We start from the raw sequence: 56,330 nt of genomic DNA on the forward strand, positions 1-56,330 counted from the left end.
GGGGGGGGGCGGGGCCCCGGGCCCCCCCCCCCCCCGGTGATGCGGTCGGAGCAGCCTCAGCCGCCCCTGGGGAGGGTCAGCCCTCCTCGGACTCCTGGACCGCGCTCTCGCTCGGGTCCCACTCCCAGAAGTTCCAGAACACGCTCGGCGACAGGACGCCGTTCTTCACGCCCGAGACCGTGTCACGGTTCGCGACGACACCCGGGAACTGGAAGATCGTGACGCCGTAGCCGTCCGCCCACAGCTCCTTCTCGACGTCGCCGAGGATGCGCAGCTGCTCCTCCTCGTCGAAGGTCGCCTCGAGCTCGTCGTACAGGGCGTCGACCTTCTCGCTGGAGTAGCCGGTCAGGTTGTTGCCGCCGTCCGAGCGGAAGTTGGCCGCCGACTCGCTGATGCCCAGCGAGGTGGACTGCCAGCCGAAGAGCGCCACGTCGTAGGTGCCGCTGCCGAGCAGCGAGCCCCAGTTGTCGTCGCCACCGTCGATGAGGTTGAAGCCGGCGTCGCCGACGGACTCCGCGAACAGCTGGTACTCGGCCGCGCGGCGGGCGTTGGACTTGCCGTAGAGCATCGTGACGTCGATCGGCGTCGTGACGCCGGCCTCGGCCAGGAGCGCCTTGGCGCCCTCGATGTCGACCTCGGCGTACATGTCCGAGCCGTTCGAGGCGACGATGTCGTCGTAGCCGGGCGAGCCGGGCACGCGCGTCTGCGAGTTGCGGATCTCCGCGTCGGGGTTCAGCGGCTTGATGATCTTGTCGATGACCTCCTGGCGCGGGATCGCGAGCAGGAACGCCTGGCGCACGAGGCGGGCCTTCTCCTCGTCACCGCCGTAGGTGGCCGGGTCGAACGGGCCGCCGTTGTTGTACGTGAGGTCGAGGTGCTCGTACGTCGCCTCGACACCCGTCGACACCGTGACGCCGTCGACGCCCTCGAGCGCCGTGATGACGTCCGCGGTCGCCTGCGGGTTGATGATGTCGAGCTCGCCGTTCTGGAGCGCCTGGACCTGGGCCATCGGGTCCTCGTTGTAGCGGACCGTGATGGTCTCGACCTTGGGCTCGAGGTCACCCGTGTAGTTCTCGTTGGCCGTCAGCGTGATGTACGCGTCGTCGGCCGAGAGCTCGGAGATGACGTACGGGCCGGACGCGAGGTACAGGCTCGGGTCGTCCGGGAGGTCCGTGAAGTCGAATGCCGAGTTCCAGATGTCGGCGATCGGCTTGAGGGTCTCGGTGTCGCCGTCCTGGATCGCGGTGATGAGCGCCTCCTTGGCCTCCTCCGCGTCCTCGATGTCGAGCGCCTTCTGGGCGACGACGTGCGCCGGGACGGTCGGGGCGGCGAGGGCGATCTCCCAGTCGACGAACGGGGCGTCGTAGACGAGCGTGATCGACTTGCCGTCGTCACCGACCTCGGGGACCTCGGTCACGTTCGACAGGCCGCCACCGATGGCCGCGGCGTCGAAGTAGAGGTTCTCGTGCTCGATGATCGCGCCGGTCTCCTCGTCGTACTCGACCTCGCCCTCGTTGTAGACGGCGGAGTCGGCGACCCACTGGAGCAGGAGGTCAGCGGCGTCGACGGGGACCTCGTCGGACCACTGGGTGTCCTCGGCGATCGTGTACTTCACCGTCAGCGGGTCGTCGGAGAGCTTCTCGATGGTGCCGTAGCTCTCGTCCTTCACCAGCTCGGGCACGTCGTTGTAGTACTGGAACGACCCGACCGTGAGGTACTTGATGACCGCGTTGGCGGTCGCGTTCCCGTTCGACGTCGACTCGTTGTACGAGTAGAAGGGCTGGTTCCAGCCGACCGTGAGGCGGGTGTCCTCCTCGATCGCGGACTGGGTGGGCGTCGCGCACGCAGACAGCACCAGGGCGCCGGATGCGACGAGAGCGCCGGCGGCGCCGATTCGCCTGATTCTCACTGTTCCTCCTGACAAGGATGCGGTGCGAGGCCGCGGGCGCCGCGGCGTCCGGAGAACCGGCAGCACGAGCGTTCCAGGGCATCCACCATGGATGCGGGCGACTGTACAACTCGATTTTCCGGCATATGGGACACGTGACGAACCCGGGCAGTGATCGTTACACATTCGATACTGGCTAGTACGTCTCGGATCCTGGAACGCACGCGCGCCGGACTGCCGACCGCCTCCGCGCTGCGGATGCGCTCCCGCGACGGATCCCGTCGTCCCGACTGCGTCCCGGTGCGGAGATCGCCCGTGGTTCACCCGTCCGCCGGGCGGTAGCACGTCGGGGTCAAGAACTTCGATGGATGAGACCGGGCCCTCGCCCGGCGCGCTCCGGGGCGCTGCTGCGGTCGCCGTCGGTCCCGCCGGTCGCGACCCCGCGAGACCTCACGCGCCCGCGCCTCGCCATTCCTCGCGCAGCGCCGCGTAGACCAGCTCGGTGCTGAACGCACCGCCGAGGAGGTCGTTCTCCACGAGCCGAGCCTCGCGCCGCAGCCCCAGGCGTGCGCACAGGGCTGCCGACGCGACGTTGCGCTCGTCCAGCCGGGCGAAGACCCGGTGTGCGCCCAGGTGCCCGAACGCGAGGCCGACGACGGCGGCGACGGCCTCCGTCGCGTACCCGCGCCCCCACGCGTGCGGCGCCAGCGCGTACCCGACCTCGACCTGGCCGGCCGCCCAGCCGCGCGAGATGAGCACGACCTCGCCGAGCACGCCCGGCTCGTCCCGACGCTCGACCAGCAGGACCACGGCGTCGTCGGTCGTCGAGAACCGCGGGCGTGACCACGCCGCGAGCCTCGACTCGGCGACCGGCCGGGTCCAGGCGTCCTGGTAGAGGTAGCGCACGACGTCGTCGAGGGACCGGTAGGCGAGGACGGCGTCGACGTCGGCCGTGGTCGGCAGGCGGAGGACGAGGCGCTGCGTCGTCAGGGGCAGCGCGAGGTCCTCGACGAGGTCCCGCGGGCCGGGCGCGCGCTCGAGCGCGGGCACCGGGGTGGCCGTGCCGCTCTCCCAGTCGGAACGCAGGAGCGCGTAGCCGGCCGCGCCGAGCGGACCGCCGTCGTGCCGCGGCCACGCCTCGCGGTGGAACGCCTCCTGGACGAAGCCGGCCCGGACGAACGCGCGGCGCATCGCGAGGTTGTCCTCACGGGTCGTGCCCTCGAGGCGACGGACGTCGGGCAGCGTCCGGAAGGTGACGTCGGCCAGCGCGCGCAGAGCGGGTGCGGCGAGGCGGGCACCACGGTGCTCCTCGGCGAGACGCAGGTCGACCATCGGCCCGCCGTCGGTCAGGTCGGAGAGGACGGCGAGCCCGACACGGCCGCGGTCCGGCGTCGTCACCCACCACGCGGCGTGGTCCGGGCCGTCGAAGCGGCCGGCGTCGACCCGCTCACGCGCGACGTCGGGCGTGACGCGGGGCGTCGTGTGGAACGGGAAGGCGTGGCCCGCGAGGAAGGCGACCAGGGCGTCCCGGTCCCCGCCGCGCGCGTCGAGCGGGACGAGCGTGACCCCGGTGCCTCCGCGCACGCCGCCGGTCACGACGCCGCCCGGTCCGGGCGCCGGCGCGCGACGACGACGTGCTCGCGACCCGGTCGGTCCGGCGCCTCGCGCACGTCCACGACGTCGAGGCCCGCGGCCCCGAGCGAGGCCGTCACCTGCGCGAGGGAGCGGAAGCGGAGGGTGGAGTCCGAGGTCAGGACCTCGTGCGCCGGTCCGAGCACGTACGTCGAGCGGAAGGAGACGACGTCGTCCCGGACCTCCGTGACCTCGGTCCACGTCTCGACCCGGCCCACGCCGTCGAGCTCGGTGACGTCGTGGGTGTGCGCACGGTCCCACTCGAGCCAGGCGCGCCGCTCGGGCACGCGGGTCTCGAGCACGAGGTGACCGCCGGGCCGGACCGCGCGCGCGACGCCCGCGAGCGTGGCCGCCCACGCCTCGTCCGTGACGAACACCTGCGCGACGTTGCCCGTCATCGTGGCGAGGTCGACCGCGAGGGGCGGCAGCGTCGTGGCGTCACCCTCGATCCACGTCACCGCGTCGGCGCAGGGCTTGCCGCGTGCGACGTCGAGCGACGCCCGGGCCGGGTCGACGCCGACGACGTCGAGCCCGCGCGACGCGAGCAGGCACGCGAACGTCCCGGTGCCGCAGCCGACGTCGAGCACCGTGCGGGCGCCGAGCTCGTCGACGAGGGTCGCGTAGTGGTCGAGGTCGCTGCGGTCCGGGTCGAGCGGGTCGTAGAGCGGCGCGAGGCGCGGGTCGGCGAAGGCGGCGTCGGGCACGGGGCGAGGGTACGGACGACGTCGCCCCGGGCGCACGGGCATTGCCCGCTCCGGGCGGGACCGGTCCCGGCCGAGACACAGGACGTGCGGCCCTGGAGACGCCGGACGGTGCAGGAGATCGTCGAGGGGCCCATCGAGCCGGCGCACCGAGGAGGACGAGTGACGGCCCGCGCAGCCCTCCTGCCCGCCCCACGGCGGTCCGCGACGGGCGCCCATCCGCCGCCGGCCGGAGGGGGCGCCCCGTCGTGACGCGCGCGCAGGAGTACCGCGACGCGCTGCTGAGCCTTCCGGTCGATCGTCGTCCGGCGTACCTGACGGAGCACTCGGGCCTCCCGGGCCCTCGGGCGAACCTCGAGCTCGCGCAGGTCATGGCGGAGCTGGCCGACCCGCCCAGCATCGACGCCCTCATCGCCACCGGGGACGAGTACCTCGTGCTCTGCGGCGTCGTCGGGCTGGGCCGGCTGCTCGCCGACGGCGCGGGCGAGGACGTCGAGCGGCGGCTCCACGGGCACGCGGGCGACGCCCGCTGGCGGGTGCATGAGGCAGTGGCGATGGCCCTGCAGCGACTCGGCGACGGCGACCCGGTGAGGCTCCTCAGGCTGTGCGCGACCTGGGCCGGTGACCCCGACCCGCTGGTCCAGCGGGCCGCCGTGGCGGGCGTCTGCGAGCCGCGACTGCTCCACGTGCCGGACGTGGCGCGGGCGGCCGTGGACCTCTGCGACCGTCTGACGACGTCGTTGGCCGCCCGACCGCCCGCGGAGCGCCGTCGGTCCGACGTGCGGGTGCTGCGCCAAGGGCTCGGGTACTGCTGGAGCGTCGCCGTGGCGGGCGACCCGGAGCGAGGGCTGCCGCGATTCCTCGCGCTGGCGAGCTCCTCGGACCGGGACGTCGCCTGGATCGTGCGCGAGAACCGACGGAAGGCGCGGCTGGCGCGCCTGCTGTGACCGTGGCCGGTGCCGGGTCGGCGGTGGACCGACCCGGTCGGACGTCCAGGACCGGGCGGATCAGACGTTGAAGCGGAACTCCACCACGTCGCCGTCGGCCATGACGTAGTCCTTGCCCTCGATGCGCGCCTTGCCCGCGGCGCGGGCCGCGGCGATCGAGCCGGCGTCGACGAGGTCGCCGAACGAGATGACCTCGGCCTTGATGAATCCGCGCTCGAAGTCGGTGTGGATGACGCCCGCGGCCTGGGGGGCCGTCCACCCGGTGCGGATCGTCCAGGCGCGCGCCTCCTTCGGCCCCGCCGTGAGGTAGGTCTGCAGGCCCAGCGTGTGGAAGCCGACGCGTGCGAGCTGGTCGAGGCCCGCCTCCTCCTGGCCCGACTCGGCGAGCATCTCGGCCGCGTCCTCGGGGTCGAGCTCGACGAGCTCGGACTCGAGCTTCGCGTCGAGGAAGACGCAGTCGGCGGGCGCCACGAGCTCGGCGAGCTTGGCCTTCATGGACTCGTCCGCGAGGCCCGCGTCGTCGGTGTTGAAGACGTAGATGAACGGCTTGGTCGTGAGGAGCTGGAGCTCACGCAGCGCGGCCGGGTCGACGCCCGCCTTGGCGAGGCGGTCCTGCGCGGCGAAGAGCGTCGTGCCCTCGGCGAGGACCTCCTGGGCGCGCTGGGCGGCGGTGAGGACGGCGGCGTCCGTCTTCTTGCCGCGTACCTCCTTCTCCAGGCGCGGGATCGCCCGCTCGACCGTCTGCAGGTCCGCGAGGACGAGCTCGGTGTTGATCGTCTCGATGTCGTCCGCGGGGTCGATGCGGCCCTCGACGTGCACGACGTCGCTGTCGGCGAAGACACGGACGACCTGGCAGATCGCGTCCGCCTCGCGGATGTTGGCCAGGAACTTGTTGCCCAGGCCCTCGCCCTCGCTCGCGCCGCGGACGATGCCGGCGATGTCGACGAACGAGACCACGGCGGGGACGATCCGCTCGCTGCCGAAGATCTCCGAGAGCGTCTGCAGGCGCGGGTCGGGCAGGGGCACGACGCCGATGTTCGGCTCGATCGTCGCGAACGGGTAGTTCGCCGCCAGGACCTGGTTGCGGGTCAGCGCGTTGAAGAGGGTGGACTTGCCGACGTTGGGCAGGCCGACGATGCCGATGGTGAGAGCCACGGGCGACGAGTCTACGGGCGGCGGGGAGACGAGCGGTCCGCGCGGCGGAGGTGACCGGGTCCGGCGGGTGCGTCCGCCGCGCGGTGGCGACGAGGGCGGCGGGTGCGTCCGCGCACGTCGACGGGGGGCCGTGCAGCGGCCGCCCCTCATCCCGGCCCAGGCTGTGGACGACCGTGACGTGTCGGAGGTCGCCGGTAGGGTTCGAACATCAGTTCGAGATCGGCAGGGGGTGTGTGGTCGTGGCGCTGCTCGACGCGCTCCCCGCGCCGACGCCCTCTGAGGCCCCCGCGCGTCAGCCCGGCGCTCCCTTCGCCTCGGGCTCCGCCACCGCCACGCTCGAGCGTGCGGTCGCCCACCTCTCGGCGCTGGCTGACGGCGCGGCGCGGCTCACCGCAAGCGAGCGCGCGGCACTCCTGCGATCCGTCGACCAGGCGATCGGGACGCTCTCCGCCGCGCGGGGGCGCGTCCTGGTCGCTGAGCGGCGCGCGGGCACCTGGCGGGGCCACGGCGACCCGACGTTCGAGGCCTGGCGCGCGCGCACGTCGCGCAGCGGCGTGCGCCCCGTGCTCGCGCAGCTGCGGCAGGCTGACGCTGCCGACCACCTCCCTCGGCTTGGGGAAGCGGCACACGACGGCGTCGTCACGCCCGATCACCTCGACGCGGTCGGACGCGTGGTCGCGGGCGCTGCGCCCCCGGTCCGTGCAGCGCTCGCGACGCCCGAGGCGCAGGCCGAGCTGCTGGCCGTCGCCCGGCGAGTCGACGCGGGGACGTTCGGGCGGGCTGCCGCCCGGATCGCGGCACGGCTGGACCCGCGCGGGCTCGAGCGGTCGCACCAAGCCCAGCGCGCCGCGCGCTACCTGCACGTGACCGACGGGGCGGACGGAACACGCGTCAACGGGCTGCTGGACCGCATGGCGGGCCACCGGCTCCGGCTCGCGCTCGAGGCCGTCACGCCACGACCCGCGGCCGACGACGAGCGGACGTCGGAGCAGCGTCGCGCTGACGCGCTCGAGGTGCTGGCCGGGGCCGTGCTCGCCGACCCCGGCACGCAGAGCGGGGCGGCGGTCCGGCCGCACGTGTCGTTCCACCTGAGCGACCGGACGTGGGCCGGCATTCGCGCGGATCGCGCGCGGCGCACGGCGGCCTCCGCGACCGGCACGGCGGAAGGTACGAGGACGGAGCACGGGGACGTCTCCCTCGAGCCGGTCACCCTGGACGACGGCACCCCCGTGCCGATGAGCGAGGTCGCGCGAGCGCTCTGCGACTGCGCGCTGACGCGCATCGTCATGGACTCCGACGGCGTGCCGCTCGACCTCGGACGGACGGCGCGCACCTATACCGGGGCACAGCGGCGCGCGGTGGTCGCGCGCGACCGCGGGTGCGGCTGGCCGGGTTGTGACGGGCAGGCGCGGTGGAGCGAGGTGCACCACATGCGCTGGTGGGACCGCGACGGCGGCGTGACGTCCGTCGAGAACGGTGTGCTCCTGTGCACCTTCCACCACCACGAGGTCCACCGTCGGGACCTGACGATCGCGCGCGAGGGACCGCCCGATCACGACCGGCGAGTGTCGTACCGGTTCACCGATCCCGGCGGCCGCGTCGTCGCCGAGGCGCGAGGCGGCGAGGACGTCACGATGGGGCCGTCAGGTCGACAGGAACCCGAGGGCGTCGCTCCGCCGGCACGAACCGCCACCGGCAGCGCCGAGGCGCTCGTGTCGGCGGGGCCTGGGACGGTGACGCCATGGACATGATCGCCGTCGTCACGCTCGTCCTCGGGCTCGTCGTGGGTGCGCTCGTCGCGTCGCAGCGCGCCGCGCACCGGGTGGCGCGTGCCGAAGCCGGCCTGGCACGTGCGCGCGCCGACCTCGCGGCCGAGCGGACGCTCGCGCTCGAGCGCGCGCAGCTGGTCGAGCGGGAGCGCGAGCGCCTCGACGAGCACTTCCGCACGCTCGCCGCCGACGCGCTGGCCTCGAACAACGAGCAGTTCCTCGCGCTCGCCGACCAGCGCCTGGCCGCGAGCCACCAGGTGCACGTGGGCGAGCTCCACCAGCGGGAGCGTGCGGTGCGGGCGCTCGTCGAGCCGATCGGCGACGTCCTCGACCAGATCCGCGCGCAGATCAGCACGTCCGAGCAGGACCGCGCCGCCGGCAGCGCGGCGCTCGCGGAGCAGGTGCGGGCGATGCGCGAGACCTCCGAGCTGCTGCGGGGCGAGACGAGCCAGCTCGTCACGGCCCTGCGCTCCTCCCAGGTCCGCGGACGCTGGGGAGAGCTGCAGCTGCGCCGGGTCGTCGAGGCGGCCGGCATGCTCGAGCACGTCGACTTCGTCGAGCAGTCGTCCGTCCGCACGGACGACGGTCTGCAGCGACCGGACCTCGTCGTCCGGCTCGGGGGCGGCAAGCACGTGGTGGTCGACGCGAAGGTCGCGTTCCTCGGCTACCTCGACGCGGTGCAGGCCACCGACGACGCGGTGAGGCGCGAGCGCATGGCCGCGCACGCCCGGCACCTGCGCAAGCACGTCGACGACCTCGCGGGGAAGCGGTACTGGGCGCACGTCCCGGCCGCCCCCGAGTTCGTCGTGATGTTCGTGCCGGCCGAGCCGTTCCTCCATGCCGCGCTCGAGGTGGACCCCTCGCTCTACGAGTACGCGATGGAGCGCGACGTCGTCCTGGCGACGCCCATGACGCTCGTCGCGCTGCTGCGCAGCATCGCCTACGGCTGGCGGCAGGAGGCGCTCGCCGCCAACGCACAGGAGGTGCTCACCCTCGGGCGTGAGCTGCACGGGCGGCTCGCGACACTCAGCGGGCACGTGACGCGGCTGGGTCGACAGCTCGACGGGTCGGTCCGGGCGTACAACGACGCCGTGAGCTCGCTGGAGTCACGCGTGCTCGTCAGCGCCCGCCGGCTCGCGGACCTCAGGGTGACCGACGACGACCTCGAGACGCCGCCCCAGGTGGACCGCACGACCCGCCAGGTCCAGGCTCCCGAGCTCGTCGCGGCGCTGCGACCGAGGGTCGTGACGTTCGACGACTCCCCCGACGTGGACGACGCGGCGGGGTGAGACCAGCCGGGACCCGTCGCGGCGCTGCGACCAAGGGTCGTGACGTTCGACGACTCCCCCCCGCGTGGACGACGCCCGTGGGGCGAGACCACCCGAGCGCGGTGAGCGCGGGCTCCAGGCGTGTCACGGCGCCGCCTGTGGGGCGACGCGCCGCGCGACGTCAGACGGGCTCGACAGCGATCGCGCGGCGCGGGCCGCGCGTCGGGCGGGCGGGCGCCTGGCCGGCGGCCTTGAGGTCGGCACGGAGCTCGCGGGGCAGCGAGAACATGAGGTCCTCGGTCGCGGTGCGGACCTCCTCGACGTCGCCGAAGCCGGCGTCGGCGAGGCGGTCGAGGACGTCGCGCACCAGGATCTCGGGCACCGACGCGCCGGAGGTCACACCGACCGTCGTCGCGCCGTCGAGCCAGGCGGGGTCGATCTCGGCCGCGCGGTCGATGCGGTAGGAGGCCCGAGCGCCGGCATCGAGGGCGACCTCGACGAGGCGGACCGAGTTCGACGAGTTGGCCGAGCCGACGACGATGACGACGTCGCACGACGGGGCGAGCTTCTTCACCGCGACCTGACGGTTCTGCGTCGCGTAGCAGATGTCGTCGCTGGGCGGGTCCTGCAGCGACGGGAACCGCTCGCGCAGGCGGCGGACGGTCTCCATCGTCTCGTCGACCGAGAGCGTCGTCTGCGAGAGCCACACGACCTTGTCGGGGTCCCGGACGACGACGTGGTCGACGTCGTCGGGCGAGTTGACGACCTGGATGTGGTCGGGTGCCTCGCCCGCCGTGCCCTCGACCTCCTCGTGGCCGTCGTGCCCGATGAGGAGGATGTCGAAGTCGTCGCTCGCGAAGCGGACGGCCTCCTTGTGCACCTTGGTGACGAGGGGGCAGGTGGCGTCGATCGTCTGGAGCGACCGGGCGGCCGCGGCGGCGTGGACGGCCGGCGAGACGCCGTGGGCGGAGAACACGACGCGCGCGCCCTCGGGCACCTCGTCCGTCTCGTCGACGAACACCGCGCCGCGCTCGGACAGCGTCTCGACGACGTACTTGTTGTGGACGATCTCCTTGCGCACGTAGACGGGGGCGCCGTAGTGCTCGAGCGCCTTCTCGACGGCGATCACGGCCCGGTCGACGCCGGCGCAGTAGCCGCGGGGGGCGGCGAGGAGCACGCGCTTGGCGTCGGGCAGGGTGGAGGTCACGCGCCCAGTCTACGAAACCGTCGCGCGCCGACCGGCCCGGGCGAGTCCGCTGCGCTGAGAGCGCAACGGGGAGGACAGGCGCGTCGAGCAGGCGGACGGCCGGCCCTGGGCCCACGCACCGGGCGGGAGGCGGGGGCGTCGGCACGCCGGCCCTGGGCCCGCGCACCGGGCGGGAGGCCGGGGCGTCGGCACGCCCGCCCCGGGGCCCGCGCACCGGGCGGGAGGCCGGGGCGTCGGTCCGGGGTGGCAGGGTGGACCCGTGAGCGATCCGACCGAGACCCGAGCCGTGGCCGGGACCGCCGTGCGGCAGCCGCTCCCGGCTCGGGCGCTCGAGACGACGCCGGCGCGGCCGTGGCCGGTGCGCCACCTCTCCGCCCGCATCGGCGAGTACGTGCACCGCATGCCGGGCGTGTGGGTCGAGGGTCAGGTCGTGCAGCTCAACCGGCGCCCGGGGGCGTCGCTCGCGTTCCTCACGCTGCGCGACACCGACGCGGACATCTCCCTGCCGGTCAGCCTCCACACGCGCGTCCTCGACGCCGCGGCGAGCACCATCAGCGAGGGCGCGCACGTCGTCGTCCACGTGACGCCGCGGTTCTGGGCCAAGCGCGGCACGCTGCAGATGGAGGCCGACGAGATCCGCGCCGTCGGCCTCGGCGACCTGCTCGCGCGGATCGAGCACCTGCGCCGGCTCCTGGCTGCCGAGGGCCTGTTCGACGCCGCACGCAAGCGACCGCTGCCGTTCCTCCCCCGCGTCGTGGGGCTCGTGTGCGGCCGGGAGTCGAAGGCCGAGCACGACGTCGTCGTCAACGCCCGGGCGCGCTGGCCCCAGGTGCGCTTCGAGATCCGCGAGGTCGCCGTGCAGGGCCTGCGCGCCGTCCCCGAGGTCGGGGCGGCGATCGCCGAGCTCGACGCGCGCTCCGACGTCGACGTCATCGTCGTCGCGCGCGGCGGAGGGTCGGTCGAGGACCTCCTGCCCTTCAGCAACGAGGCGCTCGTCCGCGCGGTCGCCGGCTGCCGGACGCCGCTCGTCAGCGCGATCGGCCACGAGACGGACGCTCCCCTGCTGGACCTCGTCGCCGACGTCCGGGCGTCGACGCCGACCGACGCCGCCAAGCGCATCGTGCCCGACGTGCGCGAGGAGAGGCACAAGGTCCAGGTGGCGCGCACCCGGCTCCGCGCGGCGCTCACCGGGATGCTGCACCGCGAGTCCGACCGCCTCGCCGCGGTGCGGTCGCGCCCGTGCCTCGCGCGCCCCGAGGCCATGCTCGAGGGACGCCACGACGCGGTCACGAGGCTGCGCGCCGCCGCGTCGCGCGCGCTCGACGACGCCCTGCGGACCGCCGACGCCGACGTCGAGCGGCTCGCGGTGCAGGTGCGCGCGCTGTCCCCCGCCGCGACCCTCGCCCGCGGCTACGCGGTGGTGCAGCGCGCGGACGACGGCGCGGTCGTCCGGTCCCCCGAGGACGCCGCCCCGGGTGCCGACCTGCGGCTCCGTGTCGCGCACGGCGAGCTCGCCGCGCGCGTGACCGAGCACGGCGGTGGCCCTGCGGGCGGTGCCCGGCCTGCTGCCACGACGGCGACGCCCGCCCCCGACCGGCCCACGACAGCCTCGCGGAGGAGGAGCAGGCCCGGCCCGGCCCCGGCGCCGTCCGCGGCCGACGGCACCACCGGGTGAGCACCGAGCACACCGAGGACGCGGCTGCACGGTTTACTTGGCCCGTGCCCTCCCCCACCACGCCCCGGCCCGTCGCCGGTCTCAGCTACGAGCAGGCCCGCGACGAGCTGGTCTCCGTGGTCCAGCGCCTCGAGGCGGGCGGCGAGACGCTCGAGGCGTCCCTCGAGCTCTGGGAGCGCGGCGAGGCGCTCGCCGCCCGGTGCCAGGAGTGGCTCGACGGTGCGCGGGAGCGGCTCGACGCGACCCGCACCGGGACCGCCGCCGCGCCGGGAGGGTCCGGCACCGGGGGCGGCGCCACGCCCGACGGCGACGACAGCGACAGCGACAGCGACAGCGACAGCGACCACTCCGACGACGAGGACCTGCGATGACGGACTCCACCACCCCCGCACCCGACGTCGTCGGCGGCTCGGCCGCCGCCCCTGCGGGACTCGTCGAGCAGGACGTCACGCAGGGCGCCCTCACGCCCGTGCCCGAGGAGGACGTCGTGGTCGCGTCGGAGCCGGCCGAGCGGCGCGCCCTCGTCATCGGGGAGGCGCTCATCGACGTCGTGCGCCGCGCGGACGGCTCGGGCGAGGAGCACCCGGGCGGCAGCCCGGCGAACGTGGCGCTCGGACTCGGCCGCCTCGGGCGCGAGGTGGACCTGCTCACCTGGTTCGGCGACGACGCGCACGGCGCGCTCCTGCGCCGGCACCTCGAGGCGTCCGGCGTCGCGATCGCTCCCGGGAGCGACACGGCGGACCGGACGTCCGTGGCGACGGCCGTCCTGGACGCCGACGGCGTCGCGACCTACGAGTTCGACCTGTCGTGGCACGTGCCCGCCAAGTGGGCGTCGCCGCCCGCCGTGCCGCTCGTCGTGCACACCGGGTCGATCGCCGCCGTCCTCGAGCCCGGCGGGCCCGACGTCGCGAACATCCTCGCCGCGCACCGCGACTCGGCGACCCTCACGTACGACCCGAACCTGCGCCCGTCCCTCATGCCCCCGCCCGAGGTGACGCGCCCCGTCGTCGAGGCCCTCGTCGCGCTCGCCGACGTGGTCAAGGTCTCCGACGAGGACCTCACGTGGCTCGAGCCGGGCACCCACCCGCTCGAGGTCGCCCGCCGGTGGGCGGCGAGCGGTCCCGCCGTCGTCGTCGTGACGCGCGGCGGCGAAGGAGCGACGGCGCTCACGGCCGCGTACGAGCTCGACGTCGCGGCGCCGCGCGTCACGGTCGCGGACACCGTCGGCGCCGGCGACTCGTTCATGGCGGGGCTCGTCGACGGGCTGTGGTCGGCCGGGCTGCTCGGCGCCGACCGCCGCACCGCGCTGCGCGAGGCCGACGAGGTCACGCTCCGGTCGGTGCTCGCGCGCTGCGCCGAGATCGCCGCGATCACCGTGAGCCGCGCGGGCGCCAACCCGCCGACCGCCGCGGAGCTCGAGGACCGCTGAGCGAGGCGGCCACGCCCGGGCGCAGCGGCAGACGCCGGCGCGCACCGGGCGGACCGGGCGGACCATGCGCTCGCTCAGCCGGCCCCTCCGCCGACGCCGACCGAGACCCCGCCGCCCGCGCCGCCGTCCTGGCGGTCGAGCTCGTCGAGCGTCAGGAGGACCAGGGACGCCGTCCAGGCGAGGGGTGCGACCGCCGACGGGCTGCCGTCCCAGAGGACCTTCTCGGGCAGCGCGCCCTCCGCGGTCCGGTGCGCGTCGAGCCAGTCGAGGGTCGCCGTGGCCGCAGCCACGTCGCCCGACGCCGCCGCGGTGAGCCCGAACACCGCCGTCGTGGGGGTCCAGGACACGCCGTCGCGCTTCCAGCCCGCGCCCGGCGCTAGCCCGCCCGCGGGCCGCACCATCGACGCCGACGCCGCCTGCCACGCCGCCGTGACCTCGGGGTCCGCCGGGGCGAACGGCGGCATGAGGAAGGCGACAGCCGTGTCCTGCTGCTGCCCGCCGAGCCGGCGCGGGTAGGCCGGGGCGAACTGCTCGACCCCGCGGGCGAGGAGGGCCTCGAGGTCGTCGGTCGGCTCGAGGTCGAGCGCCGCGACGACGTCGTCGGACGCGCGCACGCCCGCGAGCAGCGGCGCCGCGGTGCCGAGCGTGGGGACCCGCTCGTGGACCTCCCAGTAGTCGGGGAAGACGCCGGGGAGGCCCGACTCGGCGTCGACGTGGTCGGCGATCGCGGCGAGCGAGCGCTCGACGAGCGGGCGCAGCTCCTCGAGCCCGGCCGTGCGGGCGCGGCCCGGCTCGGCCGCGGCGTACCACTCGGCGACCGCCCAGAGCACCCAGCCGTTGCCGTCGAGCTGGGGGCCGCGGTCGTCGGGCACGTCGCCCTGGCCGTCGGGCAGGTAGCGCGCCTCGAAGACGCCGTCGGTCGATCGCTCGGCCTGCATGTCGCGCAGGTAGGTCAGGATCTCGTGCGCGTCGTCGGTGTGGCCGGTGCGTGCGAGCGCGACGGCCGTGAAGGACGCGTCCCGGGGCCAGACGTAGCGCCACCCCGGGCTCGCGGCGGCGACCGCGGCCCCGCCGGGCAGCACGAGCGCGTCGAGGTCGCGCAGGGCCTGCTCGGCGAGCGGCGCGTAGCGCTCCGGGCCGGGGACCGTGCCCTCCGCGAGCCACGCGTCCTGACGCGCCTGCTGCGCGGGGTGGCTCGACGCCGTGTCGCCGACGAGCACGAGCTCGGGGTGGCCCGACGCGTCGAGGACGACGCCCTCGGAGTAGAGGGGGATGGCCGCGAAGGCGGGCTCGAAGGGGCTCGAGGCCGCGCCGCAGGACGCGACGACGGCGACCGCGACGGCGCCGCCCGCCGCGAGCCGCCACCGGTCCGCACGAGCCACGCCCCGACGGTACCCGCCACCGTGACCTCGTCGTGACCTTCCGGCGGCCGCGTCACCCGGGCCGCCTACGCCCGCCGGCGCCGCACTCCCGCCGCACGGACCTCGCGCGCCGTGCTGGACGGTCCTCGGCCGCCGGAGGACGATGACGCGCACACCGAGCTCGCGCGACGCACCGGAGGTGGCCGTGGTCCCCGACGTCAACATCTGGGCCGTGCTGGTCGCGACGCTGTCGACCCTGGTCGTCGGCTCGATCTGGTACACGCCGAAGGTCTTCGGCACCTGGTGGATGGAGGCGGCTCGCGTCGACCGCGCCAAGGCCGAGGCCGCGGGCCTGCGGCCGATCCTGCTCACCGTCGTCGTGAGCTTCGTGACCGCGTGGGTGCTCGCGGGCGCGACGTCGATCGCGCACGAGTTCTACGACGGGACCTTCCTCGTCGACGCCCTCGTCACCGGCCTGTTCCTGTGGGCGGGCTTCACCGCGGCCCGGATCGCGACGCACGACGCGTTCGAGGGGCGCCCGGGGCGGCTCACGCTGCTGACGGTGGCCCACGAGCTCGTCACCGTCCTCGTGATGTCCGTCGTCATCGGGTTGTTCGGCATCTGAGCGTCGGCATGTGGGCACGCCCGCCACCACGCCGGGCCGTTTGCCAGGATGGCGGCATGCCGAACCGACCCACACCCGCGCAGGCCTGGACGTCGCTGCTCGAGGGCAACGACCGGTTCGTCCGCGGCGAGATGCAGCACCCGTCGCAGGACGCCGCGCGCCGGGCCGACGTGAGCACCAACCAGGACCCGTTCGCGGTGGTGTTCGGGTGCTCCGACTCCCGGGTCGCGGCCGAGATCATCTTCGACCGGGGCCTGGGCGACCTCTTCGTGGTGCGCACCGCGGGCCACGTGGTCGACACGACCGTCATCGGCTCCATCGAGTACGGCGTCGACATCCTCCACGCGCCGCTCGTCATCGTGCTCGGCCACGACTCGTGCGGTGCGGTGGGTGCCGCGGCCGACGCGCTCGCCACGGGCCGCATGCCGTCCGGCTTCGTGCGCGCGGTCGTCGACCGGGTGATCCCGAGCATCGTCGCCCTGCCGGACCCGACGGACGAGGGCGCGCACGACCCGACCGCCCCGCGCCTGGCCCCGTCGGCGGCGGACCTCGGCCGGGAGCACGTGCGGCACACGGTCCGGATGCTCCAGAGCTACTCGGCCGGGCTGAGCACCGCGGTCGCGGAGGGCCGCTGCGCGATCGTGGGTCTCGAGTACGCCCTCGCCGAGGGGCGCGTCCGGCTCGTCGAGGCGCGTGGGCCCATCGAGGCCTGACCGGCGTCGTCTCGGGCGGCGCGGGGGCGGTGCCCGGGCGCTCCGGATCACGGCGCGCCCGGTGGGAGGATGGCCACCATGACCGACACCACCGTGGGCACCGGAGCCCAGGCCACCACAGACGCAGCGGGCGCGGGCAGCACCGGCACGACGAGCACCACCGGCGTCCCCGCCGGCTTCCGCGTCGAGCACGACACGATGGGCGACGTCCTCGTCCCCGCCGACGCGCTGTACCGCGCGCAGACCCAGCGCGCCGTCGAGAACTTCCCCATCTCGGGGACGCGGCTCGAGCGCGGGCACATCGAGGCGCTCGCCCGGATCAAGAAGGCCGCCGCGCGCGCGAACGCCGAGCTGGGCGTCCTCGAGCAGGACGTCGCCGACGCGATCGTCGCGGCCGCCGACGACGTCGCCTCGGGCGCGCGCGACGACCAGTTCCCGGTCGACGTCTTCCAGACCGGCTCGGGCACGTCCTCGAACATGAACACCAACGAGGTCCTCGCCACGCTCGCGACGCAGCACCTCGGCCGCCCGGTGCACCCGAACGACCACGTCAACGCATCCCAGTCCTCCAACGACGTGTTCCCCACGTCGGTGCACGTCGCGGCCACCGCGGGCGTCGTCGGCGACCTCGTGCCCGCGCTGGAGCACCTCGCGGCCGCGCTCGAGCGCAAGGCCGAGGCGTTCGCGCACGTCGTGAAGTCCGGCCGGACGCACCTCATGGACGCCACGCCCGTGACGCTCGGCCAGGAGTTCGGTGGGTACGCGGCGGCCGTGCGCTACGGCGTCGAGCGCCTGCAGGCCGCGCTCCCCCGCGTGGCCGAGGTCCCGCTCGGCGGCACCGCCGTGGGGACGGGCATCAACACGCCGGCGGGCTTCCCGCAGCGCGTCATCGCGCTGCTCCGCGAGGACACGGGCCTGCCGCTCACCGAGGCGCGCGACCACTTCGAGGCCCAGAGCGCGCGCGACGGGCTCGTCGAGCTGTCGGGTGCGCTGCGCACCATCGCCGTGAGCCTCACGAAGATCTGCAACGACCTGCGCTGGATGGGCTCGGGCCCGAACACGGGGCTCGGCGAGATCTTCCTGCCCGACCTGCAGCCGGGCTCGTCGATCATGCCGGGCAAGGTCAACCCCGTGGTGCCCGAGGCCGTGCTCATGGTGGCCGCGCGCGTGGTCGGCAACGACGCGACGGTCGCCTGGGCCGGCGCGAGCGGCTCGTTCGAGCTCAACGTGCAGATCCCCGTCATCGCGCTGGGGGTGCTCGAGTCGGTGCGGCTCCTCGCCAACGCGTCGCGCCTGCTCGCGGACCGCACGGTCGACGGCATCGTCGCGAACGAGGAGCGGGCGCGCGCGTACGCGGAGTCGTCCCCGTCGATCGTCACGCCGCTCAACCGCGCGATCGGCTACGAGGCCGCGGCGAAGGTCGCCAAGCACGCCGTCGCGCACGGCGTGACGGTGCGCCAGGCCGTCGTCGACCTCGGCTTCGTCGAGCGCGGCGAGGTCACCGAGCCCCAGCTCGACGAGGCGCTCGACGTCATGTCGATGACCCGCCCCCCGCAGCCCTGACCGCCCCGCCCCACCCGGCCCTGCCGCCCCACCCCCTCGCCGAGATGACGACTCCGGTCGGCGTGCCGCCCGGACACGCCGCGCGAACCGTCGTCTCGGCGAGGGTGGGGCTCGGGGGAGGTGGGGGTCAGACCTCGATGCCCTCGAGGAGCTCGGTGACCAGGGCGGCGACGGGCGAGCGCTCGGAGCGCGTGAGGGTCACGTGCGCGAAGAGCGGGTGGCCCTTGAGCGCCTCGATGACCGCCGCGACGCCGTCGTGCCGGCCGACGCGCAGGTTGTCGCGCTGCGCGACGTCGTGCGTGAGGACGACGCGTGAGCTCTGGCCGATCCGCGACAGCACCGTGAGCAGCACGTTGCGCTCGAGCGACTGCGCCTCGTCGACGATGACGAACGCGTCGTGCAGCGAGCGCCCGCGGATGTGGGTGAGCGGCAGGACCTCGAGCATGCCGCGGTCCATGACCTCCTCGACGACCTCCTGCGACACGAGCGCGCCGAGCGTGTCGAAGACCGCCTGGGCCCAGGGCCCCATCTTCTCGGCCTCGGAGCCCGGCAGGTAGCCGAGGTCCTGGCCGCCCACGGCGTACAGCGGGCGGAAGACCATGACCTTGCGGTGCTGGCGCCGCTCGAGCACCGCCTCGAGGCCCGCGCACAGGGCGAGCGCGGACTTGCCGGTCCCCGCACGCCCGCCGAGCGAGACGATCCCGATCTCCTCGTCGAGCAGGAGGTCGATCGCGATCCGCTGCTCGGCGCTGCGACCGTGCACCCCGAAGACGTCCTGGTCCCCGCGGACGAGCCGCAGGCGCTTGTCCGCCGTGACGCGCGCGAGCGCCGACCCGCGTGGCGAGTGGACGACGGCGCCCGTGTGGACGAGCAGCGGGCCGGTGTCCTGCCCCGTGAGGTCGACGTCGGCCAGGTCGAGGCGCTCGTGCTCCCAGAGGGAGGCCATCTGCTGCTCGGCCACCTGGAGGTCCGTGAGGCCCGTCCAGCCGGAGTCGACCGCGAGCTCGTGGCGGTACTCCTCGGCCGTGAGGCCCACGGCCGAGGCCTTGACGCGCAGCGGCAGGTCCTTCGACACGAGGGTCACGTCCTGGCCCTCGTCCGCGAGGTTCTTCGCGACGGCGAGGATGCGCGTGTCGTTGTCGCCCAGGCGGAACCCCGCGGGCAGGCACTGGGGGTCGATGTGGTTGAGCTCGACCCGCAGGGTGCCGCCGACGTCGCCCACGGGCACGGCCTCGTCGAGCCTGCCGTGGGTCACGCGCAGGTCGTCGAGCATCCGCAGGGCGCTGCGCGCGAAGTAGCCGAGCTCGGCGTGGTGGCGCTTGGCCTCGAGCTCGGTGATCACGACGACGGGGAGCACGACGTCGTGCTCGGCGAAGCGCAGGATCGCACGCGGGTCGGACAGCAGGACGGAGGTGTCGAGCACGAACACACGGCTCACGGGAGCTCCTCCCGGCGCGGTCAGCGCCGTTGTGGCTGCCTGACGCCGGCCGAGAGCCGGCGCCCTGCTGGACGGGCCCGGTCGGCCGGCCCGAGGGCCGGTCGCGGGCCCTCCTCCCGGAGCGGGTGCTCCATGGGCTGGCCTCCCAGGAGACGACGGGTGTCGTCCGATGCGCCGGACGCTACGCCCGGCCCCCGGCACGGGCCGCCCGCGACACGCGCGCGCGCCGAGTGTTCACACGCCGGTCATCCGCTCAGGTGACGGTCGGGCCGTCAGCGCCCGAGCCGCCGCTCGCGCGCGGCGTAGGAGCGCAGCGCGCGCAGGAAGTCGACGCGGCGGAAGTCGGGCCAGTAGGCCTCGCAGAAGTAGAACTCGCTGTGCGCGCTCTGCCAGAGCAGGAAGCCGCCGAGCCGCTGCTCGCCCGACGTGCGGATGACGAGGTCGGGGTCCGGCTGGCCCTTGGTGTACAGGTGCGCCGCGATGTGCTCGACGTCGAACGCGTCCGCGAGCTCCTCGAGCGACGTGCCGGACCCGGCGTGCTCGCGCAGCAGCGAGCGGACGGCGTCGGCGATCTCGCGCCGCCCCCCGTACCCGACCGCGACGTTGACGTGCAGGCCGACGACGTCGGCCGTGGCCGCCTCCGCCTCCTTGAGCGCGGTCGCCGCGGGCGCGGGGAGCAGGTCGAGCGCGCCCATCACCTGCAGTCGCCAGCGCCGGGTCGCGGCGAGGTCCGTCACCGCCTCCTGGATGATCCCGACGAGCTCCCCGAGCTCCTCGGGCGAACGGGACAGGTTGTCGGTCGAGAGCATCCAGAGGGTGACGACCTCCACCCCCGCCTCCTCCGACCAGCGCAGGAGCTCGGAGATCTTGTCCGCGCCGCGCCGGTGGCCGTGCGCCGCGCCCTCGCCCAGGCTGCGCGCCCACCGGCGGTTGCCGTCGAGGATGACGCCGATGTGGCGCGGGACGGCGTCGCGCGGGAGGGACGCCGCCAGGCGCCGCTCGTAGAGCCCGTAGAGAGGGTGCGGCAGTCGCATGCTGCTCCTCGACGTCCGGCGGGCTGGGGCGCGCCACGGCCCTGGGGCGTAGCGTCGACGTCACGGTACAGCGCGCCGCGGGGCCTTCGCGGGACGTCCGCGCGCGGTCCCGGCGAACGGTACCTACGGCGGAGTAACCTACGATCGCGTAGGTTGCCCCGCGGCACCCCGGGCCGCCGTACCCGCGACCGCACCCGTCCGACCGGACGCACCGTTGAAGGAGACCGATGGCCGCCGACCTGGCCGACGCCGTCAAGCCCCGCCTGCGGGGGTGGATCCACGCGGGGACCGCGCCGATCGCCGTCGTCGGCGCGGCAGTGCTCGTGCTCCTCGCACCGACGCCGGCCGCGCGGATCTCGACCGCCGTCTTCGGGCTCAGCGCCGTGCTGCTCTTCGGCACGTCCGCCGTCTACCACCGCGGCACGTGGTCCCCGCGCGTGGCCGCCGTGCTGCGCCGGCTGGACCACACCAACATCTTCCTCATCATCGCCGGGACCGGGACGCCGCTCGCCGTCCTCCTCCTCGAGCCCGGGCTCGCCCGCCTGCTCCTCGTCGTGTCGTGGACCGGGGCGATCCTCGGGACGCTCGCGCGCGTCTTCTGGCTCGACGCACCGCGCTGGCTCTACGTGCCCGTGTACATCGCGCTCGGCTGGGTGTCCGTCGGGTTCATGCCGCAGTTCTGGCAGAGCACGCACGGCCCCGCGATCGTCTGGCTCGTCGCGCTCGGCGGCCTCGCCTACACCGTCGGCGCCGTCGTGTACGGCACCAAGCGCCCGAACCCGAGCCCGCGCTGGTTCGGGTTCCACGAGATCTTCCACGTGCTCACGGTCGTGGGGTTCGGCTGCCACTTCGCCGCCGTCGCGCTCGCCTCGTCGGCCGCAGGCTGACCACGGCCGACGTCGTCCGTCACGCGGGCGCCGACGCGGCCAGGACGACGACGACGGCGGCCCCGACCACCCCCACGAGCACGGCGTCGCGCGGCCCGACCGCCGCCCGGTGCCATACGGTCCGGTGCGAGCGCGGCAGCGCGCCGAGCCCGCGCGACTCGAGCGTCGCCGCGACCCGGTCGGCGCGGCGCACGCTCGTCGCGAGCAGCGCGAACGCCGCCCGGGCGAGCGACGCGGGATCCGAGCCGGGGCGGACCCGGCCCCCCACGACGCGCCGCGGGTCCCGCGCCGCCTGACCGCGGCGGATCGTCGCCCACTCCTGCGGGAGGTCGTCGAGCAGGCGGTACGCGGCGAGGAGCGCGCAGCTCGCGCGGACCGGGAGCCGCGCGACCTGGTGCAGCGAGCCGAGCAGGCGCTCGGGCTCGGTGACGTGCCAGAACGCGACCGCCAGCACCCCGGTGAGCAGCGTCCGCACCGCGAGGCCGGCGCCCGTGCTCACGCCGACGTCGGTCACCTCGAGCCCGGCCCACACCGCGACGACGGTCCCGTCGCGGGTGACCGCGTTGACGGCGAGCACGCTCGCGCCGAACCAGACGAAGGGCAGCTGCGCGAGCGCGAGCCTGCGGGCGGGGACGCGCGCGGCGGTCGCCGCGCCGAGGACCGCGAGCGTCCACAGCGCCGCGAGCGGGCGCGGGTCCACGACGCGCACGAGCACGACGGGCACGACGACGACGACCGCGAGCAGCACGGACGGGTCGCACCGACCGAGCCACGTGGAGCGGGGGGCGTGGTCGGCGACCGGCACCGGCCCCGGCAGCGCCGCGGCATCCAGCACGGCGGGCGCGGCGCCGGGGCGCCGCCCGGTCACGGGCCGGCCCCCGGTCACGCGGCCCCTCCCCACGGGCCGCCTCCCCACGGGGCTCCTCCCCACGGGCCGCCTCCCCACGGGTCCGCGCGCAGGCCCGCGGCGCGCAGGAGCCCCGCGTCGTCGAGGAGCCCCGCGTCGCCGACGGCGAGCGGCGTGCCCCCGCCCAGGACGAGCACCTGGTCGGCGACGCCGCGCGCGAGGTCGAGGTCGTGCGTGGCGAGGACGACGGCGGTGCCGGCGGCCGCGAGGTCGTCGACGAGCGCGACGACGCCCCGGGCCGCGGCGTCGTCGAGACCGCACGTCGGCTCGTCGAGCAGCAGGACGGGACGGCGCAGCACGCTCATCGCCGCGACCGCGAGGCGACGCTGCTCGCCGCCCGAGAGCCGGTACGGGTCCGCGGCGGCGAGGTGCGTGAGCCCGGCGCGTGCGAGGGCCGCGTCCACGTCGGCGGCGATGCGCGCCCGCGCGGCGTCGTCGGCCGGCCGGCCGCCCGCGCGCCCGCGCCGCGGCCCGGCGCGGTGGGGCGCCCACGCCGAGGACCACGCCGACGCCCACCCCGACGCCCCTGCGCGCCGGCCGCGGCCGGACCGCGGGGGCCGCCGCGCCGCCGACGCGGCCGCGAGCAGTCCCCACGCGACCTCGTCCGCGACGCTGCGCGTCAGCAGCTGCTGCTCGGGGTGCTGGAGCACGAGCGCCGGGGGCGAGGCAGTCCCCGGGGAGCCGCCGCCGGCGGTCCCGCCCGGACCCGCGGCGCCGGTCCCGCCCGGACCCGCGGCGCCGACGACGTCGCTCCGGCCGTCGGCGTCCAGGAAGCCCGCGAGGCCGAGCAGCAGCGACGACTTCCCGCTCCCGTTGCAGCCGACGACGGCCGTGACCTGCCCCGGGCGCAGCTCGAGGTCGACGCCGGCGACGACGGCACGGCCGTCCCGCGCGTAGCCCGCGCCACGCAGCACCACGACCGGCTCGCCCGCCCCGCGCCGGACCCGGCGCCACCCCGCGGCCCGGCCGCCGTCGCGCACGCCGGGCGGCTCGTCCGCCGACCGCCCGCCGGGCACCGCGCCACCGCCGGGCGCCGCGCCACCGCCTGGCACCGCGCCACCGCCGGGCGCCGCAGGCGGGGGTGCGACCGCGAGCTCGTCCGAGGCGACCCGCCCGTCCGCGAGCCGCACGACCCGACCCGGCCGCCATGCGCCGTCCGGCAGGCGGTGCGCGGTGAGCACCGTCGTGCGCCGACGCGCCTCGCGCGCGAGGACGCCGAGCACGTGCGCCGCCGCGACGGGGTCGAGCATCGACGTCGGCTCGTCCAGCAGCAGGAGGGCGGGGTCCCCGGCGAGCACCGCCGCGAGCGCGACGCGCTGCTGCTCGCCGCCGCTGAGGTCGCCGGTCCTGCGGTGCCGCAGGTGACCCGCGCCGGCGTCGGCGAGCGCCGCGTCCACCCGGCCCGCGATGAGCTCGGGCGGCACGCCGCGGTTCTCGAGCACCAGCGCGACGTCGCCCGCGACCGTCGGCAGGCACGTGCCGGACGCCGGGTCCTGGCCGAGCCGACCGACCTGGAGCGCGAGCTGCGCGACCGGCGTCGTGCGCGGGTCGCGCCCGAGCACCTCGACGTCACCGTCCACGTCGGCGGCGACGGACTGCGGGACGTGGCCGGCGAGCAGCGCGAGGAGGGTCGACTTGCCGCAGCCCGACGCCCCCGCCAGGAGCACCTGCTCGCCGGGCCGGACGGCGAGGTCGACGCCCTCGAGCGTCGGGGCGCGGCGGGCGGGGAACCGCACGCGGACGCCGTGCAGCGTCACCGGCGCCTCGCTCGCCCCCGGCGCGGCCGACGCGGCGGGAGCCCCGCCGGCGGCGCCCCCGGGCGCCCGCGCGGCCGTGCGCGCCGGCGCGCCGGGGCCCGGCTCCGCCGCCGCCGTCACCCGAGGTCGCCCGCCGGGCCGCCCGCGTGCTCGCGGGCCCACCGGTCCCGGCCCGCGGCGAAGTCGTCGAGGACGCCGGTGCGGAGCAGGCCGTCCGCGAGCACCTTCGCGAGCGCGCCCGTGAGCACGAGCCCGCTGACGAGCTGGAGCACGACGCGCAGGGCGAGGTGGTCCTGGTGCCACCAGTCGGCGGCCGTGCCCGCCCACAGGAAGTTCGCCGCCACCGCCGTGACGCCGGACGCGAGGAACGTCGGCCACCCGTAGCGCCGGTACCGCGTCGCCGCGAACGCGAGCTCGGCCCCGCCGCCCTGCACCAGCCCGGCGACGAGCAGCGTCGGACCCGCGGGCGACCCGAGGAAGGCGAACTCGACGAAGGCCGCCGCCGTCTCCGCGACGATGCCGGCGCCGGGCCGCCGCACGACGAACACCGCGAGCGGCGCGACGACGATCCAGCCGCCCATGAGCGCGTTCTGCGCGAGGTCGCCGAGCGGCCCCATGGCGACCTGGAGGCCGCCCCACGCCTGCACCAGCGCCCAGTAGAGGAAGCCGAAGACGGCGGCGAGCACGGCGAGGACGACGACGTCGCGCAGGGCCCACGGCACACGCCGGCCCCGGCCGGTCGCGGGTGCCGTGGGCGCGGGGGCCGCGGGAGCCGTCCGCTCGGCGCTCACCGGACGCTCCCGGCGGCCGCGGGGACGCCCGCGTCGCGCGCCGTCGGCGACCCGAGGCTCAGGGTCGCGTGCGTCACCACGTGGGCGACCTCCCCGCCGAGCGCGGACCAGGTGTCGACGAGCGTCGCGAGCACGTCCGCGAGGTCGCCCTCGAGCCGCGTGACGAGGTGCTCCGGTCGGGCGAGCGTCCCGCTCGTCGCGGCGCGGTCGATCGCGCGCCCGATCGGCCCCATGACGTCGGCCGTGGCGAGGGGGTAGAGCGCCCAGTGCGCCGCCGCGCGGAGCCCGGTCGGCGCGAGGCGCACGGGCGCGACCGCAGCGAGCCCGCCCTCGAGGTCGCACCCCACCTCGCCCGGGCACCCGCGCGAGAGGTGCACGACCGCGACCACGTGCCCGCTCGGCGTCGCGGACGCTGCGTGCGTGAGCACCGCGACGAGGTACCGCGCGAGGTCGGCCTCGGCCCCGCGCACGAGCGTCGACACGTCGTCGGTCGCCACCTGCACAGCCGGCACGGCGAGGGCACCCGCCGCGAGCGACCCGAGCACCACCGGCACGACGTCGTCCGCCGCGGGCAGGAGCGTGAACCGCAGGCCGACGCCCAGGCGCTCGTGGTCCGCGCCGGCTGCCCGTGCCGTCGCGGCCGGGGCGGTCGTCCGGGGCGGGTCGGCGCTCGGCGTGCTCGGGGCGGTCGTGCGGGCGGGTGCGGTCGTCATGGCGCCTCCTGGTGCGTACCGGCGCCCCCAGGGGAGCGCGACGGCACGGCACACGTCGGACACCCGACCCGCCGCAGCGGTGTGCCTCGCCCAGCTCCCTACGCCGGTGCGAACCGGGTCAGGTTCCACGGGTCAGTGGCTCGACCTTGCGGTCCGACCACACTCTCAGCGCGTCAGCGCTCCCCGGGGGCTTGTCGCGCCGACCCTACGCCCGGCCGGTGAGGAGTCAAGGCGGCGGTCAGGACGTGGACCGCGGCTCCACGCGGTAGCGCCGGTTCTCCAGCGACGGGTTGCGCTCGCGCACGGCCGCGACGACCGTCGCGTCGAGGTCGCCCGCCGCGACCTCCGGACCCTCGCTGCCGTCCGTGCCCGGCGCGCCCGCGAGGACGACGCCCACGGGGTCGACGACCGCCGGGTTGCCGGTCACGCCCCAGCCGCGCTGCGTCGCGCCGAGGACGTACGCGGTGCTCTCGATCGCGCGCGCGCGCAGGAGGGTCGCCCAGTGGTCGGCCTTGTGCTCGCCCGCGGCCCACGCCGCCGGGACGGCGAGCGCCGTCGCGCCGGCGTCGACGAGGCGCCGCGCGGACTCGGGGAACCGGAGGTCGTAGCAGGTGAGCACACCCAGCCGCACGCCCCCGACGTCGACGACCAGCGGCGCCGCGGCCGGGTCGCCCGGCTCGAGGCGCTCGGACTCGCGCTGGCCGAAGGCGTCGTAGAGGTGCACCTTGCGGTAGGCCCCCAGCACGCCCCCGGGCCCGACGGCGACCACCGTGTTGCGCGCGCGGCTCGGTTCCGCGCCGGGCTCGACGGTGCCCGCCACGACCGTCGTGCCCGTGCGGGCGGCCACGTCGCAGAGCGTCGCGACGAAGTGCCCGTCCAGGGGCTCGGCGAGCTCGGGGCCCACGCCGCGCGGCTCGAACGCCGACGCGTACTCGGGCAGCACGACGAGCGCGGCGCCCGCGTCGGCGGCGCGCAGGACGGCGTCGCGCGCGGCGGCCGCATTCGCCGCCCGGTCCGTGCCGGACGCGAGCGCGACCGCGTGGGCGCGGATCACGGCCTCGGGCCGCCTGCGGCGCCGCCCGGCGCGTCGTCGACCGGCGGCACGTCGGTCGCCGGCGACCCGCTCGGCGGAACGTCGGTCCGCGGGGACCCGGCCGGCGGCACGTCGGCCGGCCCGTCGGCGGCCGCGGCGCGCGCGGCCGCCTCCTCGAGCCGGCCGCGGTGCTGGACGCCGCGGATCTTGCGGGTCATGGACAGGAAGAGCGGGATGCACGCGAGCACCGCCGCGAGCGTCACGGCGAACCCGAGCACGCCGGGCGTGACGCTGTCGGGGTCGACCCCCTCCTGCACCTCGGGCTCGGCGGGACCGGGCGTCGCCGCGGTCGCCGTCGTCCACGTCGCGGGTGCCGGACCGGCCCACAGACCTGTCACGAGCTCGCCGCCCAGGGCGGTCACCGGAAGTCCTCGGGGTGGATCCCCGCGAAGAGGTCGTCCTCGAGCAGGTGGGTGGGCACGCGCGACTCGGCGAGCTCGTACTCCTCGACGGGCCACACGCGGGCCTCGAGCTCGCGCGGCACCGCGAAGAAGAAGCCCTCGGGGTCGATCTGCGTGGCGTGCGCCACGAGCGCGGCGTCGCGCGCCGGGAAGTGGTCGGAGCACGGCACGCGCGTCGTCACCTCGCGCTCGGGGATCTCGCGCATCTCGCGCGAGGACAGCCAGTCCCCGAACGGCGACGCCAGGCCCTCGCCGAGGAGCGCGTCGTGGATCGTCCGCAGGCGGGCCATCGAGAAGTCGTGGTTGTAGTAGAGCTTGAGCGGCTCCCACGGATCGCCCAGGCCGCGGTAGCGGTCCGGGTCCCCCGCCGCGGCGAACGCCTCGGCCGCGACCCGGTGGCACATGATGTGGTCGGGGTGCGGGTAGCCGCCCGTCGGGTCGTACGTCGTCATGACGTGGGGCCGGAACTCGCGCACGAGGCGCACGAGCGGGGCCGCGGCCTCCTCCAGGGGGACGAGCGCGAAGCAGCCCTCGGGCAGCGGCGGCAGCGGGTCCCCCTCGGGCAGGCCCGAGTCGACGAACCCGAGCCACTGCTGCCGGACGCCGAGCGCGGCGGCCGCGCCGGCCATCTCGACCTGGCGCACGGCGGCCATCTGCTCGAGCGTCTCGTGGACGTCGGCGTAGCGGGGGTTGAGGATGCTCCCGCGCTCTCCGCCCGTGCAGGTGACGACGAGGACCTCGACGCCGCTCGCGGCGTACATCGCCGTCGTCGCCGCGCCCTTGCTCGACTCGTCGTCGGGGTGCGCGTGCACGGCCATGAGGCGGAGCCCTGCTCTCGAACGGCCGCCCGGCGTCACGGTGCTGTCCATGCCGCCCGTCGCGTTGGCGTCCTGGGTCACCGACGTGCCTCCTCGTGGGTCCTCGTCCGGCGTGCCGCGGACCGGCGCGCACCGGGGACAATGGTGTCCTACGCCGGTGACACGCCGCACCACGCGCCCACGCCGCACGGCGCCCCCGAGGGAGATGACGACCACGACCAGCACCCCGGCCGCCGCCCGACCGCCGGCGGGCCGCTACGGGCCCGAGCCGCGACCGGGCGCCGCGCGCCTGCGCACGGCCCTCCTCGCGCTCCTCGGCGCCGCGGCCGTGGGCGTCGCCGCGTGGTTCGGCCTCGCGTCGGGCGACGCCGCCGTGAGCTGGAAGGACGTCGGCTTCACGATCGACGAGGGCAGCGTCGACGTCGTGTTCGACGTCATCCGCCCGGACCCCTCGGTGGCGGTCGAGTGCCGACTGCAGGCGCTCAACGAGCAGCACGCCCAGGTCGGGGTGGTCACGGTCGCCGTCGCGCCCGCGGAGGACCGGGTGCAGCGGCTGCGCGCGACGGTCGCCGTGTCCGAGCCCGCGGTGACCGGCGTCGTCGAGACCTGCTGGACCGACTGACGAGATCCCCGACGCCGCGGACCGGCCCGAGCACGGTCGCGCGACCCGTCACGCGACGGCCGGGCGGCCTTCGCACGGCCCGCTTGCTATGATCGTCGTTTCCACCGCCCCCAGGGCCCGGCGCACGCGCCACCGACCGACCGCTCCGGCGGACCGGAGCGGGTCGCAGCACGTCCGGCGCACGGACGACGTCGGCGCACCGCGGCGCTGTCGCACCGGCCGTCGCACGGCCGGACCGGCCAGGGGGTACGGATCCCGCACCTGACCAGCGCCCGGCACGGGCGCACCCGCACGAGAACGACTCGAGCACGACGACCGGGCACGTCGCCCGGCACGGACGTGCACGTACGGAAGGAACGACCGTGACCGACACGACCACGCCCGTCGTCTGGCTGACCCAGGAGGCGCACGACCGCCTCGCGGCCGAGCTCGAGCAGCTCTCGACCACGGGCCGGACGGACATCGCGACCAAGATCGAGGCCGCGCGCTCCGAGGGCGACCTCAAGGAGAACGGCGGCTACCACGCGGCGCGCGAGGAGCAGGCCAAGCAGGAGGCGCGGATCCGCCAGCTCCAGCAGATCCTGCGGTCGGCCCGCGTCGGCGAGGCCCCGCCGGACGACGGCGTCGTCGAGCCGGGCATGGTCGTCGAGGCGACGGTCGCCGGCGAGCGCATGCGCTTCCTCGTGGGCTCGCGCGAGGTCGCCGATGGCACCGACCTCGACGTCTACAGCGACCGCTCCCCCCTCGGCGCCGCGATCGTCGGGCGCTCGCGCGGCGAGACGACGTCGTACACCGCGCCGAACGGCAAGGAGATCACCGTCGAGATCCACGAGGCGAAGCCCTACCAGCCCTGACGCGCGCGCCGCGTCGAGCGCCTGCGCGCCCGTGAGCACGACACCCGACACCCCGGTCCTCCCCGAGGACCGGGGTGTCGTCGTGCGTCCGGGGCGTGCCGACGACGCGGCCGGCCTCGCGCGCGTGCACGTCGCCGCGTGGCGCGCGGCGTACCGCGGCCAGATGCCCGACGCGTACCTCGACGCCATGGACCCGGCGCGCTGGGAGCGCGGCTGGGACCGGATGTTCGCCGAGGGGCGCACGCGCCACCTGCGCGTGGCCACGCGCGACGGCGCAGTCGTGGGCTTCGTCGACGTCGGGCCGGAGCGTGAGCCCGACGGGCCGCCCGGGCCGGCCCCACGCGGCGAGCTCTACGCGATCAACGTCCATCCCGACGCGTGGGGGTCGGGCGCGGGCCGTGCGCTGCTCGAGGCCGCGCAGGACGCGCTGCGGGCGCTCGGCTTCGCCGACGCCGTCCTCTGGGTGCTGCCCGGCAACGCGCGCGCCCGGCGGTTCTACGAGCGCGCCGGCTGGGCCGACGAGGGCACCGAGAAGACGACGACGGTCAACGGCGTGGAGGTCGTCGAGCGCCGGTACGCCCGCACCCTCTGACCCGCGGGGCGCGCCAGGCCGCACGGCGAGCGCGGGGAGCCTCAGGCCTCGATCCGGTACCCCGCGGCGCGCAGGTGCTCCAGCACGCGCGCGCAGTGGTCGGGCCCGCGGGTCTCGACCTGGACCCCGATCTCGACCTCGTCGATCCCGAGGTCGAGCGCCGTGCGGACGTGCCCGACGTGCATGACGTTGCCGCCCGTGGCCGCGAGGTCGGCGAGCAGCGCGGCGAGCGCGCCGGGCCGGTCGTCGATCCGGACGCGCATCTGCAGGTAGCGGCCGGCGGACGCGAGGCCGTGCCGGACGACGCGCAGGAGCACGAGCGGGTCGATGTTGCCGCCCGAGAGCACGACGACCGCGGGCGTGGCGACCTCGAGACCCGCCATGAGCGCGGCCACGCCCGCCGCGCCGGACGGCTCGACGAGCATCTTGGCGCGCTCGGCCACGAGCAGCAGCGCCCGGGACAGGTCCTCCTCCGACACGGTCCGCACGGGCACGTGGTGGCCCGCGAGGATCGCGAACGGCACGTCCCCGGGGCGCCCGACGGCGATCCCGTCCGCCATGGTCGCGAGCCGCCCGGCGGGCAGCGGGTGCCCGGCCGCGAGCGAGGCCGGGTAGGCCGCGGCGCCCGCGGCCTGGACCCCGATCACCTGGACGTCCGGCCGGTCGGCGAGCGCGGCGACGATCCCGGCCGCGAGCCCGCCGCCACCGACGGGCACGACGACCGTGCGCACGTCCGGCACCTGCTCGAGGATCTCGAGCGCGACGGTCCCCTGGCCGGCGACGACGTCGGCGTGGTCGAACGGGTGGATGAGCACGGCGCCGGTGCGCTCGCTGTGCCGGCGGGCGGCGTCGAGCGCCTCGTCGACGCTCGCGCCGTGGTGCTCGACGGTCGCGCCGTACTCGCGCGTCGCCGCGACCTTGGGCAGCGCCGCGCCGACGGGCATGTAGACCGTGGCCTGCACCCCGAGCAGGCGCGCCGCGAGCGCGACGCCCTGGGCGTGGTTCCCCGCGCTCGCCGCGACGACACCGCGCGCCTTCTCCTCGTCCGTGAGGCGCGCCATGCGCACGTAGGCGCCGCGGATCTTGAAGGACCCCGCCCGCTGGAGGTTCTCGCACTTGAGCAGCACGGGCCCGCCGGCGAGCGCGCTCAGCGCACGGCTGGACTCGACGGGCGTGCGGAGCACGACGCCCTCGAGGACCCGCGCCGCGGCGGCGACGTCGGCCGGGCCGACCGGGTCGGCCGCGGACGGACGGGCGGGGGACGCCGTCGTGCTCATGGCCTCAGGCTCCCACTCCCGGGTCGCCGACGGGACCGTCGAGCCGGCGCATGCGCTCGGCGAAGCCCTCACGGTCGCTGCCGAGCGCGGGGAACTTGTCGTGCCCGTGCAGGTAGAGGATCGCGGTGTTGAGCGTCGCGATGAGCGGGACCGCGAAGAGCGCGCCGACGATCCCCGCGGCGAGCGAGCCCGCCGCGACGCCGAGCAGCACCGCGACCGGGTGCAGCGACACGGCGTGGCCGAGCAGGAGCGGCTGGAGGACGTGGCTCTCGAGCTGCTGCACGCCGAGCACGATCGCGAGCATGATGAGCGCCGTCCCGAGCCCCTGGTCCACGAGGGCGACGAGCACGGCGATGGCGCCCGTGGCGATCGCGCCGACGAACGGGATGAAGCTCGCGAGGAACACGAGCACGGCGAGCGGCAGGGCGAGCGGGATGCCGAGGATCGCGGCGCCGACGCCGATGCCGATCGCGTCGATCGCGGCCACGAGGATCTGGGTGCGCGTGAACGCGGCGAGCGTCACGGCGCCGCGCCGCGAGGCCTCGTACGCGCGGACGCGCGAGCGCTCGGGCAGGAGCCGCAGCACCCAGGTCCAGATCTGGGCACCGTCCTTGAGGAAGAACAGCAGGCAGAACAGGGTCACGACGGCACCCGCGAGCACGTGGCCGAGCGTCGTCGTCACCGAGACGGCGCCCGAGACGAGCGAGCCGCTGTTGGCGCTCAGCTGCTCCTGCGCCTGCTCGAGGTAGCCGTCGATCTGGGCCTGGTCGAGCCCGAGCGGGCTCGCCGCGAGCTGGACGAGCAGCTCCTCGAAGCCGGCCTGCGCCTGCGTCCAGAGCTCGCCGAACCCCTGGGCGATCTCGCGTCCCGCGAGGGTCACGAGCCCGGCGACGAGCGCGAGGAGCGCGACGACCGTGATCCCGGCGGCGGCCCCGCGCGGCAGCCGCAGCCGCCGGACCATGAGGTCGACGACGGGCGAGAGCAGCACGGTGAGCAGGAGCGCCAGCACGACGGGGACCCACAGCACCTTCGTGTAGGCCATGACGAGCGCGAGCGCCGCCACGGCCACCAGCACGAGCAGGAGGCGCCACGAGAACGCGGCCGCGACCCGCACGGACCGGGGCACCGACTCGCTCGCGGGGCGGAGGTCGACCGGACCGGGGTCGAGCACCTCGTCGCGCGTGGTCGCGCCCGTCCCCTCGGTCACGCGCGGCGTGCTCACGCGAGGGCCTGGCCCAGGTCGGCCACGAGGTCGGCGACGTCCTCGATGCCCACGGACAGCCGGACGAGGTCGTCGGGCACCTCGAGCGCCGACCCGGCGACCGAGGCGTGCGTCATCTGGCCCGGGTGCTCGACGAGCGACTCGATGCCGCCGAGCGACTCGGCGAGCGTGAAGACCTTCGTGCGCGCGCACACGTCGAGCGCCTTCTCCCGGCTGCCGACCCGGAAGGAGACCATGCCGCCGAAGCCGCTCATCTGACGCGCGGCGAGCTCGTGGCCGGGGTGGTCCTCGAGCCCCGGGTAGATCACCTGCGTCACGGCCGAGTGCTCGCGCAGGAAGCGCGCGACGGTCATGGCGTTGGCGCAGTGCCGGTCCATCCGGACGGCGAGCGTCTTGAGCCCGCGCAGCGTGAGCCACGCGTCGAACGGGCCCGCGACCGCGCCGGACGCGTTCTGGTGGAAGCCGACCGCGTCCGCGACCGACGTCGTGCCCGTGGGGCCCTCGAGGTCGACGGGCAGCTGCGCGCCGTCGGCCACGACGAGCGCTCCCCCGACGACGTCGCTGTGCCCGCCGATGTACTTGGTCGTCGAGTGCACGACGACGTCCGCGCCGAGCGCGAGCGGCTGCTGCAGGTAGGGCGTCGCGAAGGTGTTGTCGACGACCAGCACCGCGCCGGCGGCCCGCGCGAGCGCCGCGAGCGCGGCGATGTCGCTCACGCCGAGCAGCGGGTTGGTCGGCGTCTCGACCCACACGGCCTTGGTGCGGCCGGGCTCGATCGCCGCCGCGACGGCGTCGACGTCGGACAGGTCGACGGGCGTGTGGTCGACGCCCCACGGGCCGAACACGCGCGCGACGAGCCGGTAGGTGCCGCCGTAGGCGTCGTCGGGCACGACGACGTGGTCGCCCGGCCGCAGGACTGCGCGCAGCAGCGTGTCCTCCGCGGCGAGGCCCGACGAGAACGCGAAGGCCCGCGCGCCGCCCTCGACCGCGGCGAGCGCCTCCTCGAGCGCGGTGCGCGTCGGGTTGGCCGAGCGCGAGTACTCGTAGCCGTTCCGCAGGCCGCCGACGCCGTCCTGCTTGTAGGTCGAGACCTGGTAGATCGGGGGCACCACGGCGCCCGTCGTGGGGTCCGGCTCGGAGCCCGCGTGGATGGCGCGGGTCGAGAATCCGGAGGCGGTCCAGTCGTGGGGTGTGTCGCTCACGTGCCCAGGCTAGAGGGCGGCGGGAACACCGGCGTGCCGGGCACGCGTTGACCGGACGTCACCCCCCGACCTCCAGGAGGACACCGTGTTCGGATCGCGCCTGCGCACCACGATGGTCACGCCCGAGGGGGCGCTGCGCGGACGGGACGCCTACCCCTACGCCGTGCCCGAGCGGCACGCCGTGCTCGGCACGCCGCTCGCCGGCCCGTGGCCCGAGGGCACCGAGGTGATCCACCTCGCGCTCGGCTGCTTCTGGGGCGCCGAGAAGGAGATGTGGCAGCTGCCGGGCGTCGTCACGACGGCGGCCGGCTACCAGGGTGGGTACACGACCTTCCCCACCTACGAGGAGGTGTGCACGGGCCTCACCGGGCACACCGAGGCGGTGCTCGTCGCCTACGACCCGACCGTGCTGAGCGCGACCGAGCTGCTGCGCACCTTCTGGACCCTGCACGACCCGACGCAGGGCTTCCGCCAGGGCAACGACGTCGGCACCCAGTACCGGTCGGCGATCTACACCACCACGGACGAGCAGGCCGAGGCCGCGCGCGCGACGCGCGAGGCGTTCGAGCCCGAGCTGCGCCGCAACGGGTACGGCGCCATCACGACGGAGATCCGCCCGGCCGCCGACGCGGGGCTCTTCTACTACGCCGAGGACTACCACCAGCAGTACCTGCACAAGGTCCCGAACGGCTACTGCCCGGTCCACTCGACCGGTGTGGCCTGCCCGGTCCCGACCGCCTGAGCGGACCTCACGGGCCGCGCTCGTCGACGACCTCGACGGCGAGCGCGGCCCAGCGCGTGAGCACGTCGAGCTCGCGCGGCGCGGGCGCGAGGTGCGGGTCCGGCCGGAACGTCACCGTGGTCCCCGTCGTGCCGTCCGGCGCGACGGGGACCAGGTCGCTGACAGGCACGCCGCGGGCGTAGTCCTGCGTCCACGACCCCTCGCGACGGCGGTTGAGGTGCACGAGGCGCACGCTCAGCGCGCTCACCACCGACATGCCGCGGCGCGGGTGGCCGTCGGGCAGGAGAGGGCCGGGACCGCGGTCCTCCCCGGGACCGCCGAACCGCAGGTCGCGCGTCGCCATGACGGGCTTGCGGACGGCGTTCCCCGCCTCGACGCGCGTCTGGGTGCCGCGACCGTCGTCGGCGACGGCGACGGACCCGTCCGTCCCGAGGACGACGCGGCAGCGGCCGCGGCGCGTCGGGTCGCCCTCGGCCCGCGCGCGGTCCTCGGCCTCCTCGGCCGCGTACGCGAGCACCTCGAGCACGAGGTGCAGCACCCCGCCGGGAGCCCACGCGAAGGGCGCGCGCCGGACGGCCTCGAGGTGGGCGAGGTCGACCGTGCGGGACCAGTCGTGGGTGGCGCTCACGGGGCCATCCTCCCGCTCGAAGCACCCCTTCCGGGGGACCTCGTGGTCCTCGCGGACGACCCGAGGCCCGGCCCGATCTCGTCCTCGCGGGCGTCCCGGCCGTGCGGGCGCCGCTCCTACGTTCGGGTCACACCGACCGAGGAGGCAGCATGATCGAGGTAGCAGGGCTCACGAAGAGGTACGGGGACAAGACGGCCGTCGACGGCATCTCGTTCACCGTGCGACCGGGCATGGTCACCGGGTTCCTGGGCCCCAACGGAGCCGGGAAGTCCACCACGATGCGCATGATCGTCGGGCTGGACCGGCCCACCGCGGGCACGGTCACGGTCAACGGCAGGTCCTACGCCCAGCACCGCGCGCCGCTCGGCGAGGTCGGCACGCTGCTCGAGGCCAAGGCCGTCCACACCGGCCGCTCCGCCCGCAACCACCTGCTCGCGCTCGCCGCGACCCACGGCATCGGCAGCCGCCGCGTCGACGAGGTCGTCGAGATGACCGGCCTGCGCGGCGTGGCGCGCAAGCGGGCGGGCACGTTCTCGCTCGGCATGGGCCAACGCCTCGGCATCGCGGCCGCGCTCCTGGGCGACCCGCGCACGCTCATCCTCGACGAGCCCGTCAACGGCCTCGACCCCGAGGGCGTGCTCTGGGTCCGGACCCTGCTGCGGCACCTGGCCTCGGAGGGCCGCACGGTCTTCCTGTCCTCGCACCTCATGAGCGAGATGGCGCTCACCGCCGACCACCTCGTCGTGGTCGGGCGCGGGCGGCTCATCGCCGACGCGCCGGTCGCCGAGATCGTCGCGCGCGCCCAGTCCGACGTCGTCCGGGTGCGCACGCCCCAGGCCGCGGTGCTCGAGCGGGCCCTCGCGCGGCCGGGCGTCACGGTGACCTCCGTCGCGCACGACGTGCTCGAGGTCGCGGGGAGCTCCCCGCAGGCGATCGCGGAGGCCGCGCTCGCGGCCGGCGTCGCTGTGCACGAGCTCGCCGCGGTCCAGGCGTCCCTCGAGGACGCGTACATGCGCCTCACCGCCGACGACGTCGAGTACCACTCGACGCCGGTCGCCCCCGAGCGCGTCCCGGCGGGGAGCGCGCGGTGAGCGCCGCGACGGCCGTCCGGCCCGACGTCGCCCCGACCGCCCCGCGCACGCCCGTGCGCCCGGTCACCTTCGGCCGCCTCGTCGCGTCCGAGTGGATCAAGCTGCGCAGCCTGCGCTCGACGTGGTGGACGCTGGGCGTGGCCGCGCTCTTCGTCGTCGCCATGGGTGTGCTCCAGACCTGGGGCACCTCGACCGACCCGGCGAACTTCGGGTCGGGCGTCTCGCAGAGCGCCGCGACCTTCGTCACGGGCGGCTGGGTCGTCGCGCAGCTCGTCGTGTGCGTGCTCGGGGTCCTCGTGGTCACCGGCGAGTACGGCACCGGGCAGATCCGCTCGACCTTCACGGCCGAGCCGCGCCGCGTGCCCGTGCTCGGCGCGAAGCTCCTCGTCCTCGTCGGGACGGTCGCCGCGGCGATGACGCTCGCCGTCGCCGTCGCGTGGGCCGGCTCCGCCGCCTGGTTCGACGACCTCGGCCTCACCGTCGACCTCACGAACCCGAGCGACCTGCGCGTCCTGCTCGGCACGCCGCTCTACCTCGCGACCGTCGCGGCGCTCGCGTTCGCCTTCGGCGCGCTCGTGCGGAACTCGGCCGCGGGCATCGCGACCGTGCTCGGCCTGCTGCTCGTCGTCGAGAACGCGTTCTTCCTCATCCCGGGGCGGTTCGTCGAGCTCGCCGGGCCGTTCCTGCCCTCGCGGGCCGGCAGCCTCGTGCTCCAGGACGACGCGAGCCTCGAGGCCGAGGCGATGTGGGCCGAGATGTCGGACGTCGCCGCGCTCGGGCCGTGGCAGGGGTACGGCGTCCTCGTCGCCTGGGTCGCGGTGCTGCTCGCGGGCGCCGTCGTGCTGCTGCGCCGCCGGGACGCCTGACGGTCCGGCGGCGGGACCACCGCCGTCCGGCCCCGGCGCTGCCCGCCGGACGGCGGAGCGCATCATCCTCACGGCGTAGCGGGAGGGTCGGGAGATCTCCGTCTCCCGACCCTCCCGCCGCGTGCGGCGCCCCCTCTACGTTCGAGGGGTACCACCGACGAGGAGGAACGATGATCGAGGCCACAGGTCTCACGAAGAGGTACGGGCAGAAGACCGCCGTCGACGGCGTGTCCTTCACCGTCCGCCCGGGCATGGTGACCGGGTTCCTGGGCCCCAACGGGGCCGGCAAGTCCACCACCATGCGCATGATCGTGGGGCTGGACCGCCCCACCGCCGGCACCGTCACGGTCAACGGCAAGCCGTACGCCGAGCACCGCGCGCCGCTCGGCGAGGTCGGGACGCTGCTCGAGGCGAAGGCCGTCCACACGGGCCGCTCGGCCCGCAACCACCTGCTCGCCCTCGCGGCGACCCACGGCATCGGGCGGCGCCGCGTCGACGAGGTCATCGAGATGACCGGCCTGGGCGCGGTCGCCGGCAAGCGCGTCGGCGGCTTCTCGCTCGGCATGGGCCAGCGGCTCGGCATCGCCGCCGCGATGCTCGGCGACCCGCGCACGCTCATCCTCGACGAGCCGGTCAACGGCCTCGACCCCGAGGGCGTCCTGTGGGTGCGCACGCTGCTGCGGCACCTCGCCGCCGAGGGCCGCACGGTCTTCCTGTCCTCGCACCTCATGAGCGAGATGGCGCTGACCGCGGACCACATCGTCGTCATCGGGCGCGGACGGATCATCGCCGACGCCCCGGTCACGGACGTCGTCGCGGGGGCCGCGAGCGCGGGCACCGTGCGCGTCCGCACGCCGCACGCCGACGCGCTCCAGCACGCGCTCGCCGGGCCGGGCATCACGACGACCCCGCTCGAGCAGGGCCTCTTCGAGGTCGTGGGCAGCACCGCGGCCGCGATCGGCGAAGCCGCCGCGGCCGCCGGCGTCGTGCTCCACGAGCTCACCCCCGTCCACGGCTCCCTCGAGGACGCCTACATGCAGCTCACGGCCGAGGAGGTCGAGTACCACTCGACGCCCGTGCCCGCGACGACCACCGAAGGAGTCCTGCGATGACCGCCGTCGCCTCCCCCGCGCTGCCGGCACGGCCGCGCGTCCAGGTCCGCCCCTCGAGCTTCGGCCGCCTCGTCGCCGCCGAGTGGATCAAGTTCCGCACGCTGCGCTCGACGTGGTGGACGCTCGGCGTCGGCGCGGCGCTCATGGTCGCGCTCGCCGTCCTGCAGACGTGGGGCACGACGACGATCGCCGAGGAGGCCGGCGGCTTCCCCGACCTGAGCGGCGCCGCGTACATCACGGGCGGCGCGTTCCTCGGCCAGCTCGCGTTCGTCGTCCTCGGCGTCCTCGCCATCACCGGCGAGTACGGCACCGGCATGATCCGCTCGACGTTCGCCGCCGCCCCGCGTCGCCTGCCCGTGCTGTGGGCCAAGCTCGTCGTGATGTTCGCGGCGGTCTTCGTCGTCTCGCTCGTGGCGGTCGCCGTCGCGTGGCTCGGCAGCATGGCGTGGTTCGACGAGCTCGGCCTCTCGGTCGACCTGTCGAGCAGCGAGGACGTGCGCATCATCCTGGGCACCGCCCTCTACCTCGCGACGACGACGGCGCTCGCCTACGCGATCGGCGCGCTCGTGCGGGTCTCGGCCGCCGGCATCGCGATCGTGCTCGGGCTCCTGCTCGTCGTGGAGATCGCGTTCGCGGCCATCCCGTGGCGCCCGCTCCAGGTGCTCGCGCCCTTCCTGCCGTCGAGCGCGGGCGGCCGGCTCATGATGGACGACGCGTCGATCGAGTCGAGCCGCGCGTTCGCCGAGGCGAGCGACGTCGTGTCGCTCACCCCCTGGCAGGGCTACGGCGTCCTCGTGGCGTGGGTGGCCGTGCTGCTCGCGGTGGCGGCCGTGCTCCTGCGTCGGAGGGACGCCTGAGCACGTCCGCCGCGGCGCCGGCGCCCCCCGGGGCGCCGGCGCCGTTCACCGAGCTGTCGGCGCGTCGGCTGGGGCCGGTGCGCCGCTTCGTCGTGCGGCACCCCGTGGTCGTCGACGTGCTCGTCGTCCTGTGGTTCGTCGTCGTCGCGCTGCTCGGCCCGCTCATCACCGCGGACGGCATGCGCTACGACTCCGTCGCCGCGAACGACGGGCTGGCCCGGGCCGTGCCCTGGTGGGCGGGCGCCGTGACGATCGCGGGCGTCGTCGCGCTCAGCCGGCGTCGCGCGCGCCCGCTCGCGGTGACCGCGACCATGACCGGTCTCGCCGTCGTCTCCCTCGCAGGCACCGGCCAGGTCGGCGGCCTCGACCTCGGCATCGCCTTCGGGACCTACGCCGTCGCGGCGACGTACCGGCCGACCGTCACCTGGCGCACCGCGGGGGCGGCGGTCGCGGTCGTCGCGGCCGCCGGGCTGCTGCTGCCGCTGCCGCGCCGCGCGGCCTACCTCGTGGACGGCTGGGAGCCGCCCGAGGACCTCGGGGGCACGCTCACGGACCCCGTCGCGCGCGGCGAGTGGGCCGGCTCGACGCTCGCCCTCGTCGCCGTGCTGCTGCTGGCCATCGCGATCGGGACGAGCGTGCGCAACCGCCGGCTCCACCTGGCCGACCTCGTCGACCGCGCGAACGCGCTCGCGCGCGACCGCGAGCGGCAGGTCCAGCTCGCGCGCGCCGCCGAGCGGGCCACGATCGCCCGCGAGATGCACGACGTCGTCGCGCACAGCCTGTCCGTGATGATCGCGCTCGGCGACGGCGCCAACGCGGCCCTCGACCGGGCGCCCGACCGCTCGCTCGCCGCGCTCGCCGAGCTCTCGGCGACCGGGCGCACCGCGCTGGGCGACATCCGCCGGATCTTCGGGGTCCTCGACGACGGGGCCGGCACCAGCGCGCCCGCCGACCCGTCGCCGGAGGGCCTCGACCTCACCGGGCTCGTCGAGCGCTTCCGCGCCGCCGGGCTGCCGGTCCGCGCCACCGGGCTCGGCGACCCCGGGCTCGCGCAGGCGGGGACGACCCTGCGCCTCGCGGTGCACCGCATCGCGCAGGAGGCGCTCACCAACGCGCTCCGGTACGCACCGGGCACCGCCGGCGTCGAGCTCGCGCTGCGGCGCACCGAGGGCGCCCTCGAGATCGAGGTCGTGGACCGCGGGCCCGCCGCCCCCGTCCCCGCCAGCGAGGGCTCGGGCCGCGGCCTCGTCGGCATGAGCGAGCGGGCCGCGGTGCACGGCGGGACCGTGGAGGCCGGCCCGTTCGCGGGCGGGTGGCGGGTCCGCGCGCGCCTGCCCTGGCCGCAGGACGCCGACGCCGGCTGAGGCGCGTCAGCCCAGTCGCTCGAGCCGGTCGAGCGAGAGCTCCCAGCCCTCGGCGTGCCCGCTCGCGTCGTCCGCGTCCGCGAGGCCGGAGTGCACCAGGACGAGGCGCGTGCCGCCGTCGTCCGCGGGCGCGAGGTCGACGCGGACCTGCGAGGCCGGGTCCTCCGACGTCGTCCACCGCCAGGTGAACGCGACGAGCCGGGCGGGCTCGAGCGCCGTGTACTCGCCCTCGGCGACGTAGCGTCCCTCGCCCATGTCCACGCGGTACCGGCCGCCGACGACGGCGTCGGCGGTCACGGCGAGCGCGAGGTCGGGGTTCGGGCAGAACCAGCGGCCCAGCAGCCCGGGGTCGGTCCAGGCGGCGTAGACCCGCTCGGGCGGGGCGGCGAGGGTGCGTTCGACGCGGATCTCGGTCATCGGTCGTCCTGCCTCTCGTCGTCGAGCAGCGCCTCGAGGCGGTCGAGGCTCGCCGTCCAGAAGGAGCGCATGTCGCCCAGCCAGGCGTGCGCCTCGGCGAGGGCGGCGGGGCGCAGCGCGCACTCGACCGTGCGGCCCACGCGGCGGCGCGTCACCAGCCCGGCGTCCACGAGCACGGCCACGTGCTTGGTGAACGCGGGCAGGGACATCGCGTGCTCGGCCGCGAGGACGCCGACCGTCGCAGGCCCGTCCGCGAGCCGACGGACGACGGTCCGGCGGGTGGGGTCTCCCAGGGCGCGGAAGGTCCGGCTGAGGGTCGCGCCGGTCGGTTCCACGAGCGACACTTAACCACATGGTTAAGCGATGTCGCCAGCCCGGGCCACCGCGAGGACGACGTCGTCATCCTCGCGGGGTAGCCGCCGCGCGCCGCGATCTCGTCCTCGCGGGCGTCCCCGCCCCGTCGCGCCGTCCGTAGCGTCGGTGCCGACCGCACGACCGCTCGTCCCGCAGGAGATCCGCCATGACCACGCTCGCCGTCCCCGCACCCGCCCTGGTGGCACGGCCCCGCACCCCGGTGCAGCCGCCGACGACGACCCGGCTCGTGCGGTCCGAGTGGATCAAGCTGCGCTCCCTGCGCTCGACCTGGTGGGCGCTCGCCGCGAGCGTCGCCGTCGTCGTGCTCCTGGCGGTGAGCCGGGCCTCGAGCATCGCGCGGGTCCCCGAGGCGATCGGCGCGCCGAGCATGGTGGGCGCCGTCTACGTGACGTCGGGCGCCGCGATCGTGCAGCTCGTCCTGTGCGTGCTGGCCGTCCTCGCCGTCACCGGCGAGTACCGGACCGGGCAGATCCGGTCGAGCCTCGTGGCCGTCCCGACCCGGCTGCCCGTGCTCGGCGCCAAGCTGGCCGTGGTCGTCGCCACGGTCCTCGTGACGTCGGTGGTCGCCGTCGGGCTCGCGTGGGCGGCGAGCGCCTCGTGGCTCGACGTGTCGCAGATGCCGGTCGACCTGGGTGACCCGGACGAGCTGCGGATCCTGCTCGGGACCCCGCTGTACCTCGCGACCGTCGCCGCGCTCGCGTTCGGCATCGGCGCGCTCGTGCGGAGCTCGGCCGGCGGCATCGCCGTCGTCGTCGGCCTGCTGCTGGTCGTCGAGAACGCCGTCGCGCTCCTCCCGTGGGCGCCGCTCCAGGCCGTGAGCCCGTACCTCCCCGCGACGGCCGGCAACCGCCTGCTCACCTCCGACCTCGTCGGGTCGGTCACGACGACGTCGGCGAGCACCACGCTCTCCCCGTGGCAGGGCTACGGCGTGCTCGTGGCGTGGGTCGTCGTCGTCCTCGCCGCCGCCGCGGTGCTGCTGCGCCGGCGGGACGCCTGAGCGCCGTGCGCGGCCGCGGCCCGCGGTGCGCGGCACCCGCCCGACCTGGGAGAGTGCTGCCGTGGGCCGCCAGCGCGTGACGGACGGGGAGCCGCCCGCCGGGGCGCCGCTGTTCACCGAGCTGTCGGCGCGGCGCCTCGGGCCGGTCCGACGCTTCTTCGTCCGGCGGCCCGGCGTCATGGACGCCCTCGTCATGGCCGTGTTCTGCGGCACGGGCCTGCTCCTGGCCGGCGGCGCCCGCAGCATGTACCCGCTCGACGAGGTCCTGGGCCGGGTCGCCGCCGAGCGCATGGAGCTGTGGGGCGTCGGGCTGGTCGCCGCGGGCACGGTCGCGCTCGCGTGGCGCCGGCGCCGGCCCGTGACGGTCGCGGTCGTCATGGGCCTGCTCGGCGCGACGGCGCTCGTGACGAGCGGCGCGACGAACGGCTACGAGCTGGGCGTCCCCTTCGCCCTCTACGCCGTGGCCGCCGCGCGGCCGGCGCTCGTGACGTGGTGGACGTTCGGCGGCACCGTCGTCGCCCTGCTCCTCGGCGGCATGACGGAGCTCGCGATCCAGGTCGGCGCGATGACGCTCGGCTACTCGACCACCCCCGTCCCCGGCGCCGACGGGGCCGTGGAGGTGGTCGTCGAGGCCACGGGCGGCCAGGTCTGGGCGTACCACGCGGCGTCCGTCGTCCTGCCCGCGCTGCTCGCCGTCGCCATCGGGACGAGCGTGCGGAACCGGCGCCTGCACGTGGCGGACCTCGTCGACCGGGCCAACGCCCTGGCGCGCGACCGCGACCAGCAGGCGCAGCTGGCCCGGGCCGCCGAGCGGGCCCGGATCGCGCGCGAGATGCACGACGTCGTCGCGCACAGCCTCACGGCGATGATCGCGCTCGGCGACGGCGCGGCCTCGAGCGTCCGCGACGCGCCCGAGCGGTCCCGGACCGCGCTCGACGAGCTCTCGGCGACCGGCCGGGCCGCCCTCGCGGACATGCGTCGCCTCCTGGGCGTGCTGCACGGCGACGACGCCGACGACGGCGCGGTGCCGTTCGAGCCGCAGCCGACCGCGCCCGACCTGGGCGTGCTCGTCGAGCGGTTCCGCGCCGCCGGCCTGCCGGTGCGGGCGACCGGCCTCGGCGACGACGTCCTCCCTGCGGACCCCAGCCTTCAGCTCGCGGTGGTCCGCATCGTCGAGGAGGCGCTCGGCAACGCGCAGCGTCACGCGCATGGCACGCTCGGGGTCGAGCTGGCGGTCCGCCGGCTCCCGGGCGGCGTGGAGGTCGACGTCGTCGACCAGGGCACGGGCGTGCCGGCCCGGGCGCGCGAGGGGACGAGGCGCGGGCTCATCGGGATGGACGAGCGGGCCGCGGTGTACGGCGGGACGGTCGAGGCCGGCCCGCACGGGAACGGGTGGCGGGTGCACGCCTGGCTGCCCTGGGACGAGGGGACGAGATGACGACGAGGATCCTGCTGGTCGACGACCAGGCACTGCTGCGCATGGGCTTCCGGCTCGTGCTCGAGGCCGAGGACGACCTGGAGGTCGTGGGCGAGGCGGGTGACGGCCGCGCGGCGGTCGACCAGGTCGCGGCGCTGCGGCCCGACGTCGTGCTCATGGACGTGCGGATGCCGAACGTCAACGGGATCGAGGCGACCGAACGCATCGCCGCCGCCCACCCGGAGACGCGCGTGCTCATCCTCACCACGTTCGACCTCGACGAGTACGCGTTCGCGGCGCTGCGCGCGGGGGCGAGCGGCTTCCTCCTCAAGGACGCCCGGCCCGCCGAGCTCGTCGCGGCCGTGCGGACCGTGGCGTCGGGCGACGCCGTCGTCTCGCCGCGCGTGACGCGGCGCATGCTCGAGCTCTTCTCGGGGCAGCTGCCCGCGCCGGGCGACCCCGAGCCGGACGGGACGGACCCGCGCCTCGCCGAGCTCACCCCGCGCGAGCTCGAGGTGCTGCGCTGCGTCGCCGACGGGCAGTCCAACGCGGAGGTGGCCGAGCGGCTGTTCCTCTCGGAGGCGACCGTGAAGACGCACGTCGGCCGCGTGCTCGCGAAGCTGGGCGTGCGCGACCGGGTCCAGGCCGTCGTCCTCGCCTACGAGACGGGGCTCGTGCGCACCTCCGCGGGCTGAGCCTCGTCCCGCGTCCCTCGGGACCACCTGGGAGAGTGGGGCGATGAGCACCGCGACGACGCCCGGGCCCCTGCAGAACTGGGCGAAGAACCTCACCTACCGCGCCGACGTGCTGCACGAGCCGCGATCGGTCGCCGAGCTGAGCGAGGTCGTCGCCGCGGCGCCGCGCCTTCGCGCGCTCGGCAGCCGCCACTGCTTCAACGACATCGCGGACAGCGATGCCCTCGTGTCGCTCGAGCGCATGCCCGAGGTGGTCGAGCTCGACGAGTCCGCGCGCACCGTCCGCGTCTCGGGCGGCATCCGCTACGGCACGCTGGCCGGGCACCTGCACGCGCGGGGGTGGGCCGTGCACAACCTCGCCTCGCTCCCCCACATCTCGGTCGCGGGCGCCGTCGGCACCGCGACGCACGGCTCCGGCGACCGCAGCGGCAACCTCGCGTCCGCGGTGCGCGGCCTGGAGATCGTCCGGTCCGACGGCGAGCTGCTCACGCTCACCGCGGACGACCCGGACCTCGCGGGCGCCGTCGTGCACCTCGGTGCGCTCGGCGTCGTCGTCGGCGTGACGCTCGAGGTCGAGCCGACCTACGACGTCGTGCAGGAGGTGCGCACGGGCCTGCCGTGGGACGCGGCGCTCGAGCACCTCGACGAGATCACCGCGAGCGCGGACAGCGTGAGCCTGTTCACCGACTGGCGGGGCGACGCCGTCGGGCAGGTCTGGCGCAAGACGCGCGTGCCCGCCGGCTCGGGGACGCAGGCGGCGGGGAGCGCCGCGCAGGACGTCGGCACGGGCGGCGGGGCCGGCGTCGGCTCGGCGCGCGACGTGCGGCACTTCGGGGCGCTCGCCGCCGAGGGCGAGATGCACCCGCTCGCGGGCGTCGACCCGCGGAGCACGACGGCCCAGCGCGGGGTGCCCGGGCCGTGGCACGAGCGGCTGCCGCACTTCCGGATGGAGTTCACGCCGAGCCACGGCGACGAGCTCCAGTCGGAGTACCTCGTGCCGCGCGTGCATGCCGCCGACGCGATGCGGGCCGTCCGCGCGATGACCGACCGCGTCTCGCCGCTGCTCCTGGTGAGCGAGGTGCGCACGATCGCCGCGGACGACCTGTGGCTCTCGACCGCGTCCGGACGCGCGTCGGTCGGGCTGCACTTCACGTGGAAGCCGCTCCAGGACGACGTCCTGGCCCTGCTGCCCGCGCTCGAGGAGGCGCTCGCGCCGTTCGCGGCGCGCCCCCACTGGGGCAAGCTCTTCGCGGACCGGGACCGCGCCCTCGCGGCGCTCTACCCGCGCCTGCCGGACTTCCGCGCGCTGGTCGAGCGCACGGACCCTCGCGGCGCCTTCCGCAACGCCTGGCTCGAGCGCCACGTCCTCGCCTGACTCCCCGAGCTGCCGACGTCCGCCCGCGCGCCTCCCGGACGCGCGGGCGGACGTCGTCATCTCGGCAGGGACCGAGGGGGGAGGGGTCAGCGGCTGGTGGTGCCCACGATGTCGACCACGAAGACCAGCGTGTCCGTGCCGCCGATGCCCGCCTGGGGCATGCCGCGCTCGCCGTAGCCGAGGTGCGGCGGGATCGAGAGCAGGACGCGCGAGCCCACGGGCTGGCCCACGAGGCCCTCGTCCCAGCCGCTGATGACGGCGCCGACGCCGATGGGGAACGAGATCGACGAGCCGCGGTCGTAGGAGTTGTCGAACATGCGGCCGTTCCACACCTGGCCGTAGTAGTTGACCTCGATGTCGTCGCCCGCCTCGACCAGCTCGCCGTCGCCCTGCGCGAGGACCTGCACGGCGAGGTCGCCCGGCGCGGGGCTCTCCGGGAACGTCAGGACCGGCTTGTCGCCGAAGGAGCCCGACGCGGTGGGCAGCGGGGAGGTGGTGTCGGCCATGGGTCGCCTCTCGTCATGGCCGACGCCGGGTGCGCGGCCAGCGTCCATCGTGCCGCAGGTCGCAGGTGCGCGCCGCACGCGCGCCGCCGGTGGGGCCCCGCGGGAGGCGGCGGTCCCGACGACGTCGTCGGTCAGCGGCTGAGCGTGAACCGGCGGCCGCTGACGTGGACCGCCTCGATGGCGACCACGTGCGGCTTCTCGGTGCCGACCCAGGGGCGCAGCTGCACGTCCATCGCCTCGACCTCGTCGGCCGACAGCTCGTGCGCGACGCCGCGCACGACGACGCTGCGCGCCTCGTCCCCCTCGACGCGGTCGACCTCGAACGCGACGGTCTTGCCGACCACGACGCCGAACAGCTTGCTGCCCTCGGCCGTGCGGAACACGATCCGGCGCCCGGCGACCACGTGGTTCACGGGCGCGATGTCGACCTCGGACCCCACGTGGTACGCGAGCCGACCGAGCTGCTCCCGGCGCAGGACGTCCCACGCCTCGTCCTCGCTCAACGCGTCACCCGTCCAGGCGGTGACGGCGACGTCCTCGTCCTGCATGGTCCACCTCCCGGTCACGTCCACCGTAGCCACGCGCACGCGGCCGCGCCCGGGACCAGCGACCCGGGCCTACAGGCGCTCGGCGAGCCACCGGATCTGGCGGGCCTGCTGGTAGGCCTGGCCGCCCTCGTGCTCGTTGAAGGGGTACTCGACGATCTCGGTCACGGGCGGCGCGCCGGCCCCGCCCTCCGTGCTCACGGCGCCCCCGTAGTGGTGGTAGGCCGCGTACACGGTCGACGGCGGGCAGATGGGGTCCATGAGCGCGACCGAGAACAGCGCGTCGGCGCGCGCCCGCCGCCCGTGGTGGACGCCGTCGAGGTAGGACAGCGTGCGGAACGCCGCGTCGACGTGCTCGCGGTGCACGGACAGGTAGCGCACGACCTCGCCGTACGGGTCCGTCGACGTGATGGTCGTGGCGCGCCGGAAGTCGCACAGGAAGGGCACGTCCGGCATGGCCGCGACGAGGTCCGGCACCAGTCCCGCGACGGCGAGCGTGATCCCGCCGCCCTGGCTCCCGCCGCACACGGCGACGCGCGTCGGGTCGACGTCGGGCAGGGCGCGCGCCGCGTCGACCGCGCGGACGCCGTCGGTGAACAGGCGCCGGTAGTAGTGCTGCTCGGGGTCGAGGATCCCGCGGGTCATGACGCCCGGGACGGCGGGGCCCGAGCCGGCGTCGTCCGGCGTGTGGCCGCCCGAGCCCCACGTGCTGCCCTGACCGCGCGTGTCCATGAACAGGTGCGCGTAGCCGGCGGCGGCCCAGGCGAGGCGCTCGTGCGGCAGCCCGCGCCCGCCGCCGTAGCCCTGGTACTCGACGACCACGGGCAGCCGCTCGCGCGTGCCGGCGGGCCGGGTGAGCCACGCCTTGATCGGCTGGCCGCCGAAGCCGGCGAAGGTGACGTCCTGCACGTCGACCAGGCGCAGGCCCGTGTCGACGGGCTCGAGCCGCAGCGCGAGGTCGTGCGCGCGGGCCTCGGCCAGGGTGCGCTGCCAGAACGCGTCGAAGTCAGCGGGCTCGTCGAGCTCCGGTCGGTACGAGCGGAGCTCGACGAGGGGCAGGTCGAACAGGGGCACGGCAGCCTCCTCGGTGATCGCGCGACGACGCCGCCCCGGCGTGGCCGAGGCGGCGTCGAAACGATACAGGCGGCGGGCCCCCGCCGGCGTCAGCGGGCGAGGAAACCGAGCAGGTCGTGCCGCGTGACGACGCCGACCGGGTCGCCGTCCTCGACGACGAGGAGCGCGTCGGCGTCCTGGAGCGCCTTGCGGGCCGCGTCGACGTCCTCGCCCACGCCGATGAGGGGCAGGGGCGCGGCCATGTGCCGGTCGACGCGGTCCGCGAGGTTCGCGCGGCCGCTGAAGACGGCGTCGAGCAGCTCGCGCTCGCTCACGGCGCCCGCGACCTCGCCCGACTTCACGGGCGGCTCGGCCTTGACCACGGGCATCTGGGAGACGCCGTACTCGTGCAGGATCTCGATCGCGTCGCGCACCGTGTCGCTCGGGTGCGCGTGCACGAGCGCGGGGATCTCGCCCGACTTGGTGCGCAGGACGTCGCCGACGACCTGCCCGCCGTCCGCGTGCAGGAACCCGTAGGACCGCATCCAGGAGTCGTTGAAGATCTTCGAGAGGTAGCCGCGGCCGCCGTCGGGCAGCAGGACGACGATGACGGCCCGCGCGGCCGCCTCGGGGTCCTCGTCCTGGAGGCGCTGCGCGAGCCGGAGGGCGGCGACGACGGCCATGCCGCACGAGCCGCCGACCAGGAGGCCCTCCTCGCGCGCGAGGCGGCGCGTCATCTCGAACGAGTCGGCGTCGGTCACCGCGATGATCTCGTCGGGCACGGCCGGGTCGTACGCCGTCGGCCAGAAGTCCTCGCCGACGCCCTCGACGAGGTAGGGGCGGCCGTCGCCGCCGGAGTAGACCGAGCCGGCCGGGTCGGCGCCGACGACGTGCACGCGCCCGCCCGCGGCGGCGTCGCGGTCGGCGCTGGCGTCCTTGAGGAAGCGGCCGGTCCCCGTGATGGTGCCGCCCGTCCCCACGCCCGTGACGAAGTGCGTGACTCGACCGTCGGTGTCGGCCCAGATCTCGGGGCCGGTCGACTCGTAGTGGCTCGCGGGACCGTTCTGGTTGGCGTACTGGTTCGGCTTCCAGGCGCCCTCGATCTCGCGGACCAGGCGGTCGGAGACGGAGTAGTAGGAGTCCGGGTGGTCGGGCGCCACGGCGGTCGGCGTGACGACGACGCGCGCGCCGTAGGCCGCGAGGACGTCCCGCTTGTCCTGCGAGACCTTGTCCGGGCACACGAAGACGCAGTGGTAGCCCTTCTTCTGCGCGACCAGAGCGAGGCCCACGCCCGTATTGCCGCTCGTGGGCTCGACGATCGTGCCGCCGGGCCGGAGCTCGCCGGACGCCTCGGCGGCCTCGACCATCTTCAGGGCGATCCGGTCCTTCACGGAGCCGCCCGGGTTGAGGTACTCGACCTTCGCCAGGACGGTGGCCGCGAGGCCGTCGGTGACGCTGCTCAGCCGCACGAGCGGCGTGCCGCCGACGAGGTCCGAGATGTGCTCGGCGTACTTCACGTGAGATCCACTCCTGACAGGACGAACACGCCGATGAGCGTGACGATGGCGACGGCCCCGGTGCAGGACCACACGAGGCTGGGACGGGTCGCGGCCCACGGGCCGAAGTAGCGGCCGGCCAGGCCGCCGAGCCCCGTGGTCGAGGCCATGTAGAGGGTGCCCGCGAGCGCCGCGGCGGGCGCCGGCTCGGGGCCGCCCGCGGCGGCCGCCGCCTGGATGAGCAGCGAGAAGACGGGGAAGCCCCACAGGGCGCCGGCCGCGAAGCCGACGCCGAAGAAGACGAGCGACGCCTTGCGCTGGGGCATCCCGCGCGTCGCGCGCGCGGCCGCCCACCCGACCGCGGCCCCGGCCGTGAGCAGGAACGCCACGGTGACCGGGGCCGCGACCAGGAGCAGGCCGGGGGTCCGCAGGATGAGCGCCATGAACATCTCGGCGACGAGCATCACCGCGGCGGCGATCGCCAGGCCGGCCGCGAGGACCCGCCAGCCGGGCACCGGGACGTCGGCGACGTCCGGCAGCTCGTTCGCGTCCGCCAGGCCGCCGTGGGCGGCCCGCGTCACTCGCGGTTGAAGATCGCGAGCAGGCGCAGGATCTCCAGGTAGAGCCAGACGAGCGTGACGATGAGGCCGAAGGCCGCGGTCCACGCGAACTTCGCGGGCACGCCCTGCTCGACACCGCGCTTGATCGAGTCGAAGTCCATGATCAGCGAGGCGGCGGCGAGGCCGACCGCGAAGAGGCCGACGAGGATGCCCATCGGTCCGTTGCGCAGCGGGCCGAAGCCGTCGCTCGCCATGAAGAACGACAGGACGAAGTTGAGCAGCGAGAACGCCAGGTAGCCCACCATCGAGATGAGCAGCCAGCGCGTGAACTTGGGCGTGACGCGCACCCGGCCGGACTTGAAGAGGAACAGCGCCGCGCCGAAGGTCGCGAACGTGCCGAGGACCGCCTGGAGCACGATCGGCTGGACCGACGTGCCGTCGAACGTCATGTTCTGGAACGCCAGCGAGATGCCGCCGAGGAAGACGCCCTGGGCGACCGTGTAAGCCACGATGAGGGCCGGGCTCGGGGACTTCTTGAACGCGTTGACCAGGCCGAGCACGAGGCCGACGATCATGCCGATCGGCCAGAGGCCCGGGGCGAACGTCCAGGTGGCCGCGGCGACCGCGACGAGGAGGGCCAGCAGGCCGCCCGTCTTGACGATGACGTCGTCGTACGTGAGGCGGCCCGTGTCGCGCGTCGTCGCCGGCGGGGCGCCGTACATGTGCTCGAGCGACTGCGCGTCGACGACGGGGCCGGCGGCGTAGCCGGTCTGCGCGCCGTAGGGCGCTCCGGGCTGGCCGTACGGGGCGCCCGCCTGGGGGGCGTACGGGTTCGGCCGGACGGCCGTGCCCCGGCGCGGCTTGCCGAAGACGTCGCTGCTGGTGAAGACGGGGTTGCTCATCGTGCCTCCTGGTCGCGGCGCCAGGCCCCTCGGCGAGGGGCCGGCTGGTGTCGCTGGCCGTGGTTCATCCTACGGGGACAACGCCGTGGGGCGGCGTGGCGTTCCCGCCGCACCGCCCCACGGTCCGGCCGTCCCGGCACCCGTGCCGGCCAGGCCGGGCGACCGGCCGTGCCGGCCCGACCGAGGTCGCCGAGCGGGCGGCGTGGGGCGCGGCACGGGTCGGTCCAGCCGCGCGGGGTGCGAGGCGCGGGTGCCCCCGGCAGGGTTCGAACCTGCACTGGACCGGGTTTAAGCCGGCTGCCTCTGCCGGTTGGGCTACGGGGGCGGCGTCGTCATCCTGCCACCGCGCCCGGACGGGTTCCCTAGGGGCCCGTCCGACGAGCGGTGCTCGCGCCGTGCGGTCGTCAGCCCTGCGCGACGCCGACGGCGGCTCGCGAGCCCGCGCGGTCGCCCTTGGCGCCCGGCTTCACGGCCGCCTTCGGCCTCGGCGCGGAGGCGTCGCGGAAGTCGGCGCGCGGGTCGTGCAGGCGGCCGAGCGCCACGAGCTCGCGGTGGAAGAAGAGCGCGAGCGTCCAGTCCAGCACGATGCGCACCTTGCGGTTGAAGGTCGGCATCTGCGCCATGTGGTAGGTCCGGTGCATGAACCAGGCCGGCCAGCCGCGCAGCTTGATGCCGTAGACCTGCGCGACGCCCTTGCCCAGCCCGAGCGACGCGACCGTGCCGACGTGCTTGTGCTTGTACTCCTCGACCGGCGCGCTGCGCAGGGCCTTCGCGAGGTTGTCCCCGAGGTGGCGCGCCTGGCGGACGGCGTGCTGCGCGCTCGGCGAGCAGAACTTGCCGGGGTTGGCGAGGTCGGGCACCGCGGCGCAGTCGCCCGCGGTCCACGCACCCTCGACGACCGTGCCGTCCTCGTGCGCGACCTGGAGCGTCGGCAGCGCGGTGACGCGTCCCATCCGGTCGAGCGGCAGGTCGGACTGCTCGAGCACCGGGTTCGCCTTGACACCGGCGGTCCAGACGATGGTCTCCGAGTCGAACTCGACGCCGGTCGACGTCACCACGTGGCCGTCGACGCAGGACGAGAGGAACGTCGAGAGGTGGATCTCGATGCCGCGCTTGCGCAGCTGCTCGAGCGCGTAGCCGCCCATCTCCTCGCCGAGCTCGGGCAGGATGCGCGCCGAGCCCTCGATCATGACGAACCGCAGGTCGTCGGCCGAGATGCCGTCGTAGAAGCGCAGCGCGTCGCGCGCCATGTCCTCGACCTCGGCGATCGCCTCGATGCCGGCGAAGCCGCCGCCCACGAAGGTGAACGTGAGCAGCTTGCGGCGCAGCTCGGGGTCCCAGGTCGACGCGGCGATGTCGAGCTTGGTCAGCACGTGGTTGCGCAGCGCGATGGCCTCCTCGACCTGCTTGAAGCCCATGGCCTGCTCGGCGAGCCCGGGGATCGGCAGCGTCCGCGCGACGGAGCCCAGCGCGACGACGAGGTGGTCGTAGGAGATCTCGTACGGCTCGCCCTCGACCGGCGCGACGCCCAGGCGGCGCTCCGCGTGGCGGATCTCGGTGACCCGGCCCGTGAGGACGTCGACGCCCTCGAGCTCGCGGCGGTGGGACACGACGACGTGGCGCGGCTCGAGCGAGCCGGCGGCCGCCTCGGGCAGGAAGGGCTGGTACGTCATGTACGAGCGCGGGTCGACGACGACGATCGCCGCCTCACGCTTGCCGAGTCGACGGCGCAGGCGCAGCGCGGTGTAGAAGCCGACGTAGCCGCCGCCGAGGATGACGATGCGGGGGACCTTGCGGGGGCGCGGGGCGCGGGCCGCGCCGAGGGGCTCCGTGGCGGGCACGGTGCCGGACGGGGTGCCGGACGAGGCGGGACGGGCGGTCGGCTCGGTCATGACATCCACGGTAGGCGCCTGTGAAATCCTTCACAAGGCGCACCGGTGCTCCGGTCCGCAGGATGGACGTGACGTCCACCACAATCATGGGACGAATGGCCCGCGACGCGGACGACCGCCCCACCAGGATCAGGCGGGCGGCGTCCCGCGGGACAGGCGCAGCGCCAGGGCGAGCGCGTCGTCGAGCATCGCCTCCGTGAGGCGCCCGGTCTGCGTGTTCTGCTGCGAGACGTGGTAGCACCCGACCAGGTGCACGACGACGCCGTCGGGCCGGGTCAGCGGCGCCACCGCACCGTGGCCGAACCGCGGCGCGGGGCGGGGCACCGACCAGCCGAGGTGCCGGGCGACGGTCAGGACGGCACCCCACCCGAAGGCCCCGAGCGCGAGCACCCCCCGCACCGTGCCCGCCGTCAGCTCGAGCTCGCGCCGCAACCACGGCTCGCACGCGTCGCGCTCCGCGGGCAGGGGCGCGTTGCCCGGCGGCGCGCACCGCACGGCGGCGGCCATCCGCACGCCCGTGAGCGCGAGGCCGTCGGCGGCGTCGACGCTCTCCGCCTGGTTCGCGACGCCCGCGCGGTGCAGCCCGGCGAAGATCCAGTCGCCCGACCGGTCACCCGTGAAGAGCCGGCCCGTGCGGTTCGCGCCGTTCGCGGCCGGCGCGAGCCCGGCGACGAGGAGCGTCGCGGCCGCATCGCCGAACCCGGCCGCCGGGCGGCCCCAGTACGGCTGGTCGCGGAACATCCGCCGCTTCACGACGGCGACGTCCTCGCGCCAGGCCACGAGGCGCGGGCACGCGCGGCACACCGTGGAGCACGCGTCGACGTCGGCCAGGTCCGACGACGCGGCGGCGAGGCGGGCGACGTCGTCGGCCGAGCGCGCGACCGGGGTGGCCGGCGAGGCGACGTCGCCCGGCCAGCCCGCGCCCGGGGGCACCGGGGACGCGAAGGGCTCCCGCGTGCGCGGGTGCGGCAGCCGCACCGGCCCGCCGTCGGCCGGGGTCGGACCGCCCGTCACCCGTGTCGCCCGCACCCGCCGATGATGCCCGGCCGCGCGCCCCTCCGCCTCCCCTCCCCGCCGCGACGGGGCGGTCGGGTCAGGGCGCGGTGGGGCTCGCGGTGGGCTCCGGGAGGAGGGCCGGGGCCTTCGCGAACGGGGCCGGCGGGGTGCGGAGCTCGCCCTCGTCGAGGGTGCGCGCGCCGTCGTCCGACGTCGTCCACCGCGAGACGGGCGCGCCGCGCAGCGGGTACACGTTCCACCGCGCGCGGCCGTCGGCGTCCGTGCGCGCGCCGAACGCCCAGGGCTCGTCGACGCCGGGCAGCGCCCAGTCGCCGAAGCCGTCGTCGTAGGTGGTGCGGACCTGGCGGCCGCGGTCGTCGAAGATCTGCACGTCGTCCAGCGGGTTGCCCTCGGCGTCGTAGACGAAGAGGTTGCTGACGAGCATGCCGTCGACGCGCACCCCGTCCTCGGGCGGCGCCGCGGGCTGGTAGACGGGCGTCTCGACGTAGACGACCTGCTGCGCGGCGAGGCGCGCGGCGAGCTCGTCGTGGGCGGAGGACGCGAACACCGGCACGGCCACCAGCGCGAGGACGTTGAGCGCGGCCAGCGCGGGCCGCCCGAGGTCGTCGGTGGGCCGCCCGGCCCGCCCCAGGCGGACCGAGAGGGCCACGAGCGCCAGCAGCAGGACCGCGCTGAGGAACGTCCGGGGCACGTAGCGGTCGAACGCGGGGCCGCTGGTCCACGCGTCGGCGGCCCGCATGCCGATCGCGTACACGGCCCACCCGCGCACGACCCACCACAGCGGCCGGAGCGTGCCGAGCTGGGCGGACGCCCACCGGACGGCGGGCGCCGCGAGGACGGGCGCGAGGCGACGTCGGGCCGACGCGACGAGGCGGCTCGCGACCCCGACGGCCGCGTCCCGGAGGCGGGACGCACGCTGCAGCCGCGGGGCCGGCGTGGGCGCCGGGCGCGGGCCCAGACCGGCGGCGGCACGCAGCTCGTCCGCGTAGGCGGCGGCCGGGCCGAAGCGGGCGGTGAGGTCGAGCATGACCGTCGCGCTCGCGTCGCCGCCCGCCCCCACCGGGACGTGGCGCGCGGCCCCGTCCTCGAGGCCCTCGGCGAGGTCGGCCTCGAGCCCGTCGGTGAGGTCGTCCACCTGCTCGGGCGACAGGTCGTCGAGGTGGCCCCGGACGGCTGCGGCGTACGCCGCGGCGTGGTCCAGCACGAGCGCGTGGTCGCTCACTGCGGTCATCTCGGGTCCCCCTCGTCGAGCAGGTCGGTCATGGCGGTCGCGAACGCGTGCCAGTCCTTGCGCTGGGCCTCGAGCATCGCCCGGCCCTGGGCGTTGATCCCGTAGTACTTGCGGTGCGGGCCCTCGTCGGACGGCACCACGTACGTCGTCAGCGCGCCGGACGCGTACAGCCGCCGCAGCGTGCCGTACACCGACGCCTCCCCCACGTCCTCGAGGCCGCCGGCCCGCAGCCGTCGGACGACGTCGTAGCCGTACCCGTCCTCGCGTGCCACGACGGCCAGCACGGCCACGTCGAGCACCCCCTTGAGCAGCTGCGTGGTGTCCACGGCGGCTCCCTCCCTCGGTCGGACAGGGCTCGGGTCCACCGGTCCTGTGGGCAGCACACTACTCTCCGATACGCGGTACCGGGCACGACGCGGCACCGGCGTGTCGCGCCCGCGGTCAGGCGTGGGTCGTCGCGCGCTCGGCGGCGGACCAGGCGATGCCGTCGAGGATGTCGTGCTCGGACGTCACGACGGTGCTCAGGCGCCCGCCGGCGCGGCCGACCTCGGCCCGGACGCGCGAGACGACGTCGGACCAGACGAGCGCGCCCGCGCCGATGACGTCGACCCGACCCGGGTGCATGTACGGCTCGCGCGCGCGGCGCGCGCGGCTCATCCCGAGGAGCGTGCGGCACGAGTCGAGCACCCGGTCGGCGGGCAGGACGGCACCGTCGATGCGGTCCGGCCGGTAGGACTCGAGGTCGAGGGCGTGCGCGGTGACGGTCGTGACCGACCCCGCGAGCCCGACGAGGGTCGCGGCGCGACCGAGCGGCACGACGGCGCCCGCGGCGTCGAGCGCCGCGCCCACGTCGGCGCTCGCGGCCGCGATCTCCGACGCCGTCGGCGGGTCGCCGTGCAGGTGGCGCTCGGTGAGCCGCACGCAGCCGACGTCCATGGACGCGGAGGCCACGACCGACGTCGTGCCGAGCACGAGCTCGGTCGAGCCGCCACCGAGGTCGACCACGAGGAACGGACCGGGGTGCCTGCCCGCGAGCACGCCGGTCGCGCCGCGGAAGGACAGCGCCGCCTCCTCCTCCCCACCGATGACCTCGGGCTCGACGCCGAGCGCGTCCCGGACGCCGTCGACGAAGTCCTGACGGTTCTCGGCGTCGCGCGAGGCCGACGTCGCGACGAAGCGCACGTGCTCGACCCCGAAGCCGTCGCACACCTCCGCGTAGGTGCGGGCCGCGGCGAGCGTGCGCGCGAGCGCCTCGGGGGCGATGCGCCCGGTCCGGTCGACGCCCTGCCCGAGGCGGACGACCTCCATCCGCCGGTCGAGGTCGACGAGCGTCCCGGCGCCCAGGTCGACGTCGGCCACCAGGAGCCGGATGGAGTTGGTCCCGCAGTCGATGGCAGCCACACGCGTCATGGGCGCAAGCCTGGCACGTGCGCGCGCTGGTCTCGCACGCGGCTGCGGCGGTCCCGACGGGTCAGCAGGCGCAGCGGTCGGGGCGCCAGGTGTCACGGACGAGCGCGAGCGCCTCGTCGCCGAGCGGGTTCACGCCCGGACCGGCGGCGAGCGCGTGGCCGACGAGCACGTGCAGGCACTTGACGCGGGTCGGCATGCCGCCCGCGGAGACGCCCGCGATCTCCGGGACGTCGCCGAGCGC

Annotated in this window: 56 protein-coding genes, 1 tRNA gene and 1 riboswitch (1 of these 58 running past the window's edge); of the genes, 23 read left to right on the top strand and 34 right to left on the bottom strand. The window is 75.7% G+C overall.

Annotated elements, in window-relative coordinates; genetic code table 11:
• Positions 1–76 precede the first annotated feature (76 nt).
• The 3 genes from JIG38_RS16065 to JIG38_RS16075 form a co-directional block, all read right to left on the bottom strand.
• Positions 77–1,909, bottom strand: coding sequence for an ABC transporter family substrate-binding protein (locus JIG38_RS16065; RefSeq protein ID WP_307844984.1), 1,833 nt, complete (start codon positions 1,907–1,909; stop codon positions 77–79).
• A gap of 429 nt (positions 1,910–2,338) precedes the next feature.
• Positions 2,339–3,472: a GNAT family N-acetyltransferase gene (locus JIG38_RS16070; protein ID WP_307844985.1), complete on the bottom strand. Its 1,134-nt coding sequence runs from the start codon at positions 3,470–3,472 to the stop codon at positions 2,339–2,341.
• Between the two features lie 8 nt (positions 3,473–3,480).
• Positions 3,481–4,224 carry a class I SAM-dependent methyltransferase gene (locus tag JIG38_RS16075; RefSeq protein ID WP_199424835.1) on the bottom strand — a complete coding sequence of 248 codons (744 nt, stop codon included), beginning with the start codon at positions 4,222–4,224 and terminating at the stop codon, positions 3,481–3,483.
• 245 nt (positions 4,225–4,469) lie between these two features.
• Between JIG38_RS16075 and JIG38_RS16080 the strand changes: the two genes are divergently transcribed.
• Positions 4,470–5,168 carry a HEAT repeat domain-containing protein gene (locus JIG38_RS16080; RefSeq protein ID WP_199424836.1) on the top strand — a complete coding sequence of 233 codons (699 nt, stop codon included), beginning with the start codon at positions 4,470–4,472 and terminating at the stop codon, positions 5,166–5,168.
• 60 nt (positions 5,169–5,228) lie between these two features.
• Here JIG38_RS16080 and ychF read toward each other — a convergent pair whose 3' ends face one another.
• Entirely contained in the window at positions 5,229–6,323 is a 1,095-nt protein-coding gene (gene ychF / locus JIG38_RS16085) for a redox-regulated ATPase YchF (RefSeq protein ID WP_199424837.1), read from the bottom strand.
• Positions 6,324–6,562: 239 nt separating this feature from the next.
• Here ychF and JIG38_RS16090 point away from each other — a divergent pair, with 239 nt between their 5' ends.
• Both JIG38_RS16090 and JIG38_RS16095 read left to right on the top strand, forming a co-directional pair.
• Positions 6,563–8,074, top strand: a complete 1,512-nt coding sequence (locus JIG38_RS16090; RefSeq protein WP_199424838.1) for an HNH endonuclease signature motif containing protein — start codon at positions 6,563–6,565, stop codon at positions 8,072–8,074.
• The gene (locus tag JIG38_RS16095; protein ID WP_199424839.1) at positions 8,065–9,381 is read left to right on the top strand and encodes a DNA recombination protein RmuC; all 1,317 of its coding nucleotides are present in this window, start codon (positions 8,065–8,067) and stop codon (positions 9,379–9,381) included. The genes JIG38_RS16090 and JIG38_RS16095 overlap by 10 nt, the downstream gene beginning before the upstream one ends.
• 160 nt (positions 9,382–9,541) lie before the next feature.
• Here JIG38_RS16095 and JIG38_RS16100 read toward each other — a convergent pair whose 3' ends face one another.
• Complete coding sequence (locus tag JIG38_RS16100) at positions 9,542–10,567, bottom strand: 4-hydroxy-3-methylbut-2-enyl diphosphate reductase (RefSeq protein ID WP_199424840.1); 1,026 nt, start codon at positions 10,565–10,567, stop codon at positions 9,542–9,544.
• Positions 10,568–10,826: 259 nt separating this feature from the next.
• Here JIG38_RS16100 and xseA point away from each other — a divergent pair, with 259 nt between their 5' ends.
• The 3 genes from xseA to JIG38_RS16115 are packed head-to-tail and all read left to right on the top strand — an operon-like array spanning position 10,827 to position 13,671.
• A complete protein-coding gene (gene xseA, locus JIG38_RS16105; protein ID WP_199424841.1) occupies positions 10,827–12,242 on the top strand; it encodes an exodeoxyribonuclease VII large subunit in 1,416 nt (471 codons plus the stop codon).
• Positions 12,243–12,286: 44 nt separating this feature from the next.
• Positions 12,287–12,613 (top strand): exodeoxyribonuclease VII small subunit, encoded by a 327-nt coding sequence (locus tag JIG38_RS20385; protein ID WP_307844986.1) that lies wholly within the window; start codon positions 12,287–12,289, stop codon positions 12,611–12,613.
• Entirely contained in the window at positions 12,610–13,671 is a 1,062-nt protein-coding gene (locus JIG38_RS16115) for a carbohydrate kinase family protein (protein ID WP_199424842.1), read from the top strand. The genes JIG38_RS20385 and JIG38_RS16115 overlap by 4 nt, the downstream gene beginning before the upstream one ends.
• Before the next feature lie 74 nt (positions 13,672–13,745).
• On the opposite strand, the gene JIG38_RS16120 is transcribed toward JIG38_RS16115, so the two are convergent.
• Entirely contained in the window at positions 13,746–15,053 is a 1,308-nt protein-coding gene (locus tag JIG38_RS16120; protein WP_199424843.1) for a glycoside hydrolase family 15 protein, read from the bottom strand.
• Positions 15,054–15,237: 184 nt separating this feature from the next.
• On the opposite strand from JIG38_RS16120, the gene JIG38_RS16125 reads away from it, so the two are divergent.
• From JIG38_RS16125 to JIG38_RS16135, 3 genes are all read left to right on the top strand, one after another.
• Positions 15,238–15,657, top strand: coding sequence for a DUF1761 domain-containing protein (locus tag JIG38_RS16125; RefSeq protein WP_199424908.1), 420 nt, complete (start codon positions 15,238–15,240; stop codon positions 15,655–15,657).
• A gap of 56 nt (positions 15,658–15,713) precedes the next feature.
• Entirely contained in the window at positions 15,714–16,370 is a 657-nt protein-coding gene (locus JIG38_RS16130; RefSeq protein ID WP_199424844.1) for a carbonic anhydrase, read from the top strand.
• A gap of 78 nt (positions 16,371–16,448) precedes the next feature.
• On the top strand, positions 16,449–17,933 hold the full coding sequence (locus JIG38_RS16135) for a class II fumarate hydratase (RefSeq protein WP_199424845.1): 1,485 nt from the start codon (positions 16,449–16,451) through the stop codon (positions 17,931–17,933).
• Positions 17,934–18,060: 127 nt separating this feature from the next.
• On the opposite strand, the gene phoH2 is transcribed toward JIG38_RS16135, so the two are convergent.
• Both phoH2 and JIG38_RS16145 read right to left on the bottom strand, forming a co-directional pair.
• Positions 18,061–19,371 (bottom strand): RNA 5'-3' helicase PhoH2, encoded by a 1,311-nt coding sequence (phoH2, locus tag JIG38_RS16140; RefSeq protein ID WP_199424846.1) that lies wholly within the window; start codon positions 19,369–19,371, stop codon positions 18,061–18,063.
• Positions 19,372–19,643: 272 nt separating this feature from the next.
• Positions 19,644–20,405: an isoprenyl transferase gene (locus JIG38_RS16145; RefSeq protein ID WP_199424847.1), complete on the bottom strand. Its 762-nt coding sequence runs from the start codon at positions 20,403–20,405 to the stop codon at positions 19,644–19,646.
• Between the two features lie 227 nt (positions 20,406–20,632).
• On the opposite strand from JIG38_RS16145, the gene trhA reads away from it, so the two are divergent.
• The gene (gene trhA, locus JIG38_RS16150; RefSeq protein WP_199424848.1) at positions 20,633–21,292 is read left to right on the top strand and encodes a PAQR family membrane homeostasis protein TrhA; all 660 of its coding nucleotides are present in this window, start codon (positions 20,633–20,635) and stop codon (positions 21,290–21,292) included.
• 19 nt (positions 21,293–21,311) lie between these two features.
• Here trhA and JIG38_RS16155 read toward each other — a convergent pair whose 3' ends face one another.
• From JIG38_RS16155 to mca, 7 genes are all read right to left on the bottom strand, one after another.
• On the bottom strand, positions 21,312–22,178 hold the full coding sequence (locus JIG38_RS16155; RefSeq protein ID WP_199424849.1) for an energy-coupling factor transporter transmembrane component T family protein: 867 nt from the start codon (positions 22,176–22,178) through the stop codon (positions 21,312–21,314).
• Positions 22,175–23,956, bottom strand: a complete 1,782-nt coding sequence (locus JIG38_RS16160) for an ABC transporter ATP-binding protein (RefSeq protein WP_199424850.1) — start codon at positions 23,954–23,956, stop codon at positions 22,175–22,177. The genes JIG38_RS16155 and JIG38_RS16160 overlap by 4 nt, the downstream gene beginning before the upstream one ends.
• A gap of 116 nt (positions 23,957–24,072) precedes the next feature.
• A complete protein-coding gene (locus JIG38_RS16165) occupies positions 24,073–24,747 on the bottom strand; it encodes an ECF transporter S component (protein WP_199424851.1) in 675 nt (224 codons plus the stop codon).
• Complete coding sequence (locus JIG38_RS16170) at positions 24,744–25,460, bottom strand: YkoF family thiamine/hydroxymethylpyrimidine-binding protein (protein ID WP_199424852.1); 717 nt, start codon at positions 25,458–25,460, stop codon at positions 24,744–24,746. The genes JIG38_RS16165 and JIG38_RS16170 overlap by 4 nt, the downstream gene beginning before the upstream one ends.
• A 76-nt stretch (positions 25,461–25,536) precedes the next feature.
• Positions 25,537–25,656: riboswitch (TPP riboswitch) on the bottom strand.
• A 42-nt stretch (positions 25,657–25,698) separates the two neighbouring features.
• Positions 25,699–26,514, bottom strand: a complete 816-nt coding sequence (locus tag JIG38_RS16175; protein ID WP_199424853.1) for a nitrilase-related carbon-nitrogen hydrolase — start codon at positions 26,512–26,514, stop codon at positions 25,699–25,701.
• Positions 26,511–26,915: a hypothetical protein gene (locus JIG38_RS16180; RefSeq protein ID WP_199424854.1), complete on the bottom strand. Its 405-nt coding sequence runs from the start codon at positions 26,913–26,915 to the stop codon at positions 26,511–26,513. The genes JIG38_RS16175 and JIG38_RS16180 overlap by 4 nt, the downstream gene beginning before the upstream one ends.
• A complete protein-coding gene (gene mca / locus JIG38_RS16185; protein WP_307844992.1) occupies positions 26,912–27,823 on the bottom strand; it encodes a mycothiol conjugate amidase Mca in 912 nt (303 codons plus the stop codon). Before mca ends, JIG38_RS16180 begins: the two co-directional genes overlap by 4 nt.
• A gap of 154 nt (positions 27,824–27,977) precedes the next feature.
• Between mca and JIG38_RS16190 the strand changes: the two genes are divergently transcribed.
• The 3 genes from JIG38_RS16190 (at position 27,978) to JIG38_RS16200 (ending at position 29,840) form a co-directional block, all read left to right on the top strand.
• Positions 27,978–28,394, top strand: coding sequence for a DUF4307 domain-containing protein (locus JIG38_RS16190; RefSeq protein WP_199424855.1), 417 nt, complete (start codon positions 27,978–27,980; stop codon positions 28,392–28,394).
• A gap of 362 nt (positions 28,395–28,756) precedes the next feature.
• Positions 28,757–29,248: a transcription elongation factor GreA gene (greA, locus tag JIG38_RS16195; RefSeq protein WP_199424856.1), complete on the top strand. Its 492-nt coding sequence runs from the start codon at positions 28,757–28,759 to the stop codon at positions 29,246–29,248.
• A gap of 31 nt (positions 29,249–29,279) precedes the next feature.
• Positions 29,280–29,840, top strand: a complete 561-nt coding sequence (locus JIG38_RS16200; RefSeq protein ID WP_199424857.1) for a GNAT family N-acetyltransferase — start codon at positions 29,280–29,282, stop codon at positions 29,838–29,840.
• Between the two features lie 41 nt (positions 29,841–29,881).
• Here JIG38_RS16200 and ilvA read toward each other — a convergent pair whose 3' ends face one another.
• From ilvA to JIG38_RS16215, 3 genes are read right to left on the bottom strand one after another with little or no spacing between them, the layout of a single operon-like run.
• Entirely contained in the window at positions 29,882–31,117 is a 1,236-nt protein-coding gene (gene ilvA, locus JIG38_RS16205; RefSeq protein ID WP_199424858.1) for a threonine ammonia-lyase, read from the bottom strand.
• Between the two features lie 4 nt (positions 31,118–31,121).
• On the bottom strand, positions 31,122–32,339 hold the full coding sequence (locus JIG38_RS16210) for an AI-2E family transporter (protein ID WP_307844987.1): 1,218 nt from the start codon (positions 32,337–32,339) through the stop codon (positions 31,122–31,124).
• Complete coding sequence (locus JIG38_RS16215) at positions 32,336–33,541, bottom strand: cystathionine gamma-synthase (RefSeq protein ID WP_199424859.1); 1,206 nt, start codon at positions 33,539–33,541, stop codon at positions 32,336–32,338. The genes JIG38_RS16210 and JIG38_RS16215 overlap by 4 nt, the downstream gene beginning before the upstream one ends.
• A 112-nt stretch (positions 33,542–33,653) precedes the next feature.
• Here JIG38_RS16215 and msrA point away from each other — a divergent pair, with 112 nt between their 5' ends.
• Positions 33,654–34,283: a peptide-methionine (S)-S-oxide reductase MsrA gene (gene msrA / locus JIG38_RS16220; RefSeq protein WP_199424911.1), complete on the top strand. Its 630-nt coding sequence runs from the start codon at positions 33,654–33,656 to the stop codon at positions 34,281–34,283.
• A gap of 7 nt (positions 34,284–34,290) precedes the next feature.
• Here the strand turns inward: msrA and JIG38_RS16225 are convergent, their stop codons facing one another.
• Positions 34,291–34,911: an ATP-binding protein gene (locus JIG38_RS16225; protein WP_199424860.1), complete on the bottom strand. Its 621-nt coding sequence runs from the start codon at positions 34,909–34,911 to the stop codon at positions 34,291–34,293.
• 149 nt (positions 34,912–35,060) lie between these two features.
• On the opposite strand from JIG38_RS16225, the gene JIG38_RS16230 reads away from it, so the two are divergent.
• The 5 genes from JIG38_RS16230 (at position 35,061) to JIG38_RS20745 (ending at position 40,201) form a co-directional block, all read left to right on the top strand.
• The gene (locus JIG38_RS16230) at positions 35,061–36,002 is read left to right on the top strand and encodes an ABC transporter ATP-binding protein (protein WP_199424861.1); all 942 of its coding nucleotides are present in this window, start codon (positions 35,061–35,063) and stop codon (positions 36,000–36,002) included.
• Positions 35,999–36,868, top strand: coding sequence for an ABC transporter permease (locus JIG38_RS16235; RefSeq protein WP_199424862.1), 870 nt, complete (start codon positions 35,999–36,001; stop codon positions 36,866–36,868). Before JIG38_RS16230 ends, JIG38_RS16235 begins: the two co-directional genes overlap by 4 nt.
• 170 nt (positions 36,869–37,038) lie before the next feature.
• Positions 37,039–37,980, top strand: coding sequence for an ABC transporter ATP-binding protein (locus JIG38_RS16240; RefSeq protein ID WP_199424863.1), 942 nt, complete (start codon positions 37,039–37,041; stop codon positions 37,978–37,980).
• Positions 37,977–38,837 carry an ABC transporter permease gene (locus JIG38_RS16245; RefSeq protein ID WP_199424864.1) on the top strand — a complete coding sequence of 287 codons (861 nt, stop codon included), beginning with the start codon at positions 37,977–37,979 and terminating at the stop codon, positions 38,835–38,837. The genes JIG38_RS16240 and JIG38_RS16245 overlap by 4 nt, the downstream gene beginning before the upstream one ends.
• A gap of 77 nt (positions 38,838–38,914) precedes the next feature.
• Positions 38,915–40,201, top strand: coding sequence for a sensor histidine kinase (locus JIG38_RS20745; RefSeq protein ID WP_199424865.1), 1,287 nt, complete (start codon positions 38,915–38,917; stop codon positions 40,199–40,201).
• A gap of 6 nt (positions 40,202–40,207) precedes the next feature.
• On the opposite strand, the gene JIG38_RS16255 is transcribed toward JIG38_RS20745, so the two are convergent.
• Positions 40,208–40,618, bottom strand: a complete 411-nt coding sequence (locus JIG38_RS16255; protein ID WP_199424866.1) for an SRPBCC family protein — start codon at positions 40,616–40,618, stop codon at positions 40,208–40,210.
• On the bottom strand, positions 40,615–40,953 hold the full coding sequence (locus JIG38_RS16260) for an ArsR/SmtB family transcription factor (RefSeq protein WP_307844988.1): 339 nt from the start codon (positions 40,951–40,953) through the stop codon (positions 40,615–40,617). Before JIG38_RS16260 ends, JIG38_RS16255 begins: the two co-directional genes overlap by 4 nt.
• Positions 40,954–41,138: 185 nt before the next feature.
• On the opposite strand from JIG38_RS16260, the gene JIG38_RS16265 reads away from it, so the two are divergent.
• The 4 genes from JIG38_RS16265 to JIG38_RS16280 all read left to right on the top strand — a co-directional run bounded on the left by JIG38_RS16265 (position 41,139) and on the right by JIG38_RS16280 (position 45,477).
• On the top strand, positions 41,139–41,990 hold the full coding sequence (locus tag JIG38_RS16265) for an ABC transporter permease subunit (protein ID WP_199424868.1): 852 nt from the start codon (positions 41,139–41,141) through the stop codon (positions 41,988–41,990).
• Between the two features lie 61 nt (positions 41,991–42,051).
• The gene (locus tag JIG38_RS21120) at positions 42,052–43,428 is read left to right on the top strand and encodes a sensor histidine kinase (RefSeq protein ID WP_199424869.1); all 1,377 of its coding nucleotides are present in this window, start codon (positions 42,052–42,054) and stop codon (positions 43,426–43,428) included.
• Positions 43,425–44,102 carry a response regulator gene (locus JIG38_RS16275; protein ID WP_199424870.1) on the top strand — a complete coding sequence of 226 codons (678 nt, stop codon included), beginning with the start codon at positions 43,425–43,427 and terminating at the stop codon, positions 44,100–44,102. The genes JIG38_RS21120 and JIG38_RS16275 overlap by 4 nt, the downstream gene beginning before the upstream one ends.
• Positions 44,103–44,145: 43 nt before the next feature.
• Positions 44,146–45,477: a D-arabinono-1,4-lactone oxidase gene (locus JIG38_RS16280; RefSeq protein WP_199424871.1), complete on the top strand. Its 1,332-nt coding sequence runs from the start codon at positions 44,146–44,148 to the stop codon at positions 45,475–45,477.
• 86 nt (positions 45,478–45,563) lie between these two features.
• Here the strand turns inward: JIG38_RS16280 and JIG38_RS16285 are convergent, their stop codons facing one another.
• The 13 genes from JIG38_RS16285 to JIG38_RS16345 form a co-directional block, all read right to left on the bottom strand.
• Positions 45,564–45,983 carry an FKBP-type peptidyl-prolyl cis-trans isomerase gene (locus tag JIG38_RS16285; RefSeq protein WP_199424872.1) on the bottom strand — a complete coding sequence of 140 codons (420 nt, stop codon included), beginning with the start codon at positions 45,981–45,983 and terminating at the stop codon, positions 45,564–45,566.
• 131 nt (positions 45,984–46,114) lie between these two features.
• Complete coding sequence (locus tag JIG38_RS16290) at positions 46,115–46,531, bottom strand: pyridoxamine 5'-phosphate oxidase family protein (protein WP_199424873.1); 417 nt, start codon at positions 46,529–46,531, stop codon at positions 46,115–46,117.
• 69 nt (positions 46,532–46,600) lie between these two features.
• A complete protein-coding gene (locus JIG38_RS16295; protein WP_199424874.1) occupies positions 46,601–47,602 on the bottom strand; it encodes an acetylxylan esterase in 1,002 nt (333 codons plus the stop codon).
• Positions 47,603–47,691: 89 nt separating this feature from the next.
• Positions 47,692–49,098 (bottom strand): cystathionine beta-synthase, encoded by a 1,407-nt coding sequence (locus tag JIG38_RS16300; protein ID WP_199424875.1) that lies wholly within the window; start codon positions 49,096–49,098, stop codon positions 47,692–47,694.
• Entirely contained in the window at positions 49,095–49,658 is a 564-nt protein-coding gene (locus JIG38_RS16305; protein ID WP_199424876.1) for a hypothetical protein, read from the bottom strand. Before JIG38_RS16305 ends, JIG38_RS16300 begins: the two co-directional genes overlap by 4 nt.
• The gene (locus tag JIG38_RS16310; protein WP_199424877.1) at positions 49,655–50,539 is read right to left on the bottom strand and encodes a Bax inhibitor-1/YccA family protein; all 885 of its coding nucleotides are present in this window, start codon (positions 50,537–50,539) and stop codon (positions 49,655–49,657) included. Before JIG38_RS16310 ends, JIG38_RS16305 begins: the two co-directional genes overlap by 4 nt.
• A gap of 251 nt (positions 50,540–50,790) precedes the next feature.
• Positions 50,791–50,864 (bottom strand) — tRNA-Leu (locus tag JIG38_RS16315).
• Between the two features lie 79 nt (positions 50,865–50,943).
• Positions 50,944–52,431, bottom strand: coding sequence for an NAD(P)/FAD-dependent oxidoreductase (locus JIG38_RS16320; protein WP_199424878.1), 1,488 nt, complete (start codon positions 52,429–52,431; stop codon positions 50,944–50,946).
• A gap of 129 nt (positions 52,432–52,560) precedes the next feature.
• Positions 52,561–53,460 carry a uracil-DNA glycosylase gene (locus JIG38_RS16325; protein ID WP_307844989.1) on the bottom strand — a complete coding sequence of 300 codons (900 nt, stop codon included), beginning with the start codon at positions 53,458–53,460 and terminating at the stop codon, positions 52,561–52,563.
• A gap of 64 nt (positions 53,461–53,524) precedes the next feature.
• Positions 53,525–54,679 (bottom strand): HAAS signaling domain-containing protein, encoded by a 1,155-nt coding sequence (locus JIG38_RS16330; protein WP_199424879.1) that lies wholly within the window; start codon positions 54,677–54,679, stop codon positions 53,525–53,527.
• Positions 54,676–55,005 (bottom strand): PadR family transcriptional regulator, encoded by a 330-nt coding sequence (locus JIG38_RS16335; RefSeq protein ID WP_199424880.1) that lies wholly within the window; start codon positions 55,003–55,005, stop codon positions 54,676–54,678. Before JIG38_RS16335 ends, JIG38_RS16330 begins: the two co-directional genes overlap by 4 nt.
• A 115-nt stretch (positions 55,006–55,120) precedes the next feature.
• Positions 55,121–56,089, bottom strand: a complete 969-nt coding sequence (locus JIG38_RS16340; RefSeq protein WP_199424881.1) for a Ppx/GppA phosphatase family protein — start codon at positions 56,087–56,089, stop codon at positions 55,121–55,123.
• A 61-nt stretch (positions 56,090–56,150) separates the two neighbouring features.
• Positions 56,151–56,330 carry the 3' portion of a DUF501 domain-containing protein gene (locus JIG38_RS16345; protein ID WP_199424882.1) on the bottom strand. It continues 312 nt past the right edge of the window, so only the last 180 of its 492 coding nucleotides appear in the window; its start codon lies off the right edge, out of view; its stop codon occupies positions 56,151–56,153.

Source organism: Actinotalea solisilvae, from assembly GCF_016464425.1.
Taxonomy (GTDB): domain Bacteria; phylum Actinomycetota; class Actinomycetes; order Actinomycetales; family Cellulomonadaceae; genus Actinotalea; species Actinotalea solisilvae.

Excerpts from the sequence above, each read along its gene's own strand:
- JIG38_RS16135 (WP_199424845.1), top strand. The coding sequence starts at position 16,449 with ATGACCGACACCACCGTGGGCACCGGAGCCCAGGCCACCACAGACGCA.
- JIG38_RS16255 (WP_199424866.1), bottom strand. The coding sequence starts at position 40,618 with ATGACCGAGATCCGCGTCGAACGCACCCTCGCCGCCCCGCCCGAGCGG.
- JIG38_RS16320 (WP_199424878.1), bottom strand. The coding sequence starts at position 52,431 with ATGACCGAGCCGACCGCCCGTCCCGCCTCGTCCGGCACCCCGTCCGGC.
- JIG38_RS16145 (WP_199424847.1), bottom strand. The coding sequence starts at position 20,405 with ATGCGACTGCCGCACCCTCTCTACGGGCTCTACGAGCGGCGCCTGGCG.
- JIG38_RS16240 (WP_199424863.1), top strand. The coding sequence starts at position 37,039 with ATGATCGAGGCCACAGGTCTCACGAAGAGGTACGGGCAGAAGACCGCC.
- msrA (WP_199424911.1), top strand. The coding sequence starts at position 33,654 with ATGGTCACGCCCGAGGGGGCGCTGCGCGGACGGGACGCCTACCCCTAC.
- mca (WP_307844992.1), bottom strand. The coding sequence starts at position 27,823 with ATGGACAGCACCGTGACGCCGGGCGGCCGTTCGAGAGCAGGGCTCCGC.
- JIG38_RS16265 (WP_199424868.1), top strand. The coding sequence starts at position 41,139 with ATGACCACGCTCGCCGTCCCCGCACCCGCCCTGGTGGCACGGCCCCGC.
- JIG38_RS16330 (WP_199424879.1), bottom strand. The coding sequence starts at position 54,679 with ATGACCGCAGTGAGCGACCACGCGCTCGTGCTGGACCACGCCGCGGCG.
- ilvA (WP_199424858.1), bottom strand. The coding sequence starts at position 31,117 with ATGAGCACGACGGCGTCCCCCGCCCGTCCGTCCGCGGCCGACCCGGTC.
- JIG38_RS16130 (WP_199424844.1), top strand. The coding sequence starts at position 15,714 with ATGCCGAACCGACCCACACCCGCGCAGGCCTGGACGTCGCTGCTCGAG.
- JIG38_RS16170 (WP_199424852.1), bottom strand. The coding sequence starts at position 25,460 with ATGACGACCGCACCCGCCCGCACGACCGCCCCGAGCACGCCGAGCGCC.
- JIG38_RS16275 (WP_199424870.1), top strand. The coding sequence starts at position 43,425 with ATGACGACGAGGATCCTGCTGGTCGACGACCAGGCACTGCTGCGCATG.
- JIG38_RS16190 (WP_199424855.1), top strand. The coding sequence starts at position 27,978 with ATGACGACCACGACCAGCACCCCGGCCGCCGCCCGACCGCCGGCGGGC.
- JIG38_RS16340 (WP_199424881.1), bottom strand. The coding sequence starts at position 56,089 with ATGACGCGTGTGGCTGCCATCGACTGCGGGACCAACTCCATCCGGCTC.
- trhA (WP_199424848.1), top strand. The coding sequence starts at position 20,633 with ATGGCCGCCGACCTGGCCGACGCCGTCAAGCCCCGCCTGCGGGGGTGG.
- JIG38_RS16230 (WP_199424861.1), top strand. The coding sequence starts at position 35,061 with ATGATCGAGGTAGCAGGGCTCACGAAGAGGTACGGGGACAAGACGGCC.
- JIG38_RS16115 (WP_199424842.1), top strand. The coding sequence starts at position 12,610 with ATGACGGACTCCACCACCCCCGCACCCGACGTCGTCGGCGGCTCGGCC.
- JIG38_RS16285 (WP_199424872.1), bottom strand. The coding sequence starts at position 45,983 with ATGGCCGACACCACCTCCCCGCTGCCCACCGCGTCGGGCTCCTTCGGC.
- JIG38_RS16290 (WP_199424873.1), bottom strand. The coding sequence starts at position 46,531 with ATGCAGGACGAGGACGTCGCCGTCACCGCCTGGACGGGTGACGCGTTG.
- JIG38_RS16310 (WP_199424877.1), bottom strand. The coding sequence starts at position 50,539 with ATGAGCAACCCCGTCTTCACCAGCAGCGACGTCTTCGGCAAGCCGCGC.
- JIG38_RS16280 (WP_199424871.1), top strand. The coding sequence starts at position 44,146 with ATGAGCACCGCGACGACGCCCGGGCCCCTGCAGAACTGGGCGAAGAAC.
- JIG38_RS16095 (WP_199424839.1), top strand. The coding sequence starts at position 8,065 with ATGGACATGATCGCCGTCGTCACGCTCGTCCTCGGGCTCGTCGTGGGT.
- JIG38_RS16245 (WP_199424864.1), top strand. The coding sequence starts at position 37,977 with ATGACCGCCGTCGCCTCCCCCGCGCTGCCGGCACGGCCGCGCGTCCAG.